This is a genomic window from Paenibacillus sp. EKM301P, from assembly GCF_011800295.1.
Classification (GTDB): domain Bacteria; phylum Bacillota; class Bacilli; order Paenibacillales; family Paenibacillaceae; genus Paenibacillus; species Paenibacillus polymyxa.
The window spans coordinates 403,701-461,371 of record NZ_JAALFM010000003.1 but is presented as its reverse complement, the minus strand read 5'-3'; the positions used below and the strand labels follow the sequence as shown (position 1 = coordinate 461,371).

Here is a 57,671-nt window from a genome sequence, read left to right as displayed (position 1 = left end):
CGTTTACACACGATCCGCCAAGAACAGAACAAGCTGCTCAAGGAGTATCAAACATTAATCGCAGATTACGAAGCTTCAGATATCATTTTGGAAAACGAGGTTCTGCGAAAAAAGTTCGAGGATTATCAGGCTCGCTGCATTCACTTGGAAGAGCGGGTACGACATATTGAGCAGGAAAATGGAAAGCTGCGTACTGCGCTGACGGAGCAGATGTTGAGTGAAAAGGCGAATATGATTCGCATTTCGCGGGAAAAGCTGGAGACCTATTTTTCTTCCAGAACCGCAGAAGGGGAAAACCGGCTGACATCCATTGAATATGGGGCTAAAAACCGGGTGGACCAGCTTATTCAGCAAACCACTCATGAGCTTAAAGAGGATCAGGATGAGATCGTCGCTAGACTGAGACTGTTCTCGGAGGAGATTCGTGACCGGATCATGGAGCAACGCAGGCGGTTTCAGGAAGCAGAGCGCAAATTGCTTCATCAGACGGAAAACGAGCTTCATCAGCTCGAAGAAGAAGAGATCAGTGAAGAAACGATGCAGAAGCGCATGAAGCAGAATCAGTTTGAAATGATGCTGGGATTGAACTGGATTAACAAGCTGGGGATTTTGCTCATTATCTTGGGTGTGGGAGCCGCTTTTAAATACTCATACTCAAACTGGTTTACAGGGAATATGAAGGGCGTTGCGTTCTTTTTGCTAGGAGCGCTGATGCTGGGCGGCGGCGAGTGGTTGTATCGCAAGCAGAAGCAGACCTTTGCGCTCGGTATCTTGGGCGGCGGTATTTCTGTACTGTACGGGTCCATTTTTTATAGCTACTTTTTGCTAGAAATCATAGGAATGTATACAGGTATAGGCTTGTCCGTTCTAGTTACGGTGACCGCTGTGCTGTTGTCCTTAAGATATGAATCTCGAACGATATGTTCCTTCGGTTTAGTAGGGGGATATCTTCCGTTGTTCTCCTATATGGCAGCAAACGGGCTGGAAGGAAACGCCGTGTATATCGCGATGGGCTATCTATTCTTGCTGAACCTGCTGATCCTGCTTGTATCCTTCCGCAAACGGTGGGTCATCGTGCAATATATCAGCTTTCTGCTCAATACCCCATTAATGGTTGTACTCGCGTGGTTATCAGAAAGCAATATAGCCAGCATGCTATATGCAATCATTACATTTGCGATGTATCTCGGGATGACACTGTGGGTGCCGTTCCGACTCAAAACAAAACTATCATGGCTGGATTTCTCCTTGTTGGCTCTGAATACAGTTGTGAGCTGTTCCGTTCTGTATTCTCTGTTCGGCGATGCAGGTCTGGATGATTACAAAGGATTACTGGCACTCGTCTTTTGCTTGGTGTATGGGGGCTTGGGCCAATGGGTACGGCGATATATTCCAGAGGAGAAACAAACCAAAATACTGTTTTATGCGACATCATTGACCTTTGCCATTCTCATGATTCCGTTCCAGTTTGGAGTCAGATGGTTGTCCATGGGCTGGTTAATCGAGGCTGTGCTTCTTACATTGTATGGACATCGCTACCGCTTGAAAGAATTGGAGCGTGCAGGATGGGGCATTCTAGGATTGTGTCTGGGCGCATTCTTTTTCATTGATTTCCCTATATATCTGTTGTCAGGCTTTGAGACAGATTATTTTGGGCTTAAATATACGCTCATTACACTGGGAATGTTGATCGTTACTGTCTTCTATGCGATTGAATATAGTCGTCCGAATGCTTTCAAAAACAATCGTTTGTACGAAATGCATATCATGCAAGGATTTAAGTATGTAGCTTTGGTGAACGTGTACCTCTATCTTTTGTACGAAGCTGGGCATTGGTATAACATCGTCGTATCCGATGAGTTTGCACATTACACCTTGTACAAGGTATTGTTGTTCACCTGCGTATCCCTGGTGTTAGCTTATTTCCTGCCTAAAGTGAAGCTGTTGTACGATCGGGTGATTAAATATTATAGCTTGGCATTGTACGTCATAGGCTACGCGCTGGCATTGGTGGTAACCGTAGCGATTCCAACCTTGCATGAGGATTATGCGCAGAATACGGCTGCTGATTATGTGGCGTTAATTGTACTGGCAGCCTTTAATGTACTGGTATTCTTCAGCAGCAAGGACTTCCTAAACGCACTGATGACGCGACATTATAGAAGTAATGAGCTATATCCGGTCATTATGGGTGTATATTTGTTGGGCATCATTACTGCCTTTCTCGGAGTTCAGTTCCACCTGGGAGACGCAGGTCTTGTGTTCAGTCTGGTGTATCTCCTGTTGGCCATTTTGTATATTGTATACGGCTTCCTCAAGCGAGTGGTCTACATCCGCCGATTTGGGTTGGGCTTGACTCTGCTAGCTACAGGTAAGCTGCTATTGTACGATCTACACCTATTAACGTCGGGAAGCACAATTGTAGCCTATTTCTCCTTTGGGGTTGTATTGCTGGCCATTTCGTATATTTACCAAAAAGTATCCAATCGTATGGGAGAGACCATTATAAAGAAGGATACTGAAGAAAAAATGTAGTTTTTTGTTGTATTGTGTAGATCCCGAACATTATGAAAATAAATCCGGAAATAGTGAAAAATTATGCATGACCTCGCATCCTACTTACGCTATAATGAGAAAAAATTATTTATGTACGCATGCTCAAGTTTATGCGTAAGTAGAGAGAATGAGGGGGATACCATGAATTTGGGCAAGGGGCAGAATAACCTGTCTGATAAGAATGAACGCTTCTCGTCGGCTGGATTCATTTTGGCAGCGATCGGGAGTGCGGCAGGACTAGGTAACATCTGGAAATTTCCGTATATTACCGGACAATATGGCGGAGCTGCATTTTTCTTGTTGTTTATTGTCTGCTTGTTGCTTGTTGGTTTGCCTGTACTTTTAGCAGAGCTTGCGCTTGGTCGTGCAGGTCGAGGAAGTGCTGCCTCTGCAATGGTGAAAGTAGGCGGACATCCAATTTGGGGCAAGATGAGCATTATGTTTGTTATCGTGCCGTTTGTTATTTTGTCGTTCTATGCCATTGTAGGAGGATGGACACTGCATTATGCCGTAGAGGCATTTAGCGGAAGTCTGTTTTCGAATAATGATTTTGCTGGTCAGTTTGCTTCATTTTCCTCTGGCTATGCACCGTTGGTATGGTTGTTAATTGTTTTTGCATTTACAGCAGTCGTGGTTACCCTTGGGGTATCGAACGGAATTGAAAAGTTCAATAAAATTTTGATTCCTGCTAAGGTCATCCTGTTGCTCGTGCTGATGATTAACGCTCTCATGCTGCCAGGTTCTGGTGCGGGTGTATCCTTCTTTTTGAATCCTGACTTTTCTAAGTTAAGTATAGAATCTGCATTGGTTGCTTTGGGACATGCCTTCTTCTCCCTCTCACTGGGGATGGGGATCATGGTCACATATGGTGCTTATGTAGATCGTCGACAATCGCTGGGGGGAGCTATGCTGGCAGTGGGTGGCGGGGATTTAATCTATGCGTTTATCGCAGGTATGATCATTTTCCCTACAACCTTCTCCTTTGGTATTAACCCTGCCCAAGGACCGTCTTTGGTCTTTATTGCTTTACCGGCTGCATTCTCTGCCATGCCTTTCGGAGCTTTCTTCGGCGGTTTGTTCTTCGTATTGCTGGCGGTTGCAGCATTAGGCTCTATGGTATCCCTGCTGGAGGTACCCGTAGCTTATGTTATGGAGCGGTTCCGTTGGGGCCGGGTACGCTCGGTTGTCATCGTATCGATCCTGTGTCTGTTGCTGGGTGTCCCTTCTGCATTGTCGATGGGGTTGGTTCCAGAGTTAAAGGTGGGCGACAAATCTTTCTTTGACTTTGTTGACTTCACAGCGTCCAACATCTTCTTGCCATTGGGCGGCTTACTGATAGTTATATTCACAGGGTACTACTGGAAAACTGCTGGCGAGCATGCCAATCTCAAGCCTTTCTGGTTCCGTGTATGGTTGTTCGGCCTTCGGTATGTTGCACCGATCCTGATGTTGTTGGTCTTCCTTCATACTTCAGGGATCATCAAATTTTAATAGACACGAATTAAGAAAAAGGTATTTTCTTCCTAAGGGAAGAGATACCTTTTTTTGTATATCTATCAGTGGTTACCTAACTGTGGAAAGGAATGATATAATAAAAACATTGTCATTAATTTTAACTTCAATGAAATCATTACGATTATGAAGTTTTATATAATGAATGAAAAGGCTACAGGGCATCGCACAGACGATGTGCAGGAGAGGGAAAGGGCAGAAGAGCATTGAAACAGACAGAGAGTTCGAATTTGCAAGAAGGACAGCGGCTGAAATGAAGTCTAATCGGTTGTCGTCACAACGTCGTTATATGCCAGGTTTGGATGGATTAAGAGCACTGGCGGTCATCGCAGTCATTGTGTATCATTTGAATCCGGATTGGTTACCGGGTGGTTTGTTGGGTGTAGGCGTGTTTTTTACGTTGTCGGGGTATCTGATTACAGATATTCTAGTCAGTCAGTGGGATACATATCATAGTTTTAAAATGAAAGATTTCTGGGTGCGTCGTGCCAGAAGGTTGCTGCCTGCCATGCTGACGGTTGTGACTGTCATTGTCCTGTGCTCGTTGCTCTTCGATCCGTCACGGCTTACGGCCTTGCGCGGAGATGTACCTGCCGCATTGGTGTATATGAGCAATTGGTGGTTTATTTTCCATCAGGTTTCGTATTTTGAAAGTTTCGGTCCTCCTTCTCCGCTTGGGCATCTGTGGTCGCTGGCGGTGGAGGAACAGTTTTATATCCTGTGGCCTTTACTGCTGGCGCTTGGGCTGAAGTACATGCCCAAGCGTATTGTACTGGCCGGATGGGTGATTTGTCTGGCGTTAATATCCGCGCTCCTGATGGCCGTGATTTACGTACCGGGGAGCGATCCGAGCCGGGTATATTATGGCACGGACACACGCGGCTTCGCTCTACTGATTGGTGCGGCGCTGGCCTTGGTATGGCCAAGCGGCAAGCTGAAAGGGCATGCTTCGGCGAAGGCGCGCTTGCTTCTCGATGGCGTCGGTGCAATCAGCTTGCTGCTGCTATGCCACTGGGCGTGGGCCTCGAATGAATATGACCCAGCTCTGTACCGCGGCGGCTTGCTGGGGATTGCGGTGGTCACTGCTATTGTGGTTGCAGCATTGGCACACCCGGTGAGCCATCTCGGTCGCCTGCTTGGACGCAAGCCGCTGCGCTGGATCGGCGCCCGTTCCTACGGACTGTATCTATGGCATTTTCCAGTTATCACGCTAACGACACCTCAGGTGGATACCGATGGTGTGCATGTGATGCGTATCGTTATACAATTGCTGGCTACCATACTGCTGGCGTCTCTCTCGTTTAAATATATCGAGGAACCGATTCGGCATGATGGATTCCGGCACTGGATTGCAGGAATTCGTTCAGCGGTTCGTCGGCAGATGCGGTGGAGATGGATCTCTACAACCGCAACAGCAATGCTTTGTATAGGTATTGGTGTGGGTACCGTTCACCTGTACGTGGTATCTCCTGACGCAACGTTGCAGGCAGCATCTAGTGATGAGCAGCCAATTGCCAAGGCAAAGGCGATGCCGCCGCTTCATGGAACGGTGTCCGTAGCTTCCAAGGAGCCTACAGCCACCAAGCCGCAAGGAGTCAAGGACAGCAAGGCTTCGTCCCAAGCCCAGGCGCCTAAAAATACGGCAGTCAAGGCTGGTACTACGGATGGCGTTACGACGCAGACGGAACCTTCGACCACATCCCAAGAAGCTAAGCCTATGACAGGCGATGGCTCTAGTGTGACTGCCATTGGAGACTCTGTCATGCTCGATGTACAGTCGTACATTCAGGAATCCTTCCCAGGGGCTGTTGTGGATGGACGGATTGGCCGCCAAATGGCGGAAGCGCCTGCCGTACTGGAGCAACTGAGACAGAACGGACAGCTGGGCAAGACGGTTATTATTGAGCTGGGTACGAACGGCGCTTTCACCAAGGACCAGCTATCCAATCTGCTCGCCAGTCTGAAGGATACAAAGCATATTATACTTGTGAATACCCGTGTACCTCGGCCTTGGGAGAGCATTGTGAACAAGCATCTTGCTGAGGCTGCATCCCAAGACCCACGAATTACAATGATTGACTGGTATGCAGCAAGCTCCGGTAAAAACTCATATTTTGAGCATGATGGAGTACATTTAAAACCTAAAGGCGCTAAAGCCTATGCGTCTTTACTGGCTCAGGCCCTAACGAAGCAATCTTAATGAACAGAACCGCAATGATATTCATAAATTATGCAAATGCAAGATAAGAAACCACCGGGAGTAGGTTGTCCGTCCCCTGGTTGAAGTGCAACCTTAAACTTTCATCGGTCAAACCTCCCGGTTTTCCAATGTTCGTTGTAAGGTGCGCTTTCACCCTGCTCCGGTGGTTTTTCTTATTTTAGGGTGGAGGTACATAATCTAATGGAAAAGGGTTATTCACATAGTAGAACAAGAGAGCACCGCTTGAAGAGGAACAAAAGAAGGCTGATGCTGATTGCTATTGTATTATTTGTGGCAGGCTGCATTACTTTTATTGCGATAAAGGTCTCAGATAGCAAACCACATGCGCCGACTCAGGAGCTTGCTAAAAAAACAGATTCTGTATCCAAGGACTCATCCAAAGTTAAAGCCAGCGCAGGGGCAAACAATAAAGCAGCCTCTCCAAAAAATGATCCCGGTGTAGAAGACGGTGCCTTTGTTGAAAAATATTTAAATCAGCAAATGCTAGGAAAGATGCCTGATGGAGCCGATGGTAAAAAGGTGGCCTACTTATCCTTTGATGACGGTCCATCTGTGACGGTCACCCCCCAAATATTAGACATTCTGAAAAAGCAAAAGGTCAAGGCAACCTTTTTTATTGTAGGAAAAGAAGCCAATGAGAATGAGCATACCCGGAACCTTATCAAAAGAATTGTCAAAGAGGGTCACGCGATAGGAAACCATACGTACTCACATAACTATAAGTATTTATATCCGAACAGACGAGTAAATACGGATCATGTTATGCAGGAGATCGAGAAGAACAATCAGGTTCTAAAAAGCATTCTGGGACCAGAATTCTCCACCAGAATGATCCGATTCCCCGGGGGGCACATGACATGGAACAGAAGAGATCCACAAGGAATGGCCGCTCTGGATAAGGTTTTACTTCAAAAGGATTACCATCAGGTGGACTGGAATGTATTAACGAAGGATGCAGAGGGAAGATCCAAGAAAGCACCCGCACTAATTAATCAGTTTATGAGGTCAGTCAAAGGCCGAGAAAAAGCGATCATACTCATGCATGACACTTATGGTAAAGAAGAAACAGCCAAAGCATTGCCGCAAATTATAGAATATCTGAAGAAACAGGGATATGAATTTAAGGTTATGAAGTAAGATATATATGAGAAAAGGACGGGGCTCATCGCCACCGTCCTTTGTGCTATTTAAAAGTACATAGTCCGCATCATTTAGATGCGCTCTGCTTCACCCATCGCCTGAATGAAAGCTCCGATACCTTTGGGATCGTTAGTTATAATCGGCTCGCTGATATAGTAAGCGAAGGTACCATCCCGGCGATCTTTACCACCTAGACCGCTTACTTGTACTGTTTTGTTCAGATTCACAAGTCCTTCTTCAGTAATCGTAATAAATTCATCAATAATACCTTTACGGGTGATTTCTGCTTCTTGGCGATAATGCTCTGGCAGATAACCTTTGCGAACACCTTTGGCCATAGCGTATAGAATCATGCAGGAAGCAGATGCTTCCAGATAGTTGCCTTTCACATGGCCCAGGTTGAGCACCTGATAAAAGACGCCGCTTTCTTTATCACGCACTTTCAGCAAGGCTTCCAGTGTTTCTCTCAGCATATCAATCAAGACGGGACGATCTGCATGATCTTCTGGAATGTAGTCCAGCACGTCGACGAGTGCCATGACAAACCAGCCCATTGAGCGGCCCCAGAAATTTTTGGAACAGCCGGTTTCCGGGTTGCACCAATGCTGTTCCCGCTTCTCATCCCAAGCGTGATAGAGCAGACCCGTTTCAGGATCACGCGTATGCTTGTAGCATAGCTTGAATTGCAGGGTCACATCGTCAAACTCTGACGGATCTCCGAATTCGCGAATAAACTCAGCATAGAATGGGGCACCCATGTACAAGCCGTCAAGCCAAATTTGATACGGATAAATTTGCTTATGCCAGAATGCGCCCTCGCTTGTGCGTGGATGTTTTTCCAGCTGACTGCGTAATTGGAAGGCTGCCTTTTTATAGCGTTCATCGCCTGTGGCACGATACAGAGTGAAGAGCAGCTTGCCGTTATTCACATGGTCAATATTATACTCATCTACTTTATAGCGCTGAATCACACCATTTTCATCAACAAAGTGATCCATATGTTTTTTTATATATTCCATATACTTGGGATCGCCTGTCAGTTCGCCAACCCATTCCAAACCTCTGTAAATCACGCCATGGTCATATTCCCATTTTTCATAAAATTCCGGACTCCGTTTAATCACGGAATCGCTCATACGTACAGCCCAGGAATCTGTTTTTGTAGGATTTGTTGTTGGTTGCGATGTTGAATTTGCCATGATACAGTCACCTCTTCAGTAAAGTTTAATCTGTATGTTATTGTTGTTACATAGACGGAGTGTGTGTCTTAGGATCAACGGGTTTGTTCTTAAAGCCCACATTATTGTTGCCCCAGCACCGATCGTAGCTGAAGCCTGTTAGTTGTTCGAACACTTTTCGAGCTTCTGGCTTGGCTGATTTCATGGAGCCACCGTTTTTGAGGCGGTCAATCTCGGCGATTAGCTTCTTGTGGCTGTCAATATCCAGCTTCATTACGACAGAAGCAATCATCCCGATGATCGCGAGAACAATAGTACCCACCACGAGTACATAGAAGATAGCGTGCTGAGCAGAGACTGGCTGACTTTCAGCTCCGGATAGAAAGCCAAAGTGCTGTAACACCCAGCCGAGAATGAAAACGACAACAGCCCGCACCATTTTTCCGGCAAAAGTCATCATACCCGCATAAATACCTTCCCGGCGGCGACCAGTCAGCGCTTCATCCACATCGGCAAGGAATGTGTATTGATTCCAAGGGATGTAGTAGACGCCACCTGTACCAAGCCCCATGAGCAGTGTGATGACATATAGCCACATCATCGTATTAGAGGCTCCTGTGAGATAGAGCAGACCATAACCTGCTACGCTAAAGCAAACGACGACGAGTGCGGCGATGAAAGGCATACGAAACCCTTTACGCACACAGAATTGGATGAAGAAATAGGTAGAAATCAATTGAATGACAGAGTTAAAGCTGTTCAGATTGGATACCATCTCCGAGCTTTGGAACAAGGAGAAAACAATGAAGTACGTAAAAGCTGAAGTAAACAGCCACTCAGCTGAAAATCCGCCCAGGTACATCCCGAGATGATGACGGAACGTCTTTACTCGGAAGGTAGAGGAAATGTCGATAAACAACTTTTTCATGGAATCTATAAAGGAAAGTGGAGCTTCACCTTCCAGTTCCTTTTGCAGTTCTTCACTTGGACGTTCCCAGGAGTTTTTGTACAAGAATGCCATGGCAATCAGCAAGATTGCTGCAAAAACGAGACCGGTATACAAGAAAGGCAATGGAGAGTCTTTGCCATAAGCAGCAATAAAGCGACCAGGGATAAAAGCGGCGGCAAAATTGGCAATTTTACCAAACATGGCCTTCCATCCGGTCAGTCTGGAGCGTGCACCGAAATCCCGGGTCATCTCGGATGCTAGTGCTTCATATGGCACCATGACAGAGGTGTACACCAGTTCAAACAGCACGTACGTACTCAGGTAATACCAGAAGCCCAACCCATCTATCCAAAGCATCGGATACACGAGCATCAGCGGAATACCCATCATGATGAAAAAACGGCGTCTGCCGAATTTACGACCTAAGCGGGTTCGGTGAAAGTTGTCGCTGATAAAGCCCATGATCGGATTGCTGACCGCATCTATGATGCTGGCAACAGAGAAAATGGCTGCGGCCTGAACAGGAGACAGTCCGCAAAAGGTTGTATAAAAGTACATTAACCATGCACCGCTAATAGCAAGTGCACCACTTCCCAGCATGTTACCGCTTCCATAGGCAAGTGTATGTTTCAGTGTGATTTTTCGTTCCATGATCTGTTCACCTCATATTTTGTCTGGTTATGAGGACAATCACCGGTCGCTATATTATGCAGAATGGTCTAGGTTGGTAGATGGGCCAGGCGTCCTGATTAGGTGGGGCTTTTACCGTGCCCCTATATTTCCGCTCGGAGTACCCGAGCCAATCAGATCGCTTCCTTTGGCCAGCTTAAGGAAATCACCCAGCTGGATGGAACCGTCTGTACTTCGAGTGATGGAAGGCACGAGACTAACAAAGTCGTCTGCACTGGCTGTGAGACCTTTGGCATTCGTCGTTTTTTTGTTTTTCCACCAGACGTTAGAGTTATCTTGATCCGTACCACTTGTTTTATCACTTGCTGTTCCCTCGAAAGAAAGATTGTTAATGAACACGTGTTCACCCTTATCAAAGGCGAAATTGCTTTGTCCATTGTCCCATGAGGTATTGTTGGTCAAAGTAATGGAGCCAGGGTTGCTATTGTAGGTGAAACCGTGTTTTTTGTTTTGGAAAGCGATACTGTTTTTTACAATATGGTTGACCTTGATTTTGTCTCCACCCAGCTTAAAGCCGTTGCCGTCACTGTTCGCAGTAGACGTTCCATCAGAGGTTTGCCCGTTGTGATGGGCCACACTGTTCAAAATGGTTACGGCACCGATAGGGCCTGTTTCCGTTTTACTGTACAGATCCCAGCCATCGTCTACGTTGTACGCTGCCAAGCAGTTATCGAACACATTGCCTGATCCTACAGTCAGTTTAGCCGCGAAGCCATCGGCATCCTCGCCATTATCGGGATCGGCGTTATCGTGAGAGTAGGAATTCAAAATCAAATTGTTCGCAGGCCACTCACTGGTGGAAGCGTTAGGGGAGTAGCGTCCGAGTTGGAGCCCGGTATCCCGATTGTGGTGGGTCTCGACGTTTTCAATTCGGTTATTGCTGCCGCCAATATAGATACCGTTATCTCCGGCACCTTTGACTTCAAGACCTTTCACCAGCCAGAAGTCCCCGTTAAGCTGAAGTCCCCGATTAGCTGAACCAAAGGCCTGAGCAGAGAAATCAAGTACAGGTTTTTCACTACCGTAAGCGACTAATCCTTTGAGTGAGCCGTTATTGCCGTTATTTCCACGCTGAATTGTAATCGTTGAGGAGTAGGCGTATTTACCACCGCGCAGGTAGATGGTTTTGCCAGGAGCAATTTGTGTCAGTGCTGCTTCGAGGGTGGTAGGACTAGATATGGTACCCGGATTGGACACGTTACCATTTGGAGCCACATACAAATCGCCTGCCGCTAACGTGGTGGAAACAGTTGTTGAATCGGTTGCACTAACTGCCTCCTCTGTGAGTGTGGTAGAGGGGAGGTTGTTGGATGGAATATCCGCGTAAGCGGTTCCAATAAGACAAGAAGAAGCAAAAACAAAAGAAACACCGAGTCTTAGAGCGTTAAAGCCATTTTTTGAACGATCATTCCGTTTAAACATGTAAATTCCTCCTTATCTGAGCTCATATTTTAAAAGAAGATAGCACATATAAAAGTCGCTCATGCTGTCTTTCCATTAAAAAAACAGGACACCTCCTGGGGGGACAGATTGATCTATCATAAGTCCAAAACGCTCTAAGAAGTATATGCACAGTGTAATATATGTTAACGTTTGCATCAACAGTTTTTTATTGTTTTTTTAATATTGTGAAAAAAAGTTCACACTTTTGTTTCAACTAAAAATACAGTTTTGCTAGACTGGGAAAATTTGATTATACTTAAACATTATACATATAATAGGAATAAAACTGTGAGAAAAGGTGGGTTTAGCGCATGGAGAGCGGGAAGCATTTGACAAGTTCAACTTCCGAACCATTGCAGGAAAAGCGACCGCGAATGAACAAGGAGATGATCGATTGGCTTAAGGCAATTATTGTTGCCATTGTGCTCGTGTTCATTATACGTTGGCTGTTATTTGCGCCATTTATTGTTGAGGGAGCATCCATGGAACCGAATTTCAAAACAGATGAACGAGTGGTCGTGAATAAGGTGATTTACGATTTTCGTGACCCCAAGGCAAGTGAGGTTGTTGTATTTCATGTAAAAAAGGAACAAAAGGACTTTATTAAGCGTGTGATTGGAGTGGCTGGAGATACGATTCAGTATCAAGGTGATCATCTTTATGTGAATGGTAAGAAAGTAGAGGAGCCATACATTCAAGAGGCTATCCAAGATGCTCACGCCAAGGGAGAATTATATAACAATGTGGACTTTCCAAACGGAACCATAACCGATTCCAAGGTTCCTGATGGGTATATTTTTGTAATGGGTGACCACCGCAATAATAGTAGGGATAGTCGTGCAATTGGTTTTGTTGCCATCAAGGATATTGTCGGACGTGCGGATGTGATCTTTTGGCCGATCGATAACGCGCAATGGGTTAAGCATAAATAAGGCCAGAGCGCCTAAGATGGGAGGTAGTTGCTCACTTTAGGCGCTTTTTCAAACTCATTATATGTTTTTCGTAAACGGGTCAGGTAACTTGCGCCAGTCCTGTTCCATTTCTTCAGGGGTTAGCAGTGTCTTATCCAAGCTACGCTCGATTTCTTCCCGGTTCATATCGATACCAATAAATACGAGTTTGGTAACCCGGTCGCCATATTTCTCATCCCAATCGGGTGTTTTTTCAAAATTTTCACCGAGATAGTATTGTCGTTCTTCTTCAGTCAAAGCAGACACCCATAGTCCTGCGCGTGCGAATTGTTTGGAGCTACCCGCCTGACTGAATGTAAAGGCAGTACGGTTTTGCGTGGCGAGCCACACTAATCCCTTGGAACGTACAACCTCAGTAGGCCATTGAGCCAGCCATTTCAATAAACGTTCGGGATGAAATGGGATTTTGCGCTTGTACACAAACGAAGCAATGCCATATTTCTCTGTCTCCGGTACATGTTCATCCTTGTTCATTTCCTGTATCCAACCCGCCGCCTGACTAGCAGTTTCAAAATCAAAGCGATGCGTGTTTAAAATCTCCTTTGGGTCCACTCTGCCGTATTCGGAACGGATGATTTTGGCGTTCGGTTGAATGCCGCGTAGTGCCTTTTCCAGTCGTTCGAGTTCCTCTGGCGATACCAGATCGCACTTATTAATGATTAGCACGTCACAAAATTCCACCTGCTCTATGAGCAGATCAACGATGCCGCGTACATCCTCTGCCGCCATTTCCTGTCCACGATCCTTAAGAGAGTCCCTAGAATAGAAGTCTTCCCAAAACTCTGGTGCGTTCACGACGGTGACCATCGTGTCCAATCGGGTCAGTTTGGTCAAATCAATTCCATTTTGCTCATCTACATAACTAAAGGTTTGGGCCACTGGAATGGGCTCACCTATACCTGTGGATTCAATAAGAATATAGTCAAACTTTTTTTCGAGCGCCAGTCGCTCTACCTCTTTTAATAAATCTTCACGCAAGGTACAACAGATGCAACCGTTGGACATTTCCACTAGCTTCTCATCCACACGGGATAATCCTCCACCGTCGCGAACGAGATCAGCATCCACATTAACCTCACTCATATCATTGACGATGACAGCTACCCGTAAGCCTTCCCGGTTGTTCAGTACATGGTTCAGCAGTGTGGTTTTGCCGGAACCGAGGTACCCACTTAGAACCGTGACCGGTATTTTCTCATCTCTTTCCATAGCGTTTGCCAACGTAATCACTCATCCCTTCGAAAGTTTCATAAAATGTTGACTGTGCAGTAGTAACTGTAATGCGAGATAGGAAAGCAGCAGCACTTTCTGTTTGATAATTTAATCGTAATAATTACGAATAATGAAATTAGTAAATCATTTATGTGGAAAAATGTCAAGAAAGGTGGAGCCAATCAGTCAAAAGGACTTGCGTAAACTTTACGCAAGTCCTCTGGGGGTCATCTGTCATGATGTAATTGCCTCAGCCTTTGACGGCCCCGGCCACTACACCTTTAACAATGTATTTTTGCAGAAAGATAAATACGATAATGGAGGGCAGTACAGCCATTACCATTGCGGTCATAGCATATTGCCAGTCTGATGTATATTGCCCAACGAAGGTATAGGCAGCCAGCGTAAGCGTTTTGGTGCTGGGTGAGCCGTTAACCATGAGCAGCGGAAGCAGAAAATCGTTCCATATCCACATCACGTCGATAATAACAATAGTAGCGGTGACCGATTTCAGCAAGGGAAAGATGACGGAAAAGAAAAGCCGAAAGCCTGAGGCTCCGTCGATCTTGGCGCTTTCGTCAATCTCGACCGGAATGCCTTTCACAAAGCCGTGATAGATAAACACTGCCAATGGGGCTCCAAAACCCCAGTACAGCAGGCCAAGTCCCCAAGTGCTATCTGCCAAATTCAAGTCTTTCGCCAGGCGCAAGACGGTCAGCATAATAGACTGAAATGGAATCAGCATCGGCATAATGCACAGCATGTAAATGGCGGAGCTCCACTTGCTTTTCGTCCGTGCCAGCTTATAGGCAGCGATGGAGGATATTAGCACAATGCCTGCCAGCCCGAGCACAGTAATAATCGTGTTATTCAGAAATAAGCGTGGATAGTCAATGAACTTCCATACGTATACGTAGTTATCCAGCGAAAGCTGCTTGGGCAGCGCAATGACGTCGGTCATGACCTCAGCGAAGCTTTTGAACGAATTGTTAATGGCGAGAAACAGCGGATACAAAAATAACAGCGACAATACAATCATGCCCGCTTCCAGCAAAATACGTCCCGTACGGCTGCGTTGCATCAGGCTTCAACCTCCCTGCGTTTGAAAATAGACAATTGAATAATCGTAATGACCAGCACTGCAACGAATAAAATCAAGGCTTTGGCTGTTCCGTAGCCATACAGATTGTTTTGGAACGTATCTCGGTAAATATCATACGCAATGCTGTATGTCGTACCTCCTGGCCCACCGCCAGTCAGCGATAAAATGACGTCGAACACCTTGATCGAGTTGGTCAGTGCCATGAAGACCGAGATCGTAATCGAGGGTGCGAGCATCGGTAAAATAATACTGAAAAATCTCCGAATCGGTCCTGCCCCATCCACGATGGCAGCCTCTTTTAGATCCTCAGGTACAGATTGCAGGCCTGCGATATAAATGACCATGTAAAAGCCAATGGATTGCCAGATGGATACTGCCAGAATGGAAATAAACGCGAGCCCTTCCTCGCCTAGCCAACTGAGCTGGAAGATGCCCCAGCCTGTACTGTGTCCCAGTGACTCAAAGCCTTGCATAAAGATGAATTTCCATATAAAGCCGACAATGACGAGGCTGAGGATATAAGGAATAAAGAAAGCCGCGCGCAGCCAGGCTGAGCTTTTGAGCTTCATGTCGAGGACGAGCGCCAGCAAAATGGCCAGCACGTTTACCAGTACAATGTACAGAATGGCATATTTGATCGTAAACCAGGCTGCATGTGCAAAGTTAGCGTCTCCGAGCAGGATTTGCTTGAAGTTATCTAGACCTACGAATTTCGGATGTTTGGATATGCCGTTCCACTTGGTCAGGGAATAGCGTATCGTCATCAAAAACGGAATATAAAATGCAATTGTAATGCACAAAATTACGGGCAGTGTGAATAAACCAAATTCCAGCTTACTGCCCTTGTCGCCCCATGTTCCCCTTTTTTTCAGCATAACGCACCTCTTTTTCTCAGCATTTTCCGGTCTTTCGCTCCAAGCTGTTTAAGATATAATGAAAGTATAGGATAGCCCCTAGGGCCGGACCAATGGATTTAAGAAAACAGTTGAGGGTAAAAATGTGTACGCTTTCAAAAGGGGCGGTAATCATGATGTCAGGGCATGTAGGAACAATTTTTCGATCCATGTGGAAGCGGATTACACAAAAATTAGTGAACAAGCTCATTCTGCTTTTTACCTCGGTGATTATTCTGGTGGTGGGCTCACTCACGATTATTTCCTATCAGATGATTGAAAAGGAGTCGGTCAATCATAGCATCGCCAGCACGACGAATAATCTGCTGCTGGTCAATCAGAATTTGGAGGATTACTTGGAGGGAATGCAGCAGTTGGCCCTTCCACAGCTTCGCTATAACGATATCATGAACGCGATTGCCAATGAGAACCGGGACTACGCTGCACGAATGGTCATTGAAAATTACTTGCGCAACATGTTCTATTCCCGCAATGATCTGGAAGCGATTTATCTGTATGTGGCGGATCGGCATCAATACTACGTGGTGACTAGGGAAACGTACAATATTACAGTACGCAAAGGAATAAACACGGATATTCCCAAGCTTCCCTGGTATAAAGAGGCGATGGCTAGCACTGCTAACGAATCTTTTCAATCCTTTGTGGAGTCCCGCTCTGATATGGGCTATGTGGCGCCACAAGCCAGCTTTATGGCTTACCATCGAGTGCTGAGATCGATTGCATCCCGTCACCCGCAGGCAGTGTTGTCCTTTTATTACAACACGAGTGCCGTAGATGAAATCATGCGAAATATTCCACTGGGTAAAGGGGATCAACTGATGCTAATCAGCCCCAAGCGGGTTCCCTTTTATGTGAACAGCCTTCCGCTGTATGAACGAATGCGTGATTCTGGCGTATTGGCCCAGATCGGAGAGGGAGGAAGCGGGCGAGTAACGTGGTCAGACAGCAACCAGGAGTATTTGGTCGTGTATGATGCAGGTGAAAAGGACGGGTGGCAGCTCATCAAACCGATTCCATATCGCCAAATTTATGAGGCAGCTACGACCACACGGAATTGGAGTTATGTCATCGGGGCTTTATTTTTAGGTGTGTCTATTATTTTGGTGACCTTGACCTCGAACGCCATTACTCGACCTTTACATAAGCTATCTACCCAGATGAAACGGTTCAGCACCGGAGATTTTGAGGCAAGGGCTCTTGTGAAGGGGCATGACGAGATTGCATATTTGTCGCTGCACTTTAACGAAATGGTCCAAAGAACCGAAGAACTTATTAATGAGCGCTATCGCATGAAGCTGGTCGAAAAGAATGCCATACTCAAGGCGCTGGAGGCTGAGATTAATCCCCATTTTCTGTACAATGCCTTACAAGCCATATCTACACAGGCATTAAAGCGGAAGATGTTCGATATGGCGGATATGGTGGATGCATTGGCCCAAACTTTGCGGTATTCCATCAACGGCAAGGATATCGTAGCTGCCCGCGAGGAGCTCAAGCATATTGAACGATATATAGGTCTGCAAAAGGCAAGATTCGGGGCGAGACTTCAGGTCGAAGTGATATGGGAGGACACGCTGATGGAGCTGCCAATTCCGAGATTATCCGTGCAAACGTTGGTAGAAAACTCTATCAAGCATGCACTAGAAAAAGTATCAAGTGACATTCTGATCGTCATTTCAGCCGAATCGGGTGCTACAGACGCTACAATTTCAGTCAGGGACAACGGACCTGGAATTTCAGAGGACAAGCTGAAAATAGTGTTGGATTCGTTCCACGAAAAATGGGAAGAGCGGGAGAGCGAGCATATTGGCTTGAAGAATTTGAACACACGGTTGAAGCTTTTGTATGGAGATCAGGCAGGATTATTCATACTTACGGATGAAACGGGCACGGAAATGAGAATGCAAATTCCCCGGGGAGGAGTCGACCATGTATAACGTATTGATTATTGACGATGAAGAACCGTTACGAGAAGCCATTCGTATTGTTGGAGACTGGGATCGTCTGGGCATCGAACATATTTATGAGGCGACAAATGGAAGGTCGGGGATGGAACTGCTCGGTCAGCACCCTATCGATGTGGTGATGGTGGATATGAAAATGCCGGAGATGAACGGCATTGAATTTCTTCGTGTGATCGAAAAGGCATATCCCCATCTGCTGACCATTGTCATTAGTGGCTACAACGACTTTAAATTTACGCGACAAGCGATTCAATCACGGGTAGTAGATTATCTGCTCAAGCCTATCAACCGCCAGGATCTGAATCAGGCCCTGCGCAAGGCGGTGGACACTCTGGAAAGCCGCAAGCAAAGCCAAGACGAATTCATTAACCAAAACATTACGCTGAATATGTCACTACCGAAGCTGAAAGAGAAGCTGTATGTATCCATTTTGGATGGCAGCTTTAAAAGGCAGGCCAATACGTCGTTGCTCCCACTAATTGGAGCCGATCGGGCGGAGAACCGCTTTGGGGTGATCGTGCTACGGTTACTGAACAGGGATGAGATTCGCAGGACTCGTTTTCATGGCGATGTCGACCTGATGGATTTTGCCGTAACTAATGTATTAGCGCAGACATCAGATGAACGGTTGCGTTGTTTTAGCTTCCCCCACCCGCGAAGAGAGCGTGAGGTCGTTTCGATCTGTACTCTGGCCCCAGGACAAGAAGAACATATGTCCCTCCTACTGGCACAAGTGGCACAGAAGGCGGTTGCGAACCTGCATGGGCTGTTCAGTATGGTGGTAGCAGCCGGAGTGGGCAAGCTCTGTTCAGACGTAGTGGAGCTGGCTTCTGCGTATAGGGATGCCAAGAGGTTCATTCACAATACAGATGTGTTGAAGCTGGAAGGGGAATCTATTCTCCACACGGTACCGCGGCAAATGGGGACGTCAGAGGAAATGCCATGGACGGATCGGTTGTTGTCGATCCAAAAGGATGCTCAGACCGGTCAGGCCAACCGAGCAAAGGTACTTCTGGGCGATCTACTGAAACAATTGGCAGCTGGTCCTGTTTTCCGTTTACAGGATGCGGATCGATTGCTGCGGGAGTTTCATTTTTTACTGAGAGAAGCAGCGATTGAGCTGGGTACGCCTATGTCCGCGTCTAATCAGGAGGGGACTTTGGGGGAATTGGGTCGTGTGATTGAAGGCGAGCTGTCTGCTGATTTTGTGAGCTTTGCCGACTACAGCCAGAGACTATACCAGATACTGGAGCTCTACATTGCCGGGGTCCAACATGCACAGGCGGGTAACCAACCCTTTGATATTACAGAGATCAAAAGGTACATCGAGCGATACTATTTTGAAGATATCAAAATCTCGTTTTTTGCCGAAACCTATTTTTTGAGCCGGGAATATCTGATGAAGTTGTTCAAGCAGCAATTTGGTTACGGCATTCACGAATATGTACAGAAGGTCAGAATGGACAAGGCGAAGGAGCTCCTGGGTGATTCCAGCCTGAAAATTCAGGAAATTTCCGATATGCTCGGTTACAAGGATAAAAACTATTTCAGTAAGGCTTTTCGCAATTATTATCAGGTGTCACCTTCAGAGTATCGCGTGAGCCTGCAATAAACCACTTTTTTACCCTTAACGCTTCACTAATCTGCCTTTTTAAATGAGGCAATATTTTTTAGAATGAGCGCATGAACGTTGATCACAAACAGATGGGGGAGTATCCATGTTAAAGAAGATGATGGCGTTATCCGGCAGTTTGCTTTTGACGGTCGGTTTGTTGAGCGGATGTGGAAGTAGTGGTGGCACAGATGCGGCTAAAGAAAGCGCTGGCGGCAAAGATGATTTGAAAACGGTTACAATTAACATGTTTACAGCCTCACCTGAGTATACCGATGCTTTTAACGCGTACATCGAGGAGTATAAAAAGGTCAAGCCTAATGTAAAGATCAATCTGGAGATCATGCAGGCAGACTACAACACCATTCTCAAGTCAAAAATAGCTTCAGGCAGTACACCGGATGTGTTCCAGACCACGGCCGGAGGTGACATCGACACCTATGCTGATTATAGCGCTGATCTGACCAATGAACCGCTGGCAGCAGCCATGACAGATGCCGTCCGGGCCAATATGAGTTCCAGTGACGGCAAAGTGCTGGGATTACCAGTCAAGGGGAACCTGTTTGCTTTGATTTACAACAAAGATTTGCTTACCAAGGCTGGAATAACCTCTCCGCCGAAGACGATTGCCGAGATGCAGGATGCTGTTACCAAGCTAGAGGCGAAGGGCATTACTCCATTTGCTAATGCATATAAAGAGTGGTGGGTATGGAAGCATATCTTCCAACACTATGTAGATGCTGCTGCGCAGGATGCCGGGGTAGAGCCAAAGCAGCTCGTTGATGATTTTATTGCAGGTAAAGCAAAAATCAAGGACTATCCAGTGCTGTACAACAACTTCTTTAGCTTCATTGATCTGACGGTGAAACATGGTACAGATAAGCCGCTAGAACGGGACAGCAATGCGGGAGTAAGTGATTTTGCATCTGGAAAAGCTGCATTTATGACGGGTAAAGGTGCGTGGGATGAGGAAGCGATCAAGAAAATTAACCCTGATCTCAAGATTGGCATCATGGGATATCCGGTGAGTGACAAAGCGGACCAATCGGTCATCATTACCGGTGCGGATCAGGCGCTACGTATCAACAAGGACTCCGAAGTATCCAAAGAAACGATTGAATTCTTCAACTGGCTGTACACTTCGGAATACGGTAAGAACTGGTTCTCCCAGGTAGCGAAGGTGATTCCTCCAATTAAGGATGCACCGCTTCCTGATCTGGAAATGCCTAAGGAAATGGATAGCATTTTGAAAACATCCAAGTCCGGTGATCTGTCTGTCAACTACTCGCTGGATACATTCCACCAAAAATTTGGTGAGCTGATGCAGGCTTATATCAGTGGTAACATGAACAAGGATCAGGCGGTTGCAGAGATTGAGAAGGCATGGGTCCAATTAGGCTCAGCGCAATAAAATTGGTTTCGCAGAGGCGCCCGTAAGGGCGTCTTTTTGTGTTATGGCTAAGAGCCGGGAAAAGTGTAGACAAAAAAATATTTAATAATATTTAAATATTTACTTGCAAAAAGTTATTAAGTTGTGGATAATAGATTGTGTGCAATATATCTACAATCTTACGATATACATAATGACTGCAAGGTGCAAATACGAAGGGATACCCCGGTTGGGGGAATCTCTTTGTTTCGTTTGGACTGTGCCGATTATGCTTATAATAGACCGTGTAATTTGGAACGCATTTTTAGTTATGTGGTAGAGATAAAAAGGAGATGAGCGTTTTGAAGACTTCGTTGTTTACACCGTACACACTCAAAGATTTGGAGTTAAAAAATCGTGTGGTCATGGCCCCAATGTGCCAATACTCGGTGACAGCCAAGGACGGAATTCCGAATGATTGGCATCATGTCCACTACCTAAGCCGGGCAATTGGAGGCACGGGTCTGATTATTATAGAAATGACGGACGTGGAAGCGGATGGGCGGATTACGGATTACGATCTGGGGCTTTGGTCAGATGAACATATTCCGGCGTATAAAAAGCTGGTTGACGGTATTCATGCGCACGGGGCCAAGGTTGGCATTCAGATTGCTCATGCAGGCCGTAAAGCTGAGGATGCAGCAGAGCCGGTGGCTCCTTCGGCCATTGCATACCCGGATGCAAATTATAAACAGCCACGCGCACTGACCACAGAGGAAGTCCGTGGTATGGTACAAAAATTCGGAGACGCTGCCCGCCGGGCGGTTCAAGCAGGCGTGGATACAATCGAGCTTCACGGTGCACACGGGTACCTGATTCACCAATTCCACTCGCCAGTTACGAACAAACGGGATGACGAGTATGGTAAGGATTTATCCCGTTTCGGCGTAGAAGTCGTTCAGGCTGTGCGTAAGCAAATGCCTGCGGGTATGCCGTTAATCTTCCGCATCAGCGCGGTGGAATACGTAGATGGTGGATACGATGTGGATCATGCTATTGAGCTGAGCCGCGCATATCAGGCTGCAGGCGTAGATATGATCCATGTCAGCTCGGGCGGAGAAGGCCCGGCTGGAGCCAGAAAACCAGGCAACTACCCGGGCTATCAAGTGCCGTTTGCTCGCCAAATCCGCGAGGCGCTGAACATCCCAGTAATCGCCGTCGGCATACTGGATGACCCAGCCTTAGCGCAGTCTGTAATCGGCAATAAGGATGCCGATCTGGTCGCTGTAGGACGCGGATTGCTGCGCGATCCTTATTGGGCGATTCATGCAGCGGTGGCGCTGCGCGGCGAAAAGCCCTCCGTACCTGAACAATATCAACGTGGCTACTGAGGCCTAAGTATTCCCACGTTGTTTATATATAAACAGGCACCTGGAACGAAGTGTACGCTTCGTCGGGTGCCTGTTTTGTTTTTATGGGGATAATGATCGTAAATGAATAATAGTGATTACTTTTACATTTTGTGGATAGATAAATCTGTATAATAGTTGTATTTAGTGTGTATAGGAGGATGAAAGAAATGCAGTATGTTATTGAAACGAAGGAACTCCGCAAACAGTTTGGGATGTCGATAGCTGTAGACGATATTTCCTTACATGTAGAACGGGGCAGCATCTACGGTTTTCTAGGTGAAAATGGAGCTGGCAAAACAACGACCATCCGCATGCTGATGAGGCTGATTGAGCCTACAAATGGGGAGGTTTTTTTATTTGGCGAGCGGCTAGAGAAAAGCTATCCTTCTATCTTCTCAAAAATAGGTACGATTATCGAAACGCCTGGTTTATACGAAAATCTGAGTGCACGAGATAATCTGAGAATCTGCTGTACGTACATGGGGGTACAGGATGATGGGAGAATTGAACGAACCCTAACTACGGTGGGGTTAGAGCATACTGGAAAAAAGAAGTTCAAAGATTTTTCCCTGGGAATGAAACAGCGATTAGGGATTGCCAGGGCCCTTGTTCATGATCCTGAGTTGCTTATATTAGATGAGCCAACGAACGGGTTAGACCCGTCAGGAATTAAGGAAATTCGTCAGCTATTAAAGAAGTTGTGCGAGGAACAAGGGAAAACAATTCTTATTTCTAGCCATATTCTAAGCGAAATTCAACAATTAGCTACACACATCGGGATTATACATAATGGAAAACTGTTAGCGGAGGATCGTTTGAGTCGGTTAGAGGAAGGTTTTGAGCAATATACAGATGTAAAGGTAGACGATGCAAAAGCAGTACAAGCGTTTCTGTATGAGAACATGAAGCAACTTAAATCTGATTTGATATCCCCACAACAACTAAGAATTTTTAGTCCAATTGAAAATACAGCTATGTTAAATAGACAGTTAATAGATCGTCAGTTTTCAGTTTATGAGATACACACCACAAAGCAGACGCTAGAGGAGTACTTTTTGACTCTCATTTCAGGAGAGGGTGGGCGGCATGATTAGAGCAGAACTCATTAAGCTTAAAGGCTCTAAAGCCTTCTTGTTGAGCTATATTATATTGCTGGCTATTGTGCTGTTGGAATTCGCTCTAAGCGCTATTTTTTATAGATATTCAATTGATAGGCTCGGTTGGGTCTACTATTTTACAAATATTGATTTCTTAGTTAATATTGCAGCTGGATTTATTAGCTATTACATATTAACCGGTCATATTTTTGCGAGAGAGTACCAGGAAAATACGCATCTGTTTATGTTTACTACGCCTGTCACCAGGGTTAAATTTTATTTTAGTAAATTGATCATTATTTATGGGTTTATTATTGTGTCGCTATTTATCGTTCTGTTTCTGTCTGCAGTATTAGGCATGTTCATTACAAATCGGCCTTTAACGATGGCTATCTGGGTATATCAAATCCAGGTATTTGCCAAAATGTGCGTGATGCATGCGATGCTCATCCCGGTCGCCTCTTTTTTTGCTATACGCTGGAAAAGCATTATGGTGGTTGTACTCGTAGTTTGTACTGTTATATTTTTGAATTTTATGTACAAAAGTGAATGGTATCCGTGGATTGTACCCTATCTTTTGTCTCCCAATGAAGGAAGTGCGATCATATACGTCAATACTCTCATAGCGTGGTTGAGTTTATCCATAACTTTTCTTCTTGGATTGTTTTTATCCTTATGGGCATATCAAAGAAGAGACTAAATGGAGAGTTTTTGAGAGGAGGGTTACTATGCTTGACCTGTTTAAAGCAGAGTGCTTGAAGATGAAAGGAACTAAAATTCTTTGGTTAAGCATTATTATTTTAGCATTAACCATTGCTTTGGAATTCTATAGTTATACGGGAAGTACCAAATATTCCATTGACCGTGATGGTTGGAATGACTACTTTATGAGTGTTGTTATTCTTATTAACTTTTTGACTGGGTATATGAGCTACTATATTTTGACTTGCTATATCTATGCGAGGGAGTATCAAGAGAGGACCCATATGGCCTTGTTCACAAGCCCGGTTCGTCGGAGTCGTCTTTACTTCAGCAAGCTGCTTGTTATTTATATGTACATCGCTGTCAGTCTTCTGTTGGCATTTGGGCTATCTGCGCTGTTGGGTATGTTAATTACGACCAGACCGCTAACCTTTGAAATCGTTATATATCAGCTGGGGATCTTCGCCAAAAATGATTCTTATGCACGCTATGCTCATCCCGATCATCACGTTCTTCGCCATTCGCTGGAGAAAATTTGTGCCCGCCATTATGGGGATGTGTACGGTTATGTGTTTAAATTTTGTTTTGGTTAATACACCTGGAAATACCTTTTATCCATGGACCGTGCCGCTATTGTTTTCTCCGCACGGCACACTGGGCAGAACATTTACGAATGTCCCTGGAGGAGTCATCAGTATTTGTTTCATTTTTGTGTTGGGGCTCTTATTGGCGTTAAGAAGCTATATCCGTATAGAGACAAAGTAGAATGTGTAAGCAACAAAGGACGATGAGTGTTCACATGAGATTAGTTTGATAAAGCTGTAAAACGTTGTCGCAAAAGGATGGATTTACGTGCTATAATTCCAGTAACAACAGAATGGCTTAGGTGGGCGGTCGGCTAAGTCTCCCGGAAGGGAGGTGATGCCTGTGGAGGTTAAGGATGCTCTGACATTAATGATGATGTTCGGCACGCTATTAATAGCGTTGATTGGATTAATCGTTACGATTGTTATTGCAATGAACCAAAACAAAAAGAAATAGACCGCCCTGGAGAGGGAAACACGGTCTATTTCTAATAGCTAGCCCTTTTCAGCCGACCGCTCTTCAAAGCGGCTGTTGCCAAGAGTAGGGATGTTACCAGCATCCTTGCTCTTTTTTAGTATATCCTTCTATAACTTATTTTAGCACATCTGAATAATCAATGTAACTGAATGTGACTGTTACTTGGTGAAAACTTTAACTTCCTTTGGAGCGAGAGTTACGGTGATCGAGCCGTTGTTAATCTGAACGGAGTCGTTGCTCAGCTGGTTAGTCAGGCGGGTTCCGTTGGACAGATTATCGAAGTTGCCAATTGTGCGGGTTTGGCTATTCCAGGAGTTGTTGATAAATACAATGGCCTCGTCGCCATTTTTAGAGCGCTGGAAACTGTAAAAGGAGTCGTCCACCCATTTTTCCCTTTGGCTACCGTTTTGCAGAGCAGGGTGGTTGTTGCGCACATAGTTCAGCTTAGCGATGTACTGATACAGGTCATGGTTGGCGTTGAAATTCATATTCTCCCGATTGGCGGGATCATCTCCGCCACTATAGCCTTGCTCTGTGCCTTGGTAGATAATTGGAATCCCGCGAGATGTCAGAGTAAAGCCCAAAGCGGCCTTGAGCTGTGGCCATTTGTCATAGTTAGCACCCGGCTTGCCAGATGCGTCATTCAGGAAACGTTTTACATCATGGTTGTCGATAAATACACCGTTGGTCTGAGCATCGCGATAGTAACGATCATCGGAGTAGCGATCCTTGATTTTTCTCATGGATTGATCGTGTCCGAACACGTCCTTGATTGTATAATACATCGGAAAATCTAATGCAGCATCAAGATACCGGGTGTAATCGCCCACATAAGCAGGGTCGCCATGGAAAATTTCACCCATGGTGAAGGTATTGGCAGCTTGGTCAAAATCCTTTAGAAAACCCTTCGGTACATGCTTGGCGGTATCCACCCGCAGCCCGTCGATGCCTGTCTCATTAAGCAGCCATTTGATCCAGTTTTTAAGCTCGTTTGCGGTAGCAGGGTTTTCATGATTTAGGTCATCCAGTCCAGCTACATCACCATTTTCGATTTTCCATTGATTGTTGGAGTTATAGTCCCCGCCTGTAATGTCACCATTGTGATGATACCAGTCTGCTTTGTCAAAAGGAGCCTTGGCGAACCCGTTCCCCGGTTGGAAATCACCTGTGTGATTCACAACTACGTCCAGCATCACAGCAATATTTTTGTCATGTGCCTTGCGAACCAGCTCTTGGAGCTTGTCCATTGTTCCGAGATGCCCATCTACTGCATAAAAATCATACGTATGATAGCCGTGGTAAGCGTATTCACTCTTTTGCATCGTTACTGGGGTAATCCAGATCGCGGTAAACCCCATATTTTTAATGTAGTCGAGTTTGTTAATAATACCTTGAAAATCGCCACCATGCCACTTGCGCTGATCACTGTTGTTGGAATTGAAGCCACCGTAGTTATCATTGGATGGATCACCGTTGCTGAAACGATCTGTCATGATAAAATAAATGCTCTGTTTGCTCCAGTCTGTGCTGAGGGAGGTGGGCTTGGAGAGGGTACCCAGATCCATAGGGGTGAAGACGCCCGAAGGCGCCTCCGTTTGAGCTGTTACTTCAACTCCGTTAGAGTTGGGTGCGTAGGTAGAAGTGCTTACGTTTAAGGATACACCTGAAAGTTTTTCTGTTTGGATAGGTCCTGTAACTTCGTTGAGGTCGGTTGCGTAGGTAGAAGTCACTACGCTGAGGACACTCCCTGAAGGTGCCCCTGTTCGGATAGTTCCTGCGGCTCCGTTAGAGCCGGGTGTGTAGGTAGAAGTGCCAGTGCTGAAAAGGTAGTTTTTAGTGTTGTTGCTGTCCCAGTTGTTATTGCCGTCATTAAAAGCAGCTTCCAATTGGGAGGCAGAACCGATATCGACGGTAATTTTAGCATAGCCGCTAATCTCGGCGTCCTGCATTTTCACGCCAGGCACAGCAGTCCAGTTACCGCCAGCCGGACGGTAGTGAATGTAAGGTGAGTTGAAGCCTTTTTTGTAGTATACCGTTACTTTGTTAGCTGTACCGCCGCCATCCCCGGGATTTGTGCCCGCTGGAGCGCCTGATGTAATCGTTCCTGCATTGCCGCTGTTACCAGGCGTGTAGGTAGAAGTGCCTGTACTGAACGAGTAGTTTTTGGTGTTGTTGCTGTCCCAGTTGTTATTGCCGTCGTTAAAGGCGGCTTCCAATTGCGAGGCAGAACCGATATCGACGGTAATTTTAGCATAGCCGCTAATTTCGGCAGCCTGCATTTTCACACCAGGAGCAGCAGTCCAGCTTCCGCCAGCCGGGCGGTAGTGAATGTAAGGCGAGTTGAAGCCTTTTTTGTAGTATATCGTTACTTTGTTGCCTGTACCGCCATTATTGTCAGGCTTGGCTTTGCTGATGATATATTGTTTGAATCCACTCAACTCACCGGTTGGTGAGCCGTCATTGTTGACGAGATTGCTGATGCGCAATAACGTAAACCCATGATAACCGAACTTCGTGATTTTCTCCTCGATTTTTTGGAAGCCGCTGCCGCCTGTCGGCAGTGCATTTTCACCATTCAGGCGAACACCCTTGGCATTCGCGATGGAGGAGACGGTATCAACCAAGGTGGACGGCAACGAATAATTCGGTGCTGTGCCACTGTCACTCATCTCCAGGCAAGTAAATGTCAAGTCTAGATCGGCATCCTTGAATTTCTGAATGAGACGGTTGTAATCATAATATCCACCTGCTTGTTCTGTGCTGTGCGGCATAGCAGGATTGTTCATCTGCCAGTGCAGACCGGAAATTTTGGCCCCAATCCGGACACCAAACACAGAATCGAAGTTCTTGTGGGCAGCTGCTCCGATGACACCTAGATGCTTCTCAAGCACACTTTGGTACCACGACAGAAAATCCTTTCCATACGCGGAATTATACCCGCCGTTCGTGTAAAATCCGTCCCCGTCGGTCGGTGGATTGATTTGGCTAAGGCTGGTAAGCTTGGTGCCCCAAGCAGCATTAATCTTGTCCAATGATCCGTACTTGTCATTCATAGCTGTGCGGAATGCATTTTTGGCTGTTTCAGTATAGGCTTGGAACTTGCCTCGTCCCGGGTAACTCCAGCCCGCTGCCGGGTAGTAGGACGGATAGCGCAATTCCCCGGAAGGACCGCCGCTTAAATAAATTTTGGGAATGATACTTTTATACCCGGCAAAGTTTTGAGCGAATGAGGCATACAACTCGTCATATTGTTTGCCAGTCCCGCTCCACAATGGGGAAAGGGCTTCGTTATTGGCATAGCCGCTTTCGTCCTTGAACTGCATTTCATCTGCACTACCCTTGCTTGACAGCCAGCTTGGTAGTGGGATGTTGCAATCATCTCCCACATTTCCTCCACACTTATGCGTAGAGATAATAGGAACCCACTTCAGTCCCGCTTCTTTCACGGCATCTGCATAGGTTTTGTAGTAGCTCCAATCGAACTGGTTATCTCCTGCGCTCTCCACATAGCCCCACCAGACGTCGGTAGTGATGGCATACACGCCATTGTTTTTCAACGTTTGCAGTTGCTTTTTGAAGGAACCCCAGTCGTTGATTTTCGCCAGTGGTCCCATAACGGAAGCCTGAAAATCATCTGCAACCGCGGCGCTCGCCGTATTAGAGGGTGAGCCAATGAAGGCGGTCAGAGACAGCGCAAGGCTTAGTAGAAGCATACACCCTTTTTTCCATAGACTTCGATACAAGGTCAAACCGATCATCCTCCCCAAAGCATAGTCTAATTCGACAACATTTTGTAAACGTCTACAAAAATAGTATAGAGCAAGCGGTTGCATAAAAAGAAGAATTTATTGCACACTCAAGGTGGACAAATATGACATTTTGCGTTAGCAACCGTATGCTTAAATTAGACCAGGAAAAAAAGACACAGGTCTGAATAAGACGCGTGTCTTTTATAGATAGTAAATTCCCGCAATAAAATAAGGGAAAGAAAACCCCAGTGTGTATGCAAGTATTGCATGAGACAACCTTCTTAATAGATAGGGCGATTTTTTTCGTCGGGAATACCACTTTTACGATAAAAATACGTATTGATTCGATCCCGCCATTCCTTGGCGTGCTCAGCCTGATGCTCTAGCCGCTTCAGCACCTGTTCATATATCTTTTCATTTATTTGCTCACGCAGACTAACCCATGTATCTCGGAGATGGGCTGCACGTTCTGCACCTTCAAAATGAGTATCATAAATATGCTGTATGACCGTTTGGCCGGAGTGGAGCGTGTGCGTATAAGGGACATGGTGAAAGAATAAGAGCAGTTCATCCGGACAGGTGTCTGTAGACTCGTAGATCCCGGCAACAGGAGGAAAATATTGTCCTGCATAGCCCGTTCCAGTTGCAGTCGTCCGATCTACTCCGATCCCCTGGCAATCGGCAAAATGGTAGGTGCCCCACATCGAATATTCGTACCCGTCTACATCCGGCCCATAGTGGTGATTGGGACTGACCATCCAACCGACCCCAAGGGGGGCGGTGTAGGACTCGTAGATATTCCATGAATCGAGCAGCATCTGCTTAATGGTAGGAATCAACTCTGTATCATCGTCATCCTTACCTTTATTGTTAAATGTCAGCCGAACCCATTCATCTGCGATTTCATCTGCGGATAGATCCGGGTTCCATGCCAACCGGCCGTAGCCGTAAAGATTGGACTGGGCGAGCAAATGTCCGGTCCAATTGGTGTCTGCACCAATATTGGAAACAGCGGCTATTCCAAAGTTGTTGTGCTTGGGAACATGATGTGTTGGCTCCTCCTGGAAACTACCGCTGTTTGCATGGACCATAGTCTCCCTGCGAGGAGAATCAGAACCGCTGTTGCTATGCAAAACGCCACTCACGATACGCTTGATGGTGGAGCCTTTTCCCTGTGAGTAGGTATCAAAATCGAGCACTTCCTTCCATTGCGGAACCAGATAACATAGATGTTTTTGTTGTCCGGTATACTCCTGCGCAATTTGAAATTCCAGCAGTACCTGAGTGGCTTTCAGCGCGCCGAATAGGGGGGATACAGGCTCCCGCACTTGAAAATCCATCGGGCCATTTTTGATCTGTAAAATGACATTTTCCCGGAACAGCCCATCCAGTGGTTTAAAATGGTCAAAGGCCGCGCGAGCCCGATCCGTCTTGCGGTCACGCCAGTCCTGTTTGCAGTCGTAGACAAAGCAGCGCCAAATCACACGCCCGCCATAGGGCCGTAGCGCATCCGCCAGCATGTTGGCTCCATCGGCGTGATGGCGCCCATAGCTGAAGGGACCGGGCCGATTTTCAGAATCGGCCTTGACCACAAAACCACCCAGATCGGGAACGGCTGCGTAAACCTCCTGTGCTTTGGTCTGCCACCATTCAGCTACACCGGGATCCAGAGGATCGGCTGTGGTTAATCCACCGAGCTGAATCGGGCTGGCATAGTTAATGCTCAAGTAGATTTGGATACCATAGGCGCGAAATACGGCTGCTACTTTGGCTACATCAGGTAAAAACCGCTCTGTGATCAGCTCAGTTTCTACCTGATGGACATTCACATTGTTAATGGATAACGCCTGAATGCCTACAGAAGCGAGTAGACGGGCATAGTCTCGAAGGCGCTCCATATTTGTAGTAAAGGTATTATGGTTGTAGAAAATAGATGCCCCGGCATATCCACGTTCAACACTACCATCCATGTTATCCCAGTGGTTGATCATGCGAATGGAGTTAGCCGGATTAGACAGCAGGTCTAGAGTGGGAGCGTGCAATGATTCCCCGGCAGTGGGCTTCAGATTGCCGTCTAGTCCTCCTTGCAGGTAGCGCAGCAAGTGAAAGACTCCATACAATACTCCTTTTGACGTCTGCCCCGCAACTATAAGGCACTGTCCTTTGATATCATCGTGATCTTGCCCAGTTAAACCTGCAAGCTCCGGCACCTCTACTCCGCGAATTCGGTAGCCTTCTGCGCTCACTTCTGCCTGTTCTTCTGCACTAAACCGTTCTGCGATACATGGATGGTCTTGGAGCGTACCCAGCGCAACGAATGGTACATGGACAGGAACGGTACTTATCTTCGGCTGCTGTCCGAACATGGAAGCCAATCCTTGCAGAAGCTCACTCGCAGCCGTTTGAAGCACTTCATCATCTGTTTCATGAACCACGATGACTCTGCACCAAGCAGGCATTTTTTCTACAAATTGGTCGCGGTGATAGTGCAGCCAAGCGCCATAGCCGCTCCCTTTGGGCATATCCATACGCTTGCTCATATTATTGGAGCCTCCTTTGGACGAGTGAGGGTTCGTTCGTCTCAGGCATGCTGCTTCTCATCTTGACTCATATGCTGAGGGAGGGCCAGCCGATTCCCTTTGCCTTCATACAGCCACAAAATAGCGGTAACCCCGCGTGGGTAATATTTGCTGCCGTGGGCAATACCAGAGAGCATTTGGTCGCTCCAGCACCAATAGGATTCTTCAGGATGGAGGAGCCATGAGACATGGGCTGCGTCAGCCGCCTGCCCCGTTTCCTGCCAAGGCAGCTCCAGTAGCTCACGAGCAATAAACTGTGACAGATAGATTTTGCTCAACCAGGAGTTGTTACTGGTCGAGGATAGCTTCCAGCCTCCGTCTTCAAATAGACAAACTCCTGGTACCAGTACGGTTTGCAAATGGCGTCGAAGTGCCTGGATATATCCACCGAACCGCCCATCACTCTTAAGCGCATCTTCACATCCTGTAAAATAGGGGAAGATCAGCCCCTCAATGGCAGGAATGATTTGCGAGTCGTTGCCTTCCTTAATGACTGCAGGAATATAGCCCTTGTCAGTCATGTGAGTGGTGATTGAAGCTGCGCATTTGTCTGCCTGTAAGCCAGCTTCCTGTGAAAGGGAGCTAAGCCCCTTTGAGGCAAATATCTTTTCCAGCGCAACATATACCGCCCAGCATTTGCTGCCTAAATAAATGTTATTGCGGGATTGACCCAGGGATACATCCAGACTATCGTAAGTCGTAATTTCTGCCCCTCCCTGGGTTCTTGAGCTGTCTAGACCCATTAAGCCGTTTCGTTGCGCCGGGTCTGGATGATCCCGCCGTAGCATGCTTTCAAAGCAGTCGCACAAGACAGGCAGCATACGTGTCGTAAATGACTGATCCTGTGTCTGCTCGATATATACCGTGGCGCAGCAAAGCCAGTTCACCAGTTCCTCGTGGCTCATGTAAGAGAAGCAGTCGTCAATCCCTGCCAGCTCATAACAGGAATACCCTTGCCGGGAGAACACATTGGCCACGCCCATATCATGTGTAAACGTGATCCCACCGGGATAGGCCTGTTCCTCCCCCGGGAAGCGTACTTCATCCCGATAGCTGTACCGTTGGACAAACCACTCCAGCTCGTTGCGCACCGTCCATGGATTCAAAATCAATTCATAATAAAGCTGATCTGCCGTCAGATCGAGTGTATTCATCATTCGGTACTCGCCTTCGTTCACAATCCAGATCGGTTCGCCATCCTCTTGCTGACTGAGCAATTGAGTGCTGCCGTAATAGCTGTGAATGGCCTGAGCGAGCATAAATTTCTGATCCAGACTCAAGCTCGCCGATTCGATCCAGTCGTTCGCCTGAACACAGGCTGCGGTTAGGTCGGTAAAATGCTTCAACGCATAGCTTCCCACGTCTTCAATATCCTTGAACAGCCGGGTATAGTAATATGATGCTTCAATGCCTGTTGTCACAATGCCGCCGCGATAAAAGCATATAGCGAAGGCGTACGTGCGCTTCTCCCCTGCGGGAACGTCCATCAGGAGCGCACCCGTTGCACCTAAGCCAAAGGATAAGTTATCAGCCATGGTCTCCCCAAGTAGCTTCTCCATCGCAAATCCGCTGGCAGGTACCGCTTCGCTGCTGTTGGTCACAATAGCAGTGCTTCGTCCTTGACCGATGCCTGTGAGTCTTTCCCCCAATTGAGGAGAATCCATAACGTCCCTGCGTGGATCTTCTCCTATAATGCGTATGCCGCTATACGGGTCACTGCCCTGGTAGCCGAAAAAGGCTCTCCGTGCAGCAGCACCCTGTGTATTATCGATCGTCAGCTCGGCAAATACAGCCGGAACCAACGCTGCCCGCAGCTCATCTATGCCCGCAATTCCCGGCTCGGGCACCGGGCGAACGGGGGAGTACAGCCGGAATGTCAAATCGCCTGCCTGCCATGTATCGGTTCCTGCTTTTAGCTCACGGGTGATGTCCTGATCGGCAAAGGCAACGAGCAGAGACTCTGTTTTTTTATCCTTTTTCTCCACATCATAGCGGGTACTTTCATCCTGTATGGATGCAAAAAAGGGAAGCGCCTCATATGATCCGCCATCCCTGGATTGCAGCCCGATGTATACATTTTCATCGGCAGGCTTGCCCAGCTCCAGGCCGAGTCCGCCGCGATTACCCTTAAACCCGAGTGTAAAGCTGGAGAATGAACCGATAGGTGCATGCTGCGTGTTATAAAATATATTTTTCGACATATATTGAAACCCCTTTCATGATAAAATGTGGCTTTGGCTAACTTTAATTAGAGCCTAGCATGACATGTGCCGAGGAACCATTGTCAAATCGCTCAACTATTTATCCAAATCGCGCTGGAAACGATATACTGAAGTATATCGATGTAAGTAAGCTAGGAGGGAAAACATGTCGTCACCACGTTTACCAAAGCATCCCCATGATCCAAACCTTACGGTCGCCGGAGAGGAATTCTTTTTTCCCGATGTGCGGACTACGGTCAATCTGTTTGCCATTCATACACGAAGTGTCGGAAGAGAGTGGAGCTATCCGCCACATGGACATCCGCAATATGAAATTAACATCGTGCTTGCGGGAGAGCAGATCATGGTTGTGGATGGTCGCAGCTATATTCAGCGACAGGGGGATCTGATGCTCTTGCGCCCGGGAGTTATCCACTCCAGCCGTAGCAACGGAGAGGGATTTACGTATTTTTGCATGCATTTCGACATTGATGATAAATTGTTTCTTTCGCTCCTGAGCCGTCTGGAGCAAGTACTTTTTCCAGCGGATGGCACAGTAGCGAAGCAGATGGGACCAGCGCTAGGCAAGCTGCTCGGTCTTTCTGCGCTTGAAGACAAAGGTATAGATGGTGATTCAGTGGCAAAGCGTATGCGGATTCAATCTGCTGTGTTCGAACTGTTCGCAACGTTGTGGGAGGCTGTATCCAGTGAAGCCGCTCATCTGCCAGGGCGTGGATATGTGCAGGCAGAGCTTGCCCATCAGATTGCAAGTCGTCTTCAGGGCAGGGTCAATCAGCCTTATAGACAGGCCGGCTCGTTGGAAAAACAGGATGGGATCGAGGGTATTTCATCCGAACTGGGTATTAGCGTATCTCATTGTAATCGTGTATTCCGTAGCGTTTTTGGCGTATCTCCGCGGGTGTATCTATCCGAGCTTGTCTTGCATGAGGCCAAGCTGCTGCTGGCTGATCCGCAATGGTCAGTGCAGCAAATTGCTGATTTGCTCGGCTATGGGGATATTGCACATTTTAGCAGGCAATTCAAACGCTGGTCCGGTCAGTCGCCGACATCCTATCGCAAGAATATAGCCCTTGAAAGTTCACCCGAATAAAAATATATATGCTTATAAAATAGTTATGATACAATCCTTATAAAGGAGATGATAATAGTATGAATTTACATAATCAACGTGTTGTCGTGATTGGCGGCAGTGCAGGGATAGGGCTGGCAACAGCCATAGAAGCAGCAAAGCAAGGAGCGAGTATCGTAATCGCTGGCCGTTCTGCAGAAAAGCTGGAGCAGGCGAAGAAGGTCATTCCTACAGAAGCGGTGGAGACCTTTCAATTGAACAATCAAAAGGAAGAGGAAGTACAGGCGTTTTTTGAAAAGGTCGGCGCATTCGATCATTTGTTTACTCCGGGTGCGAGCTATACACGTGGTCCGATCACCATAGATACGGAAAAGGCGAAGACTCCATTCGAGGGAAAATTCTGGCCGCAGTATTTTGCTGCCAAGCATGCGGTACCGCATATCTCCAAGGATGGCTCAATCGTTCTCATGTCTGGAGCCTTCAGTCAACGGCCGATGGGATTTGGTGCTACATATGGAGCGGCTAACGGCGCGATTGAAAGTTTAGGCAAGGCGTTGGCGGTGGAGTTGGCTCCAGTACGGGTCAATGTGGTGTCTCCCGGCACGATCTGGCGGGACGGCCCCGAGGGGGAGCATCGGGCGCAGGCTTTTGAAGAATACAAGGAAGTAACCTTGCTACGGCGAGTGGGGTATAATGAGGAAATCGCACATACGGTGTTGTACCTGATGACTAACAAGTTCACCACCGGAAGCGTGCTATTCCCGGATGGCGGTTATACGCTGATCTAATTTGTCTGGAAGCCAACGTGTACACGTCCACCAGCCCAATACACGCTTACAATGTGTTGGACTGGTTTTCTTTTTACTCTATAAATCAATTAAGATCTTGTGTTTAAGGAGATGTAGTGAATGGATCAAGTGGATTATAAAATTCTACAGATACTGCAAAATCAGGCCCGCATGCCCACAACTAATATTCGGGGAAATTGGGTAATGTGGTATGCTTTTAGTTGAGGTATACATTCTTGTGATATGCAAGCTATTTGCATAGTCATATTCCGTAGAATTTCAAGTTTCAATGAGTTTCATAAATTCGTTTCTACCTGAAAAAGGAGATATCACATGTTGAAAAGAGCAGTTAATACTATACTATTTGCGCTGATTTGCTTTGTAACCGTAGATCAAGCAAATGCTGCACTTCCTAAATATCTGTACAATCTTGTCCTTACAGTAAACAATGTTGAAGTCACATCTGATGCAAATCCTTATATCGAACGAGCAACCAATACAACGTATGTCCCTATTCGATTTGTATCCGAGAGTTTGGGCGAAAGTGTAAGCTGGAATAGAGAGAAGCAGGAGGTTACAATCTTTTCTGAGCATGGCGAAATCGTACGTCTGACTATTGGCAGTAAAGTAGCTTATGTAAATGATAAAGAAACAATAATGCCTAGTGCGCCTGTTATGCCAGTCTCACCTAATCGTGTGATGGTGCCTCTCAGATGGGTTTCAGAGGCTATGGGCGCGACCGTAGATAGTACTTTAAAAAACGAAACTATACATATAAACATTACCAACACACATCTAAGCAAAAATTGACTTAATCTGAAAAATAGCATCTCTGTATAGGACTGAAAATGAAGGGTGAAATTTACAATGAGGGAGGTTTTATCAATTGAAAATTGCATTACATAAGAAGTTGGCTTGTTTGGTTGTCCTTGGGGGAACTTTGATCGTAATGGCTACTGGTTTTGGAGGGGATAAGGAACCTTATAAACTTCCCGATAAGCCCAAAGAGGCTGCTGTCTCTACATTTTCAGAATATATGAACGCTTCTATGAGTCGTGACTACGATAAGATGCTTTCACTGTCTGATGATTATCGTTTTAAAACAGAGCGGGCACGACTTAATTTTCTAAAAGCCCAAGGGACACCGATAGATTATCGTATCATGTCTGTGGATGATTCTGACCCTTCCAAGATTGTTGTTTCTTCGATAACGAAGTATAAGGATATGGAGTTACCTCCTATCAAGCATATTCTTGCTTTTGAAGAAGGAAAGTACAAGCTACAAATGAGGAATGTTGTGGTCAATATGATTCCTTCTTCACCTGACTATAAAACAGTCGAGTACGAGCCTGAGAAGGTAGATGATGATTTAGAAAATAATTTCAATTGATTTTAATTTTTTGATTTTCTAATCAAACGATCGACAACGTATCCAATGAGATACCAGAAACCTATCGTAGTAAAGTATACAACGGCTATAGGGATATGTGCTTTTCGCACAAATTGAAAAGATTCATACATCCAAACCAACGGGCTAATCATAGCCAATAGTATATTATAGTCGTCGTACCCTGTAAGATTTACAGCAATAACTATACAAGAGACTAGGACCAGCCAAAAGCGAAAGGATTTCATAGCCTATACCTCCATTCCTTTTAAAAGAGAAGCCGCGAGACGATTACCCGCATCCTGAGATCGTGGCGGCTTCTGGTGATTTTTTACTACACTTCTTTTACAGGACGTAACACTGCGTAGCCGTATCCCTCAGGGAAATGCCGTTGATAATCCTGCTTCGTTTCCTCATCCCATGTATATCCCATACTGCGTGGGTCAAAGCTCCAAGCTTTTTCCTCCACCACTCTCATAACATCTCCATTGTTTTTCAAATAATGGAAGGGCGGGTGGAAAAACACCAGGTAATCTGATTCGGGGATGTTTCGGCACTCCATACCTGCTGGGATCTCTCCATTGTAGTCAGCAGCAACCGGTATTCCATACAGATAGCCCTTCTGACCATTCTGATAGAACCAGCCTGCAGTTTGACCCAATTGTCCGGGAAGCTTGAGGTGAGACATACTTTCCAGGGTTCCGCAAATTTCATCACAGTTATGACCGTTTCTCCAGAAATCGCCGTAGTTTCGAGAAGAGATATCCCAGATTCCAATAAATTTGTGTGCCGGTATATGCTCAATTTTGACTTCGGCTTCTTGTAAATGCTCCTTAACCATCTTATCCCGCTCCTTCAAATGGTAATGATAAGGAGAGAACACCTCGGCGCGAATGGCTAAAGGAATAGGACGGGGCTCCTTCCGGTATACAGCCGGAGTTACCTCGAACGCTTTTACAAATGCTCGTGTAAAAGCTTCCTGTGAAGAAAACCCGTACTTTACGGCAACATCGAGGATGCGGACATTGCTGTCCCGGAGTTCAAGGGCTGCACGACTAATCCTGCGCATCCATACATAATCCCTTAACGTCATTCCTGTTAGAGAATGAAACTGTTTTGTACAGTAGTAAGGGGAATAGCCTAACTGGTCGGACATTCTCAACAACGATGGTGCTGAAGTAAGATTATTATCAATCCAATCAATCATAAGCTGGACCATTTCGTTCCATTCGTACACGGGGGTTCCCTCCTTTCGACTCCATCTTAACAGCCGGAATGCAGGAGTATTTGACTTGAGTTGCATGCACACTTTTATAACAATAAGTAAGACGACAAGAGAAAAGAATCTGACTATTCCATTCTTTCATTTGTAATAATATATGTAGGATGGTTATTTAACCTGAATATGTATATTGTATGACGTATGATCGGATGTTGAAAGTGGCCTTTTGATGAAAGTAACTATTTTCACAAAAAGCCTACCTACCGGAACACCGGCAGGTAGGCTTTTATAACATAAACATTCACTTACTTCGCATTCTATGCAGTCTGTGCCTTTGCGTTGCAACTGCACCGACAACGTATCCTAATCAATCTTAGTTATTTTTGCGTTGACGGGCGCGAGCTTCGCCGCCTTTGCGGCCTGCTTCTTCCCTGCTCATTTTCCCATCGCTATCACTTTGGTCTGAATTGCCACGGGCTTCACCGCCCTTGCGGCCGATTTCCTGATAGAACTCCTTGCCATGGTTTTTGGAAGTGGCTTCGCCGCCTTTTTCACCAATCTCCTGATAGAAGTCTTTGCCATGACTTTTGGATGTGGCCTCGCCACCCTTTTCGCCGATCTCTTGGTAAAATTCTTTGTCGTGATTTTTAGCAGTAGCTTCTCCACCTAAACGTCCTGCCTCTTCGCGACTCATTTTGCCATTTTGGTTGTTGTTAGCCATGTTCAATCACTCCTCATCGAATTTTAGTAAAGCGTCTACGTGTATCTATTAACCTTCGTGTCAGGAATTAAACATGTCTATTTTATTTTGATATATGGAAAATGGTTGGTAAATAACTAGGTGTATCCGTCTCTATCAGACCTCCCAAGACTCTGTGCGCAGTTGTTGCTGGCGGGTAAATAATGTCGGATAAATGAATAGGCTGAGCAGCACGCTGGTCAAAATGGCAGAGGTCATGGTAGTGAATACGATGAGCAATTGCAAACGCACGGCGACAATCGGATTGGCACCTGCAATGATTTGTCCGGTCATCATACCGGGAAGCTGAACAAGCCCGAGTGTTTTCTGCCCCTCAATGGTTGGAATCATACTGGAACGTATGCAATTCTTCAGTATAGGGAAGATGGCTTGTCTCGGGGTTCCCCCCAGTGCGAGAATGAGCATGATTTCAGGCTTGCGCAGCAGGACTTCCGACTTGAGCCGTGATACCAGCAGGCTGGACAAAATCATGGAGCTGCCAATGATCATGCCGCTAATCGGAATCATGTACCGGGCTGTCGCCGGAATGATATGCAAGCCAATCAGGAATGCCTGTGTAACGATTTCCACACACAGCAACGTCAGGAATGACTTCCACATGAGACGAGGGATAAACCGTCCTTTGCGTGCAACATTTTGAGAAGCTACAGTGATCATGAGCAGAATGAATAACACGATAAATCCGTAGCTTTGCATCCCAAAAATCATATGCAATACATATCCAATCGCCAGTAGCTGAACGGATGCTCTGATCGTGGCAATAATAATGTCTCGGTCCAAACCGAGTTTGAAGGACTTGGACATGACGATGGCGATAAATACAAAACCAAGAGAGAGAATCAAGGCAACAATCGTCATACCCATTCTCCTGCTACAAATTTGCGGGTTTCACTATGCTGTGGAGCATTAAAAAATGTCTCCGTATCCGCTTGCTCTACCAGTCTTCCGTTGATCATCAGCCATGTTTCGTGGCCTACCCTGCGGGCTTGTTCCATATGATGTGTAATCCAGATCATTGTTGTTCCCTCTTCTTTGTTCATTTGAAGCAGCAGTTCCTCAACCTCTTTGACTGAGGCGGGGTCCAGTGCAGAAGTAATCTCATCCAGTAGTAAAATATCCGGGCGGTTCGCGAGCGTCCGTGCCAAGGCCAAGCGCTGTCTTTGTCCACCGGACAACTCCTGCGCCTTCTGTTCCAGCAGGTCACGGGTAAGCCCTACGCGCTCTAACAGGCCAACCGGATCTTCCAGTACCGTACCATGCAGCCGCTCTACAGTCTGGAGATTGTAGAGGACCGTCCCCTGAAGCATGGGAGCATCTTGAAAAACCAATGCTACCTTTCGTCTCAGTTCAGGGATCTCCCACTCGGTTATAGGCTTGCCGAGGACGCTGATTTCTCCTTCATCCGATGTTAGCAAGAGATTGCACAATGAAAGCAGTGTGCTTTTACCAGAGCCTGACGGACCGACCAGTGTCGTGATTTTTCCGCGAGGGACCTTTGCTGTAATCCCGTTCAGGACAGCACGTTGCTGCCCCGATCCGGTGAAATATTTGGTGATATGATTAAATTCAATAGCTGGAAGTGGCTGGGGTTTCATAGATATAGTTAGCTCCTTTGCAGGGAATCGGAAAAGATATCAGATCCGCTCTATAATCTCTTTGTATTATATCAGTAATATCCTACTGGCTCTTCTTCTAAAAAAGATCCGGGGGATGGAACTGTTGCAAACGGGACCCTCTTTGTATAAACTAACAGGATTAGTTAAGACAAAATAAGAACTTAGTCTGTATATCCATATGAAAATCACCTTACATAGGAATTCAACGAAAGGGGACAGGATGATGTCACCTAGAAATGGAGTAAAGCTACAAGATATCCTGAAGGCTGCTGAGGATATTGCCAATGAACGTGGGATGGGAGATGTCACGCTCACTACGCTGGCGCAAAAGCTGCATATTCGTCCTCCATCTTTGTACAACCATGTGGACGGGTTGAACGGATTGCGTCATGTGCTAGCATTACATAGCCTCGAAAAGTTAGAGGAGGCATTGGTGAGCGCAGCCGTAGGCAGAGCAGGCGAAGATGCGCTGACTGCTATGGGGAGAGCGTATATGCAGTATGCGCGCGAGCGACCTGGTTTGTATGAAGCGATGCTGTATGCAACCGACCGAAATGATACCGAGCTAAGACATGCAGCGGATCGCGTAGCGGAACTTGTCATTACCGTGCTATCCAGTGGCTACGGTTTCAACGAAGCAGATTGCATTCATGCAGCGAGGGGATTCCGTAGTCTTCTGCATGGTTTTGCCTCGCTTGAACAAAAGGGTGGTTTTGGTTTACCTGTGGATGTGGATCGGAGTATCGAAGTGATGATGGACACCTTTTGGGCAGGTCTTCGCGTGTTACAGCATAAGCGAGATGTGGAGCATTCAGAAAAAAACTGAGTTCAATCTGATATAGCCCATATGATTGCGTCCTGGACTCAAAGGGTAAAATATATCAGTATAAAGTAGATGAGAGACCGTGAATACAGGAGGGATAAGAGTGAACGTATTGGTGATTGGTGCCAATGGAAAAGTAGGCAGACATCTCGTTCGCCTACTGGGGCAACATGAATTGCATCGCGTAAAGGCGTTGATTCGCAAACCGGATCAGGCCGAAGCGCTTGAACGTTTGGGAGCAGAAACGGTAGTAGCTGACCTTGAAGGGACAGTTGATGAAATTGCTGCAGCTATAAAAGGCAGCGATGCTGTCGTGTTCACGGCAGGCTCCGGCGGCAAAACAGGAGCGGATAAAACACTGCTCATCGACCTTGATGGAGCAGTCAAGGCGATGGAGGCCGCTGAGCAAGCGGGTATCCGGCGCTTTATTATGGTCAGCGCTCTACATGCGGAGAACCGGGAGCAGTGGCCCGAATCGATTAAGCCGTATTATGTGGCAAAGCATTATGCAGATCGCTTGCTGGAAGCGAGCAATCTGGATTACACGATTCTTCGTCCCGGCGGGCTAACAGATGATGAGGGTACTGGCAAGGTTGCTACGGGTGAAGATCTTACCAGCCATACCATCTCACGTGAAGATGTAGCGGCAACGGTGGTAGCAGCACTGGAGGAAAAACAGACGTATCATCGTGCGATTGATTTGGTGTCCGGCAGTACGCCTATTGCTGAGGCCATCCGGTAGAGCTAATGAATTGAAAGACATGTGCATAATATGGATAAAGGCAGACCCAGAGGTAGGATTCCGGGTCTGCTTTTTGCTTTGTATAATCCTTTCCTTTAACGCTACGTATGACCAAAAAACCAACGTTCCGATGGGCATATTACTAAAAAATTTGCCTAAAACTAATTATATTAATTATAATACTAATATAATTAGTTTCGATCAAGAAAAGGAGATGAGATAAAATGCGTATCGTTCAGGTGCAGCATGTGTATCAATTGACGTTTATGCCCCGGCTGTTCCCGGTGAACTGTTATTTGGTGGAGGAGAAAGAGGGGCTTACCCTGATCGATGCCGGATTGCCATATAGTGCTCAGGGTATTGAACAAGCTGCGGCGCGCATTGGGCAGACGATTGTACGAATTGTACTTACCCATGCGCATGGGGATCATGTAGGTGCGTTGGATAAGCTGAAGGCAAAGTATCCTGAGGCACAAGTATTCATTTCAAGACGGGATGCTCGGCTGCTGAAGGGTGATGTATCGTTGGAGGCAGGCGAACCGGATACTCCTATTCGGGGCAGCGTGCCAAAGAATATCCTTACCCAGCCTGACGTTTTACTGGAGGATGGGGATCATGTGGGCTCGCTGCTGGCGATCAGCGCACCGGGACATACGCCGGGCTCAATGGGATTTTTGGATACCCGTACATGTGCGTTGATTGCAGGTGATGCCTTCCAGACTCGGGGCGGTGTTGCGGTGGCGGGAAGGCTCAAGCCGCTGTTTCCTTTTCCGGCACTGGCTACCTGGGATAAGGAAGTTTCGCTGGCAAGTGCCAAAAAGCTGGCGTCTTGCAATCCGTCTCTACTAGCAGCCGGTCATGGCAATATGCTGAAGCATCCACAATCTCAGCTGGAAAAAGCGATTATGGAGTTGGAGCAGCAATGTTCAGTGTGATGATTACGTATTCAGCCAACATTCAGCCAGAACTCACAAAGTCCTAAGCTAAGGCAGATACAATATGAGGAAAATAGAAACAGAGAGAGGTGCATCGGATTTGAACGTTTGGAAAGCGAACGGTCTGAAATATATACTTCTATTTAGTCTCATATTGTGTGCTGCCGTTAGTATCGTGTCGTTATGGAGTTACTCAGGTAGTTCCGCGTCTCAGTCTGCGACAGTGAGGCAAGGTCCATCCGGCGGGTTTGGAGGAGGACCAGGCGGAGGTATGGGAGGGCCGGGGCAACGTTCCTCTGACGGTCAGACTGCGGGGAACCGTGGAACAGGAAATGTAGGACAGGACCAGCAGAATTCGTCCTCAGCATCTACGGATGCGACGAACAGCTCTGACGGCAAGAATCAGGGGACGACAGGTCAGACGACCAACTCCACTACTGAGAATCCACCGATATCAGGTGACAAAGGCACAACGGCCGGGAATGATACGTCTGCATCGGGCGGCAGTGGTATTGCTAGAGACGGACAGCACAACAGAGGTCCGGGTGGCATGTCTGGTAACGGATCTGGAATGGGCATGGGCGGTCCAGGCGGTGGTATGGGTGGTGGGAGGAATGGAAATTCTTCATCTGCTTATGCTACTCCGATGGCGATTTTCGCCGCTTTGTTCTTCGGTGCGTTCGTATTTATTGCGTACCGTTTTCCGGCTCAAGAATGGAAGCTCGGGGAACGTAACCGGGGACTGATGCTATGGACTGTGCTGGGTGTGGGGTTCTTTTTAAGAATGGCGATCGCCCCATGGATCTCGGGTCACATGGACTTAATGCTATTCCGAAACTGGGCTACGACAGCAGCGAATAGCTTGTCAGGCTTTTACACGAATGGTTCCAGTGACTATCCACCGTTCTATATTTATATTTTATATGTAATCGGTAAAATCGGCTCTACGGATGCTTTTAGTCCTTATATGTCTGTATTGCTGCGGCTTCCGAATATATTAGCCGATATCGTGACAGCGTACATGCTGTACCGGTTGGCAAGCAAACGGGTCGGCTATGGAGTGAGCCTCGGATTGGCCATATTCTACGTGTTTAACCCGGCTGTATTTATCAATTCGACCTTCTGGGGGCAGGTAGATTCATTCTTTACCATGCTGATTGTAGGCATGATTGTGCTGCTGGTAGAAAACCGGATCGGCTGGTCCGCTGTATTGTTTACGATAGCGGTATTGATGAAGCCACAGGGGATTATTTATGGGCCGGTTCTGTTCTTCGAGCTGCTGAGACAGCGCAAAATACAGCCTTGGCTGTTGTCCATTGGCGGCGCCGTTGTGACAACTATTCTGGTTATATTGCCATTTTCATGGGGGCAGGAGCCATTATGGCTGCTTGATTTATACAAGGGGACAGTTGGCGAATATCCATATGCTTCGGTGAACGCGTATAACTTCTTCGCACTCATTGGTGGCAATTATACGCAGGACACTACAACGCTGTTCCTGTTCAGTTACCATACATGGGGTATGATCTGCATTGTGCTGGTGACTTTGTTTACATGGTGGATGTATATCCGCAGTCGGAAACCACAGTTCGCAGCAGCAGCTGCACTGGTACTCATTGCAGGTGTATTTACCTTCGCTTCCAGCATGCATGAACGGTACCTGTTCCCTGCGGCCGCGTTAGCTGTACTGGCGTACCTGTATTTGCGAGATCGCAGATTTTTGTGGCTTGCGGGTGGATTCAGTCTTACGATTTTCCTGAACACCTTTGATATTTTCTATAGCTCCAATTCTCAGGATCATTACGGTATTATTTTGTGTGTGACATCATTGCTAAACGTGCTGTTGTTTGTATATTTGGTCAAGGTAGTGTGGGATTGCTCCAGGCCGGCTACAATTCAGGCTGCGCTTCCCAAGGCCACCAATATAGCTTCTTTATCCGCAGAATGAGAGATGGGCGGTCACCACACAGGTGATCGCCCATCTTCAGCAATGAAGGCACAGTCTCAATACGGCGCGCCAATATCCTTTCATTTCACTGCGGGTAAGGAAATGTTTCTCTCCACCATAAGAGGGATCAATTTGCGGAATGCTATCGTGCTTGCAGCCTGTCCATCCCTGTGGTAGGCTTCATATTCTTTCCTGAATGTGTCCTGCATTTCCTCCGGTAAATGGCGGATGTATCGGTGCGCACATGCGGTTACCTGTTCCGGCGATCCGAAATCAACCACCAGATTCAGAACATCCAGCACATAAAACTCCATGGGATTCGACTGTGGCAAAAACCATCCGGTCAAGATGGCTTGTTCAAGCACCTCGTCGAGATTAGCACCATGCTTCTCCTGGATTTATAGTATTTGAATCCGCAAGGCTCACAGGCCGCAGCAATCCTAGAGCAACATTCTCGAAAAATATCTTTGCCGGTTTGGTGATCCGCCATATCTATTCCTCTCCATTTTGCTTATTTTATAAAGAGCGTGAAGAACAGAAATCTTGGCTTGATTTCAGGCTCATAAACTTTGTATTACTACGCAAAAACAGGCCTACGGTTTCTAGTGTTGTTTTGCAGGGGCGGTTTTTTTGTCCTCATGCCAGAGTAACCTGATATCTAGTGTCTCAATCCATATATTCGTTCAGTTTCTGTACATCGCAGATGGTAATCTCTCGTGTACCTTTGATATGAATAATCCCCAGTTGTTCAAATTTTCCGAACTTGCGGCTGATGGTTTCACGTGTCACACCCACATAATTAGCCATCTCTTCGCGTGAAAGGGGGAGATTTATTTTAATATTGGAGCCGTCTGGCTTGCCGTATTTATGTCCGAGTTCGAGAATCATGTAGGCAATACGGATTTCCGGGTCTTTGGTAGCCAGACTTTGAGCCAGGTTTTCAGTATGTGCCAAGCGTTTGGTAATCGTTTTAAGCAGCCTCAAAGAGATATCGGGATTGTTGCGGATCAACTCCTCCATATCATCCTTGGTTAGCATACAAATATCAGTATCCTTTAAGGCGTACGCACTAAAATTACTCAGCTCGTCGTTATTAAATATGTTCAACTCACCAAAAAAATCGCCAGTAGTCAGAATGTGTAGAATTTGCTCTTTCCCCTGAGGTGTCATCTTCAGCAGCTTGACATGCCCGCTTTTAATAATGTATAGCGTATCCGATGCCTGTTCCTCGACAATCAAGGCCTCGCCTTTCTGATATTTTCGATGCCGGATCATGGAGCTAACCTTGCACAAATCTTCGCAGGACAAAGAGGAAAAGATAGGCACTTTGCGGGCACAGGGCTCCTGTTCGCACTGGCAGGGGCAGGACATTTCATTCACATTCATTCACTCCATTCATCAACCGGAAACTAAAAAGTATAGTGTGTTCTTGTTATTTTGTATCATCTATAGGGGCAAAATGGCTTTGATCCTCACCGCAGACTGGACAAACCCAGTCCTCTGGAAGGTCTTCGAACGCTGTACCTGGCATCACGTCTTCATCAGGGTCACCTATAGCAGGATCATAAACGTATCCACAGGGCTGACATACATATTTTTTCATTGTTAATTCTCCTTGTCATCTAAAATTTTTGTAAGCTCTGGTGCGTCCGGACTGAGTCCTTGGGTAATGGCTGCTTTATATGGAAGTGAAGCAAGAGCATCTCCGAAGCCAATCGCGCCACAGATAGAGCCGTTTTGTATGAACATACGTGTATAAGAAACTTGATTTTCACGGGTCAGGCTGTTGTCGCAGGCCTGTTCATCTACCAGACCGATGGAAAACAAGGGGCATTCATAGCTGTTGGACAGGGTGGCAGGAATGGGACGCTGGTAAGCTGCGGAGGCGCCCGCCATATTAGTGCCTGCTATTTTCCCTTGTTCCATAGCACTTTCCCATAATCCATCTACTCTATTGTGGAACTCGGCTACATCACCTGCTGCGTATATATTGGGGAAGCTGGTCTCCATCTGCGCATTCACCTGAATGCCTTGTCTGATATCAAGACCGATTTGGCGAGCAAGCTCCGTATTAGGTACAATGCCGATAGAATACACGACATGTTCACAGGGAATAACAGTGCCGTCCTGCAGTTCTACACCCTCTACATGCTCCGTGCCTGTAATACGCTTTACGCCTTGTCCAAGGCATACCTGGGTACCTTGTTCGATAACTCGGCGGGTCAGAATAGCGGATGCCTTTTCATCTAGCTGACGGGGCATCAGCCGTTGCGAAGCTTCCAGAATGGTGACGGCATATCCGGCTTGCTGGAAGGACCAGGCGGTTTCTACACCCTGAATACCGCCCCCGACGATACATATCCGGTCTCCCTCTCGCAATTCCGCTTTAAGTCTGTCTGCATCTTGTCGAAACCGAATGTTGTGAACGTTCCTTAGTGAAGCCCCGTCCAGCACCAGCTTACGGTTATGGGCTCCTGTACACAGCACCAGCTTGTCATAAGCAACGGTTTGTCCATTTATTGTTTCGATGGTGCAGTCCTCTGCGTGTATCGCGGTGATCTTTATGCCGGAATAAACGTTAATCCGCTGATTGGCAAACCATTTTTCCTTTTTGATCAGGATTTTGTCGCTATGCAAGTCAGTAAATAGCGCCTTGGAAAGCTTGACTCTGTTATACGGAAGGGAGGATTCTTCCCCGTAAATCGAAATTTCGGCTAACTCATCATGATCTCTAATTGCTTTTGCCGCGTTGATAGCGGCCACGCCGCCTCCGATTATAACGTAATGTTGGTTACCCATTCGGCATCTCTCCTATTCCTCTAGCTTTCTGCGCTAAATAACACTAAGCAGCAGATCTGAGACAAATTCAGCAGCATTTTTTATTTTTTTCACTTTTTCATCTTCTGTAGGAGAGAAGCGAACACGTACCGGAAATTCCACATGCGTCATACCCGTTGACTTGATTACATCTGAAGTACTTTGGACTTTCATATTAGTACCGTTCAAGTAATCCTGTACGACCTCAATGGCTTCACCGCTCCAGCCATAGGAGCCAAAGGCGGCAGCAAGCTTGCCTTCCAAATTCATCTTTTGCATTTGTTGCAGCAGGTCTTCCAATTTGCCTGTCATGTCGGCATATTTGGTAGAGCTACCGACGAAAACAGAATCCGCTGAGGCAATACTATTTAATATCTCGGTTTCATCCGCCTTATCTACATCCCATAGCTCCACCTTGATTTGGTTCTCCAAAAAGCAATCTCTCAGGATGTTTGCCATTTTTTTAGTATTATTTTTTAAGGTGGCATAAACAATCGCTACTTTTTTATCATCCTTGGTTTCGGTGCTCATCGATGCGTACAAATCAATAAATTTGGCAATATCATGTCGGATCGCGAAGCCGTGGGAAGGAGCAATCATCTCAATATCCAAGTCAGATACAGCTTCGATTAATGTACGCACATATCTGCGATGTGGATGAATAATAGCCTGGTAGTATCCGATAAAATCCTCGGTAATATCAAAACCGGCCTCATCGGCAAATAGATGCTCTACAGCTACGTGTGTGCTGAAAATATCGCAAGGGAACAAGATTTTATCTTCCACGCAATACGTAATCATGGTTTCCTCCGTATGGAGGTAAGGTGTTTCCTTAAATAGCAGTGTCTTGCCTCCAATATCGAGTTGATCCCCATCCTTGATTACGAGGAAGTTCCGATGCTGGAGCTTGTACATCTGCTGAATTTCCGGAACGGCAATCTCAGTGCAGACAATGGTGGCGTTTGCTGCCTTGGAAGCAAGGGCCGCCAACCCGCCGGAGTGGTCCGGTTCCGTGTGATTGACGATTATATATTGAATATCCAACGGGTCGATCAATTCCGCTACAGCTTCGGCAAATTCTCTACCGAACGCCATATCTACGGTATCTATAATGGTTGGTTTTCCGGTTTTTAGTAAGTATGCATTATAGGTTGTACCCTTAGATAGGGTAAGCCGATGAAAGGGTACCTCACGATTATCGATTTTTCCTACCCAATATATATTCTTTGCCAGCTTGAATCCTGGTTTCATAGGAATAACCTCCTGTTGTTTTGGTTTGTCTAACACAATTTGATTCTAGCTAGATGTGATGATGAAAAAGATGATTGAAATCAAATTTTTGAATATTTCAAAGTATTTATGACTTAAATTTATGTTTGTGATCGCAATCACAAGACGAGCGTAATAATCAAATACAATAAGACTATATAGGCCCAATCCAATTACAAACAGGAGAGTGAATCTACATGAAAAAATCAAACCTCATTCAATTTCAGGAATATAAAGAAGCTGCATTTACAAAACGAATTGTGCATAAGGAAGCTGACAATGTTATTTTTATTCTCAACTTCACCCCTAATGCTGAGTTGCCAACACATAACCATCCAGGAGCGAATGTATATTTGCTCGTTCTTGAAGGAAGCGGTACTGTAACTGTAAATGGTGAACAAACGGAAGTTGTCCAAGGGGATATGATCCATATTACTGGAGATGAGCACTTTTCCTATCGTGGTGGTGCGGGAGCGAACTCCAGCCTGCATGTGGTGTTGACCAAAACGCCAAGTGAAAGCTACGCACAAAATGTATAAAGTATAGAAATAACAAGAAGAGAAAACGCAATCCAAATATAAGAAAGCCGCTTGGTTTAAATGACCAAGCGGCTTTCTTATTGGAGAGCCACACCCCGAAATAGACTATACATTCCCCTCTGAGCTGGATGACTGTATCTGTGACAACGCTGGATGTCTGTTCATCAACAAGCCACTATAGGTCACGGTTGTGTTCGGCGAGGAAGCAGCTGGGGGCAATAGTTTTCACGCTTTGGAGCGACCTTATGATGAAATCCCGTCTGTACAAACTGCTCTCGAAGTGCCACAATACGTTGCAAAGGCCATATTTCTCCAGCTGGGATATCGTGCAAGGCCCGCGAAGTAGTCAACCCCAATAAAATAACGTTTCATTGAAAGGAGGAGGCAGGTTATGAAGCTGCATCGAGCCATTGTGGTGGATGATGAAATATTCACCCGCAAAGGGCTAATTCAACTTGTGGATTGGGAAACCTGTGGCTTTGAAATCGTGGGAGAAGCTGATAATGGTGAGGATGCGCTGGAGCTAATCAGTCGTCTTCACCCGGATCTGATCATTACCGATATTCGTATGCCTGTGCTGGATGGATTAGAGCTGATTCGATCCGTACTCGAACGGGGTACCCAACATCCTGCTTTTATTATCATGAGTGGTTACAGTGATTTTACTTATGCACAGCAGGCACTCCGCTATGGAGTGCATGATTTTATACTCAAGCCGGTTGATGATGAGGACTTTTCGGCTACACTGCGCAAGCTGAGTGAAAGATTGCACCGTGAGCAACAGAACGCGCAGCGATATCAACACCACCTTACAGGCGGGCTGTTAGAGACGATGATGATGAACCCAGTGGATGATGCAGTGGTGACACATTGGGAGCAACAGTTGCGGCTTGGAGAAGCCACGTGTATGTACTATGTACTTGTTGAGCTGAATGATCAGCATCCTTGGCGCTCCGGTGACGATGGTGTCATGCTATCGCTTTTCCAGTTCAGGGAGCTTATAGAGCAAGCGCTTCATCGTTTAATGGACGGCAAGTACCCCCTCTATGTCCATGAGCATCGTAACCGGGTTGGTCTTATCGTACCGGACTTCTTTTTAGAGGGTTTTGGAGCCAAAGTAGAATTGTTTATGAAAGCGCTACAACAGGAGATAGAGGGGATGGAGTCAGTAAAAAACCAGTTGGGAATTCGGGTATTCGTTTATGCGGGAAGTCCTGTAAATCGGTTGCGGGATATCCAGCAGTCTTATGCCAGTGCAAAGGAAGCAGTGCTTCATAAATACATTCATGACCCTAGTGGTATTGTTATCTTTTTACAGGATGAAATGCCATCCCTCCACTATAGGACCATTCGTCAGGACGTACTGGATAGCTTGACAGAGCAGGTGGAGGAGCTCCAATTGGAAGAGCTACGTGCGACCGTAGGTTATTTATTTAGCAGCTTTCGGGAAGAGTATTATGCTCCTGAGGCTATGAAAATGAGTCTGCATCAATGCGTTCTTAGTATCGTGCGGGTCATTCAAAACATGCAGGGAAATGAGCGCTCACTCCAGTCACTGGAACCGATGATAAACTGGCAGGATATGAATCTGTCGTTGGGTGAACTCCAACGATTGTTTACAGCCTTTGCCGAAGAAAGTGGAAAATATATTGGGACGTTGCGCAAGGAATGTCAGCAGGGAGGAATCCAGCACATCCGTGCTTATATTGAGCAGCATGCTGCCGAGAATATAAGCCTGAAAAGCATAGCGGCTCACTTTTACATGAATCCGGTATACCTCGGTCAATTGTTCAGAAAAACATACGGGGTGTACTTTAACGAATTTCTGCTGAAATTGCGCATTCAGGAGGCGAAACGCCTGCTGCGGCAGACGGACCTGCGTATTTATGAAATTGCGGAGCGAGTGGGCTTCGGCAGTTCAGACTATTTTGTGACTCAGTTTGAAAAGCTGGCGCACGTCACGCCAAGTGAATACCGCAATAGCCTAAGTGCTGGGTACGAGCCAGAGAGGTCCGGCGAATGAAGAGGCTGAGAACTATCCTGGATCATATACGGCTGCGAGATAAAATGCTGCTGCTTTATTTCCTCTGTGTTTTTACACCTATCGTGCTGACCAATCTGATCTTTTACCATGTTACCTCGCAAAATGTGAAAGAACAGCGTATTCAGGATATTACGCGCGCACTGGAACAAATTAAAATTGAATTTTACCGGGAATTTGAAGATGCGATGGAAATCTCGTCTATCTTTTATACCGATTATCGACTCAATGAGGTGTTGGAAGAAACATATCCCCACCCTGCTGACTATATTGCTGTTTATGACTCTTATTTACGTCGTATCTTAAACAATACTTACAGTCCTGTGTACCAATCCGTGGGTGGAATTACGATCTATACAGATAATCCAACGCTAATGGATTCCGGGGGAATCAGCTTTATAGATGAGAGGGTCAAAAGCTTCCCCTGGTATACCCAAATCCCGCCTGGACGCCAGTCCAAGCCTATATTTGTCCGTACTGACGACAGTACCGCTGAGCAGCTACACCCCTTCAGCCTGATTCGACGGATGAACTATTTTTATTCCCAAAATGGTCGTGAAAAAATACTGAAAATAGAGCTGCGAATGTCATCCATTCGGGAGATTTTCAATAACTTGAACTTGCAGGGGAGTCTCTTTCTGCTTAACGAACGGGGAGAAGTCGAATATACAAATGACCCCAAGGTTGATATAAATCATAAGAGCGTGGCCTATAGCACCCTCAAGCTACCCAATGACACCATGGAATTCAAGACTCATTATGTGCTTACGAATAATCTGAACGGCTGGAGCATTGTGGCTGCGGTATCCAGAGATGAAGTGTTGTATGAAATGCAGGAACCTCGCAATTTTGCGCTCTTGTTAACCTGTGTAAATATGCTGCTGCCCACCTTGATCATTATCTGGATTACACGTTCGCTGAACGTGCGGCTTCATCGCATTCTGAAACATGTGAAGAAGGTGAAAAATCAGCATTTTGAACTCATTCCGGGTATGGAGTCGAGTGATGAAATCGGACAGCTCACAGGTGAATTTAACCGGATGACGCTGAGAATAAAACGCCTGATTAACGATGTCTATATGGCCGATATTCAGCGGAAAAATCTGGAGATTCAGCGTAGGCACGCCCAGCTGAATGCACTTCACAGCCAGATCAACCCCCATTTTCTGTTCAATGCGCTGGAGACGATTCGTATGCGAAGCCTGATGAAGCATGAGGATGAGACAGCCCGCATTATTCATAATATGGCACGGATTTTCCGCAATTCGCTGGTGTGGAACAAGGATCGGGTTACTTTGCGGGACGAGCTGGAGTTGATCCGTTGTTTTCTGGAAATCCAACAATATCGCTTTGGTGAGCGAATACAGTACGATGTACAGGCACGCTCCGAAGACCTGGACAATTTGATTCCCAAAATGGTCGTACTGACGCTGGTTGAAAATGCAAGTATCCACGGCATTGAGCCGCTAAAGCATGGGGGACGCATTGAGATTCTTTTTGAGCATGAGGAAGAACGACTGCTGCTAACGGTTCGGGATGATGGGGTGGGCATGTCTTCGGAACAGGTGCAGCGCTTATATGGCTACATGCAAAGGCAGGAAGAAATGGGTGAGCGTATAGGTCTGCAAAATGTCATCTATCGTCTAAAACTTTACTATGGCAACCGCTTTAAGCTGGTCATTCGCAGCGCACCCGGCGAGGGTACAGAAATTCGTATAATGATTCCTGCGGATCGGGACCTATAGTTTCCTAAGTAACACCTATAGATTGACAGGTGAACAAAATGAACGGCATTTTATAAAATGAAAGTGCTTACAATTTGGTATTCACACACAATCGACAAAAGAGGCCGAAAGGGGAAGGTCTGGCATGACAAGCAAAAGGTTCGGAATCATCAGTCTGGTAATGGTTATGATGGCATCTATGATCGCTGCTTGCTCAGGGAGCTCGGGTAAGGAGCCTGCGTCGGGAGATAGCAAGGAGAAGGTCACATTCACGTATTTTAATGCCACGGCGGGAAGAGACATTAATACCAATGAAACGCGGATCGGAAAAATACTGGAAGATCAGACCGGCGTGAACTGGAAGCTGGAGCATTTGGTAGGGGATTCGAATACGAAAATCGGCACGTTTATTGCCAGTAATGACTATCCAGACGTGATTGTACCTGATGGCACGATTGATAAACTGCTGGATGCCGGGGCTTTTATTCCCCTGAATGATTTGATCGATAAATATGGGCCAAATATCAAGCGTGTATATGGACCGTACTACAATCTGATGAAAGCGGAGGATGGGAATATCTATTTCCTGCCGTTCAGTGCAGTGGTCGGTGATTATTTGTCTGCTCCTAATATAGAGCAGGGAGCTTTTTGGATACAGCGTAGAGTGTTGAAGGAGGCGGGATACCCAAAAATAAAAACTTTAGATGAGTACTTGGCTCTGATTCGGAACTATGCGAAAAAGCATGCAGACGAGGGATTAACCGGGTACTTGGCGTTAACCACGCAGGATAGGTTTTATGCGCTTACGAATGCGCCGATGCATCTGGCAGGCTATCCCAATGATGGCGGCACGATTATTGATATGAAAACACACCAGGCGACGGATTATGGAGATGAGGAAATCACAAAGCGGTATCTCCAGGAACTGAATCAGCTTAACGCAGAGGGCCTATTCGATAAATCCTCCTTTGTAGACAATTACGATCAATATTTGGCGAAGCTAACCTCGGGTAAGGTGCTGGGCTTTTTCGATTATCGCTGGCAGGCAGGGCAGTCTCTAAATAACCTGCAGGAGGCTTCCAAGCGTTCGGGTAATGATGATCTGGAATATGTAGGGCTGCCTGTTGTATACGACCGGAATATAAAGGATCAGTATCTTGATCCGTCGTCATTTGTTAATAACCGAGGCATCGGAATTACAGTCAGTGCCAAGGACCCGGTACGTATCATCAAATTTTTCAACAATCTGCTGACCGACGAAAACCAGGTATTATCCAACTGGGGGATCAAAGGTGAAACCTATGATGTAGATAAAAATGGGCGCTTTTATCGGACCAAGGAGCAAATTAAGAAGACGGGTGAGGATGCGTTCCGTGACTCATTTGGGTTCAAATATTTTGAATACAGCTGGCCGCGGTACGGTAACGGTTCTTCCTTGCCCGACGGCAACTCGGCTAGCCCCGGACGGCAGCCTGAGGTTGCGCGGATGTCGTATACCGAAGGTGATAAAAAGCTGCTTAAAGCGAACGGTGTAGAGTCCTTCTCGCAGATGTTTTCCGCACCTGACGAGCGTCCATGGTTCCCAGCCTGGAGCATTCAGGTTGATCAAGGCTCGCCTGCGCAGATTTTTCAGCAAAAGAAAGGAGACCTGCAGCGCAAATATTTCCCGCGCTTGGTACTGTCTGCACCGGAACAATTTGATGCCATTTGGAACGAATACACCACCGAGTTTAACAAGCTGGATGTGAAGGCCTTTGAGGAGCTGATCACGCAGGAGGTTGCCAAAAAAATCAAGACGGTCGGGAAAAAATAAAGGAGGAAGCAGCTATGAGCTACACGTCACCGCCACCTGTTACGACCTCCTCGGGCCATTTGCCGCTCTCACGGCGAACCGGCTTTAGGGGATTTATACACAAGCTGAATCAGCAGCGTGCACTCGTATGGATGTCCGTCCCCTTTTTAATCTGGCTGCTTATTTTTAAATATTTGCCTCTTTGGGGCTGGACGATTGCCTTCCAGGATTTTAAGCCTGCCCGCAAGCTGCTTGATCAGCAATGGGTTGGATTGAAGCATTTCCGTTTTCTATTTCAGGATGAACACTTTCTGCGGGTGATGCGCAATACGCTGGCGATGAGCTTTATTAATCTGGTGCTGGGATTTGTTACCGCTATAACACTAGCAATTTTGCTGAATGAGCTTCGTCAGATTGTATTTAAGCGAGTGGTGCAGACGATCAGCTACTTGCCACATTTTATTTCGTGGGTAGTTGCGGCCAGCATTATTAGTACGGCGCTATCAGCAGACGGCGGCATTGTCAATGAGGTGCTGATGTGGCTTGGACTCATTAAGGAACCTATTCTGTGGTTGGGTGAGGGAAGCTACTTTTGGGGGATTCTCGGAGCGTCGGAGGTATGGAAAAATGTCGGCTGGAATACCATCATTTATTTGGCCGCGATGACCACGATTGACCCCTCGCAGTATGAAGCGGCCGAAATGGACGGAGCAGGGCGGTTTCAGCGGATTTGGCATGTGACCTTGCCGGGATTAAAGCCTGTATTTATCATCCTGCTCATTATGAACATTGGCAACCTGCTGGAATCAGGCTTTGAACCGCAATATTTACTGGGCAACGGCATGAACGTGGATTACTCGGAAAACTTAGATATTTTCGTCTTGAAATATGGTATCCAGATGGGGAACTTTTCGCTTTCCATTGCTGCTGGAATGTTCAAAACGGTGGTTAGCTTCATTCTGTTGTTTAGCGCCAATCATATTGCGAAGCGGTTAGGGGAGGAGCGGTTGTTCTAAAAAAGAGTGAGTTACGGGGGAGAAGGTCGCTGCGCGTGCGGATTGTTCTTCCGATCACTGTTATCCCCGGATTTTCTTATTGGAATAAAAATCATAGGTTAAAATCCGGGAATAAAGGTGAACGCTCCGCTTCTTTAGAACAATTCCGCCCGCTCCGCTGCTATCCTCCGTAAAGTCATTTTTTAAGAACTGAGGGTTGTAGCAGGGGAACTTGCTCATCCATTCTACAGGGAAGGTCAGTGGATTTTTAACAGGCCGCTTCGCGGACCTCATCAAGACCTTACCAACGAACTACAACACGACTTCTTATAGTCCCAAAAATAATCCACATAATTCACTCCAATTGCCACTAGATATAACCACTCAAAATGATAGTTCCAAGTAACAGTACCAACAAACTCTAAGAATAATCAATCGGATTTAAGTGCAGGACTAGGCTGTTTTTTAGAAAGGAGAGGAAGTCATGGGCAAAGGGAAGGCCATACACGGGCGATTTCGGGCGCCCTCGGATCGGATTTTTGATGCGTGCAATGTTGTGTTTATGCTGTGCCTAATGGTGTTCACGCTGTATCCATTTTTAAATACGTTGGCGGTTTCATTAAATGAAGCGAATGACTCGATTCGGGGTGGGATTTATTTGTGGCCGCGTGAATTCACGTGGAGTAATTATGAATTTGTATTCAAGGAAGCGACGATTTTTCATGCTACGTTAATTTCTGTATTACGTACGGTCGCAGGTACAGTGACCTCGGTGTTTTGCTGCGCGATGGTGGCGTATACGATCAGCCGACCGGAATATGTGCTGCGCAAATTTGTTTCGATTGCTTTTATTTTGACGATGTATTTTAGCGGTGGATTGATCCCCAATTTTCTCTTGATTCGTGAGCTTGGGATGCTGGGAACCTTTTGGGTGTACATCGTGCCGGGCTTGATCGGGGTGTTTAATGTCATAGTCATTCGCTCCTTTATTGAGGGATTGCCAGAGGGGATTTTGGAGTCGGCGCGTATTGATGGGGCTGGCGAGTTTGCTACTTTTATGCGCATTGTTTTGCCGCTGTGTGTGCCAGTGCTGGCAACAGTATCCCTGTTCACGGCGGTCTCGCAATGGAATTCCTGGTTCGATGTATTTTTGTACAATTCGTCGTATGAGCAATGGAGCACTCTCCAATATGAGCTGATGAAAATTCTGCAAAATTCCAATACGTCCGTTAACGCTCAGGACTATGCCAGCCAATTTGCAGGGTCGGAAAATTTGGCAAAGGCGGTTACGCCTACCTCTATTCGTGCCACGATGACGATTGTTGCTTCAGTGCCTATTATTTTAGTCTATCCGTTTTTACAAAAATATTTTGTGAAGGGTATGACCTTGGGAGGCGTCAAAGGATAGTGAATATTTTACATTCATTCTAAGAGCCGTTTCCAATCCGCAGATAACTATAATCCAAGAGTGCCAAATATGAATTCAAAAATTTGAGTGCAGGAGGGATTGCTGTGCGGTCATGTTGGTATACGCCTTTTTGTCTAGTG

General features: G+C 46.4%; 47 protein-coding genes (2 of these 47 cut by a window edge). 29 read left to right on the top strand and 18 right to left on the bottom strand.

Annotated features, from left to right (window positions below; all coding sequences use genetic code 11):
* From HFD99_RS10270 to HFD99_RS10255, 4 genes are all read left to right on the top strand, one after another.
* Positions 1-2,535: the 3' portion of a DUF2339 domain-containing protein gene (locus HFD99_RS10270; RefSeq protein WP_123797799.1), read on the top strand. It extends 18 nt beyond the left edge of the window; only the last 2,535 of its 2,553 coding nucleotides appear in the window; its start codon lies off the left edge, out of view; its stop codon occupies positions 2,533-2,535.
* A gap of 162 nt (positions 2,536-2,697) precedes the next feature.
* On the top strand, positions 2,698-4,047 hold the full coding sequence (locus HFD99_RS10265; protein WP_016822637.1) for a sodium-dependent transporter: 1,350 nt from the start codon (positions 2,698-2,700) through the stop codon (positions 4,045-4,047).
* A gap of 166 nt (positions 4,048-4,213) precedes the next feature.
* Complete coding sequence (locus HFD99_RS10260) at positions 4,214-6,268, top strand: acyltransferase family protein (protein WP_123797798.1); 2,055 nt, start codon at positions 4,214-4,216, stop codon at positions 6,266-6,268.
* A gap of 201 nt (positions 6,269-6,469) precedes the next feature.
* Complete coding sequence (locus tag HFD99_RS10255; RefSeq protein ID WP_016822639.1) at positions 6,470-7,426, top strand: polysaccharide deacetylase family protein; 957 nt, start codon at positions 6,470-6,472, stop codon at positions 7,424-7,426.
* Positions 7,427-7,500: 74 nt separating this feature from the next.
* Here HFD99_RS10255 and HFD99_RS10250 read toward each other — a convergent pair whose 3' ends face one another.
* The 3 genes from HFD99_RS10250 to HFD99_RS10240 all read right to left on the bottom strand — a co-directional run bounded on the left by HFD99_RS10250 (position 7,501) and on the right by HFD99_RS10240 (position 11,668).
* A complete protein-coding gene (locus HFD99_RS10250; protein WP_107733716.1) occupies positions 7,501-8,628 on the bottom strand; it encodes a glycoside hydrolase family 88/105 protein in 1,128 nt (375 codons plus the stop codon).
* Positions 8,629-8,674: 46 nt separating this feature from the next.
* Complete coding sequence (locus HFD99_RS10245) at positions 8,675-10,207, bottom strand: MFS transporter (protein WP_123797797.1); 1,533 nt, start codon at positions 10,205-10,207, stop codon at positions 8,675-8,677.
* 111 nt (positions 10,208-10,318) lie between these two features.
* Positions 10,319-11,668: a right-handed parallel beta-helix repeat-containing protein gene (locus HFD99_RS10240; RefSeq protein ID WP_123797796.1), complete on the bottom strand. Its 1,350-nt coding sequence runs from the start codon at positions 11,666-11,668 to the stop codon at positions 10,319-10,321.
* A 332-nt stretch (positions 11,669-12,000) separates the two neighbouring features.
* Between HFD99_RS10240 and lepB the strand changes: the two genes are divergently transcribed.
* Positions 12,001-12,621 carry a signal peptidase I gene (gene lepB / locus HFD99_RS10235; protein WP_016822643.1) on the top strand — a complete coding sequence of 207 codons (621 nt, stop codon included), beginning with the start codon at positions 12,001-12,003 and terminating at the stop codon, positions 12,619-12,621.
* A gap of 57 nt (positions 12,622-12,678) precedes the next feature.
* Here lepB and HFD99_RS10230 read toward each other — a convergent pair whose 3' ends face one another.
* From HFD99_RS10230 to HFD99_RS10220, 3 genes are all read right to left on the bottom strand, one after another.
* The gene (locus HFD99_RS10230; RefSeq protein ID WP_167440905.1) at positions 12,679-13,869 is read right to left on the bottom strand and encodes a GTP-binding protein; all 1,191 of its coding nucleotides are present in this window, start codon (positions 13,867-13,869) and stop codon (positions 12,679-12,681) included.
* A gap of 253 nt (positions 13,870-14,122) precedes the next feature.
* The gene (locus HFD99_RS10225) at positions 14,123-14,953 is read right to left on the bottom strand and encodes a carbohydrate ABC transporter permease (RefSeq protein ID WP_013373701.1); all 831 of its coding nucleotides are present in this window, start codon (positions 14,951-14,953) and stop codon (positions 14,123-14,125) included.
* Entirely contained in the window at positions 14,953-15,849 is an 897-nt protein-coding gene (locus HFD99_RS10220; RefSeq protein ID WP_016822645.1) for a carbohydrate ABC transporter permease, read from the bottom strand. Before HFD99_RS10220 ends, HFD99_RS10225 begins: the two co-directional genes overlap by 1 nt.
* Positions 15,850-15,971: 122 nt before the next feature.
* Between HFD99_RS10220 and HFD99_RS10215 the strand changes: the two genes are divergently transcribed.
* From HFD99_RS10215 to HFD99_RS25660, 8 genes are all read left to right on the top strand, one after another.
* A complete protein-coding gene (locus HFD99_RS10215) occupies positions 15,972-17,825 on the top strand; it encodes a cache domain-containing sensor histidine kinase (protein WP_123797869.1) in 1,854 nt (617 codons plus the stop codon).
* A complete protein-coding gene (locus tag HFD99_RS10210) occupies positions 17,818-19,464 on the top strand; it encodes a response regulator transcription factor (RefSeq protein WP_167440889.1) in 1,647 nt (548 codons plus the stop codon). The genes HFD99_RS10215 and HFD99_RS10210 overlap by 8 nt, the downstream gene beginning before the upstream one ends.
* A 106-nt stretch (positions 19,465-19,570) precedes the next feature.
* Positions 19,571-20,875: an ABC transporter substrate-binding protein gene (locus HFD99_RS10205; RefSeq protein WP_019688965.1), complete on the top strand. Its 1,305-nt coding sequence runs from the start codon at positions 19,571-19,573 to the stop codon at positions 20,873-20,875.
* Positions 20,876-21,195: 320 nt separating this feature from the next.
* The gene (locus tag HFD99_RS10200) at positions 21,196-22,224 is read left to right on the top strand and encodes an NADH:flavin oxidoreductase/NADH oxidase (RefSeq protein ID WP_016822649.1); all 1,029 of its coding nucleotides are present in this window, start codon (positions 21,196-21,198) and stop codon (positions 22,222-22,224) included.
* A 188-nt stretch (positions 22,225-22,412) separates the two neighbouring features.
* Entirely contained in the window at positions 22,413-23,339 is a 927-nt protein-coding gene (locus HFD99_RS10195; RefSeq protein WP_123797792.1) for an ABC transporter ATP-binding protein, read from the top strand.
* Positions 23,332-24,042: an ABC transporter permease gene (locus HFD99_RS10190; protein WP_123797791.1), complete on the top strand. Its 711-nt coding sequence runs from the start codon at positions 23,332-23,334 to the stop codon at positions 24,040-24,042. Before HFD99_RS10195 ends, HFD99_RS10190 begins: the two co-directional genes overlap by 8 nt.
* 28 nt (positions 24,043-24,070) lie before the next feature.
* The gene (locus HFD99_RS10185) at positions 24,071-24,637 is read left to right on the top strand and encodes an ABC transporter permease (RefSeq protein WP_225164822.1); all 567 of its coding nucleotides are present in this window, start codon (positions 24,071-24,073) and stop codon (positions 24,635-24,637) included.
* 334 nt (positions 24,638-24,971) lie between these two features.
* The gene (locus HFD99_RS25660) at positions 24,972-25,085 is read left to right on the top strand and encodes a putative holin-like toxin (RefSeq protein ID WP_221191701.1); all 114 of its coding nucleotides are present in this window, start codon (positions 24,972-24,974) and stop codon (positions 25,083-25,085) included.
* Between the two features lie 179 nt (positions 25,086-25,264).
* On the opposite strand, the gene HFD99_RS10180 is transcribed toward HFD99_RS25660, so the two are convergent.
* The 3 genes from HFD99_RS10180 to HFD99_RS10170 all read right to left on the bottom strand — a co-directional run bounded on the left by HFD99_RS10180 (position 25,265) and on the right by HFD99_RS10170 (position 33,635).
* The gene (locus tag HFD99_RS10180; RefSeq protein ID WP_123797790.1) at positions 25,265-28,855 is read right to left on the bottom strand and encodes a family 14 glycosylhydrolase; all 3,591 of its coding nucleotides are present in this window, start codon (positions 28,853-28,855) and stop codon (positions 25,265-25,267) included.
* A gap of 281 nt (positions 28,856-29,136) precedes the next feature.
* Positions 29,137-31,395 carry an alpha-glucuronidase family glycosyl hydrolase gene (locus HFD99_RS10175; RefSeq protein ID WP_039276456.1) on the bottom strand — a complete coding sequence of 753 codons (2,259 nt, stop codon included), beginning with the start codon at positions 31,393-31,395 and terminating at the stop codon, positions 29,137-29,139.
* A gap of 41 nt (positions 31,396-31,436) precedes the next feature.
* Positions 31,437-33,635, bottom strand: a complete 2,199-nt coding sequence (locus HFD99_RS10170) for a glycoside hydrolase family 52 protein (RefSeq protein WP_123797789.1) — start codon at positions 33,633-33,635, stop codon at positions 31,437-31,439.
* Positions 33,636-33,801: 166 nt separating this feature from the next.
* Here HFD99_RS10170 and HFD99_RS10165 point away from each other — a divergent pair, with 166 nt between their 5' ends.
* The 5 genes from HFD99_RS10165 to HFD99_RS10150 all read left to right on the top strand — a co-directional run bounded on the left by HFD99_RS10165 (position 33,802) and on the right by HFD99_RS10150 (position 36,903).
* Positions 33,802-34,746, top strand: a complete 945-nt coding sequence (locus HFD99_RS10165; RefSeq protein ID WP_123797788.1) for an AraC family transcriptional regulator — start codon at positions 33,802-33,804, stop codon at positions 34,744-34,746.
* A gap of 59 nt (positions 34,747-34,805) precedes the next feature.
* Complete coding sequence (locus HFD99_RS10160; RefSeq protein WP_090889010.1) at positions 34,806-35,513, top strand: SDR family oxidoreductase; 708 nt, start codon at positions 34,806-34,808, stop codon at positions 35,511-35,513.
* A 120-nt stretch (positions 35,514-35,633) separates the two neighbouring features.
* Positions 35,634-35,738 (top strand): AsnC family protein, encoded by a 105-nt coding sequence (locus HFD99_RS26070; RefSeq protein ID WP_371317256.1) that lies wholly within the window; start codon positions 35,634-35,636, stop codon positions 35,736-35,738.
* A 108-nt stretch (positions 35,739-35,846) separates the two neighbouring features.
* Positions 35,847-36,323: a copper amine oxidase N-terminal domain-containing protein gene (locus tag HFD99_RS10155; protein ID WP_123797787.1), complete on the top strand. Its 477-nt coding sequence runs from the start codon at positions 35,847-35,849 to the stop codon at positions 36,321-36,323.
* Positions 36,324-36,399: 76 nt separating this feature from the next.
* Entirely contained in the window at positions 36,400-36,903 is a 504-nt protein-coding gene (locus HFD99_RS10150) for a hypothetical protein (protein WP_016822659.1), read from the top strand.
* Between the two features lie 331 nt (positions 36,904-37,234).
* Here HFD99_RS10150 and HFD99_RS10140 read toward each other — a convergent pair whose 3' ends face one another.
* The 4 genes from HFD99_RS10140 to HFD99_RS10125 form a co-directional block, all read right to left on the bottom strand.
* On the bottom strand, positions 37,235-38,137 hold the full coding sequence (locus HFD99_RS10140) for an AraC family transcriptional regulator (RefSeq protein WP_123797786.1): 903 nt from the start codon (positions 38,135-38,137) through the stop codon (positions 37,235-37,237).
* 358 nt (positions 38,138-38,495) lie between these two features.
* A complete protein-coding gene (locus tag HFD99_RS10135; protein ID WP_013373683.1) occupies positions 38,496-38,843 on the bottom strand; it encodes a KGG domain-containing protein in 348 nt (115 codons plus the stop codon).
* Positions 38,844-38,978: 135 nt separating this feature from the next.
* A complete protein-coding gene (locus HFD99_RS10130) occupies positions 38,979-39,740 on the bottom strand; it encodes an ABC transporter permease (RefSeq protein WP_123797785.1) in 762 nt (253 codons plus the stop codon).
* Positions 39,737-40,477: an ABC transporter ATP-binding protein gene (locus HFD99_RS10125; RefSeq protein WP_031462459.1), complete on the bottom strand. Its 741-nt coding sequence runs from the start codon at positions 40,475-40,477 to the stop codon at positions 39,737-39,739. Before HFD99_RS10125 ends, HFD99_RS10130 begins: the two co-directional genes overlap by 4 nt.
* Positions 40,478-40,721: 244 nt before the next feature.
* Here HFD99_RS10125 and HFD99_RS10120 point away from each other — a divergent pair, with 244 nt between their 5' ends.
* The 4 genes from HFD99_RS10120 to HFD99_RS10105 all read left to right on the top strand — a co-directional run bounded on the left by HFD99_RS10120 (position 40,722) and on the right by HFD99_RS10105 (position 44,946).
* Positions 40,722-41,324 (top strand): TetR/AcrR family transcriptional regulator, encoded by a 603-nt coding sequence (locus HFD99_RS10120; RefSeq protein WP_031462458.1) that lies wholly within the window; start codon positions 40,722-40,724, stop codon positions 41,322-41,324.
* A 100-nt stretch (positions 41,325-41,424) separates the two neighbouring features.
* Positions 41,425-42,063 carry an SDR family oxidoreductase gene (locus HFD99_RS10115; RefSeq protein ID WP_016822668.1) on the top strand — a complete coding sequence of 213 codons (639 nt, stop codon included), beginning with the start codon at positions 41,425-41,427 and terminating at the stop codon, positions 42,061-42,063.
* A gap of 224 nt (positions 42,064-42,287) precedes the next feature.
* Positions 42,288-42,998: an MBL fold metallo-hydrolase gene (locus tag HFD99_RS10110; protein ID WP_123797784.1), complete on the top strand. Its 711-nt coding sequence runs from the start codon at positions 42,288-42,290 to the stop codon at positions 42,996-42,998.
* 271 nt (positions 42,999-43,269) lie between these two features.
* Positions 43,270-44,946: a glycosyltransferase 87 family protein gene (locus HFD99_RS10105; protein WP_123797868.1), complete on the top strand. Its 1,677-nt coding sequence runs from the start codon at positions 43,270-43,272 to the stop codon at positions 44,944-44,946.
* Positions 44,947-45,026: 80 nt separating this feature from the next.
* Here the strand turns inward: HFD99_RS10105 and HFD99_RS10100 are convergent, their stop codons facing one another.
* From HFD99_RS10100 to HFD99_RS10080, 5 genes are all read right to left on the bottom strand, one after another.
* The gene (locus HFD99_RS10100) at positions 45,027-45,293 is read right to left on the bottom strand and encodes a ChaB family protein (protein WP_225164821.1); all 267 of its coding nucleotides are present in this window, start codon (positions 45,291-45,293) and stop codon (positions 45,027-45,029) included.
* A gap of 319 nt (positions 45,294-45,612) precedes the next feature.
* Positions 45,613-46,317, bottom strand: coding sequence for a Crp/Fnr family transcriptional regulator (locus tag HFD99_RS10095; protein ID WP_044786998.1), 705 nt, complete (start codon positions 46,315-46,317; stop codon positions 45,613-45,615).
* A gap of 61 nt (positions 46,318-46,378) precedes the next feature.
* A complete protein-coding gene (gene rd / locus HFD99_RS10090) occupies positions 46,379-46,549 on the bottom strand; it encodes a rubredoxin (RefSeq protein ID WP_016822672.1) in 171 nt (56 codons plus the stop codon).
* A 2-nt stretch (positions 46,550-46,551) separates the two neighbouring features.
* Complete coding sequence (locus tag HFD99_RS10085; RefSeq protein WP_123797783.1) at positions 46,552-47,745, bottom strand: NAD(P)/FAD-dependent oxidoreductase; 1,194 nt, start codon at positions 47,743-47,745, stop codon at positions 46,552-46,554.
* Between the two features lie 33 nt (positions 47,746-47,778).
* Positions 47,779-49,014 carry an FprA family A-type flavoprotein gene (locus HFD99_RS10080; RefSeq protein WP_167440888.1) on the bottom strand — a complete coding sequence of 412 codons (1,236 nt, stop codon included), beginning with the start codon at positions 49,012-49,014 and terminating at the stop codon, positions 47,779-47,781.
* Positions 49,015-49,229: 215 nt separating this feature from the next.
* Between HFD99_RS10080 and HFD99_RS10075 the strand changes: the two genes are divergently transcribed.
* From HFD99_RS10075 to HFD99_RS10045, 7 genes are all read left to right on the top strand, one after another.
* Positions 49,230-49,571, top strand: a complete 342-nt coding sequence (locus HFD99_RS10075) for a cupin domain-containing protein (RefSeq protein WP_016822675.1) — start codon at positions 49,230-49,232, stop codon at positions 49,569-49,571.
* A gap of 391 nt (positions 49,572-49,962) precedes the next feature.
* Positions 49,963-51,594, top strand: a complete 1,632-nt coding sequence (locus HFD99_RS10070; RefSeq protein WP_016822676.1) for a response regulator transcription factor — start codon at positions 49,963-49,965, stop codon at positions 51,592-51,594.
* Positions 51,591-53,357: a sensor histidine kinase gene (locus tag HFD99_RS10065; protein WP_019688943.1), complete on the top strand. Its 1,767-nt coding sequence runs from the start codon at positions 51,591-51,593 to the stop codon at positions 53,355-53,357. Before HFD99_RS10070 ends, HFD99_RS10065 begins: the two co-directional genes overlap by 4 nt.
* 124 nt (positions 53,358-53,481) lie before the next feature.
* Positions 53,482-55,149: an ABC transporter substrate-binding protein gene (locus tag HFD99_RS10060; RefSeq protein WP_090888981.1), complete on the top strand. Its 1,668-nt coding sequence runs from the start codon at positions 53,482-53,484 to the stop codon at positions 55,147-55,149.
* A 14-nt stretch (positions 55,150-55,163) separates the two neighbouring features.
* A complete protein-coding gene (locus HFD99_RS10055; RefSeq protein WP_016822679.1) occupies positions 55,164-56,144 on the top strand; it encodes an ABC transporter permease in 981 nt (326 codons plus the stop codon).
* 463 nt (positions 56,145-56,607) lie between these two features.
* Positions 56,608-57,531: a carbohydrate ABC transporter permease gene (locus HFD99_RS10050; RefSeq protein WP_016822680.1), complete on the top strand. Its 924-nt coding sequence runs from the start codon at positions 56,608-56,610 to the stop codon at positions 57,529-57,531.
* A 104-nt stretch (positions 57,532-57,635) separates the two neighbouring features.
* Positions 57,636-57,671 carry the start of an endo-1,4-beta-xylanase gene (locus tag HFD99_RS10045; protein ID WP_090888975.1) on the top strand. The gene runs 2,091 nt beyond the window's last position, so 36 of the gene's 2,127 nt are visible here — the first part of the coding sequence; its start codon is at positions 57,636-57,638; the stop codon falls past the right edge of the window.

Bases quoted from the DNA above. Each gene is read 5' to 3' on its own strand.
- HFD99_RS10075 (WP_016822675.1), top strand. From the start codon at position 49,230: ATGAAAAAATCAAACCTCATTCAATTTCAGGAATATAAAGAAGCTGCA.
- HFD99_RS10110 (WP_123797784.1), top strand. From the start codon at position 42,288: ATGCGTATCGTTCAGGTGCAGCATGTGTATCAATTGACGTTTATGCCC.
- HFD99_RS10250 (WP_107733716.1), bottom strand. From the start codon at position 8,628: ATGGCAAATTCAACATCGCAACCAACAACAAATCCTACAAAAACAGAT.
- HFD99_RS10070 (WP_016822676.1), top strand. From the start codon at position 49,963: ATGAAGCTGCATCGAGCCATTGTGGTGGATGATGAAATATTCACCCGC.
- HFD99_RS10125 (WP_031462459.1), bottom strand. From the start codon at position 40,477: ATGAAACCCCAGCCACTTCCAGCTATTGAATTTAATCATATCACCAAA.
- HFD99_RS10245 (WP_123797797.1), bottom strand. From the start codon at position 10,207: ATGGAACGAAAAATCACACTGAAACATACACTTGCCTATGGAAGCGGT.
- HFD99_RS10105 (WP_123797868.1), top strand. From the start codon at position 43,270: ATGGGAGGGCCGGGGCAACGTTCCTCTGACGGTCAGACTGCGGGGAAC.
- rd (WP_016822672.1), bottom strand. From the start codon at position 46,549: ATGAAAAAATATGTATGTCAGCCCTGTGGATACGTTTATGATCCTGCT.
- HFD99_RS10080 (WP_167440888.1), bottom strand. From the start codon at position 49,014: ATGAAACCAGGATTCAAGCTGGCAAAGAATATATATTGGGTAGGAAAA.
- HFD99_RS26070 (WP_371317256.1), top strand. From the start codon at position 35,634: ATGGATCAAGTGGATTATAAAATTCTACAGATACTGCAAAATCAGGCC.
- HFD99_RS10195 (WP_123797792.1), top strand. From the start codon at position 22,413: ATGCAGTATGTTATTGAAACGAAGGAACTCCGCAAACAGTTTGGGATG.
- HFD99_RS10220 (WP_016822645.1), bottom strand. From the start codon at position 15,849: ATGCTGAAAAAAAGGGGAACATGGGGCGACAAGGGCAGTAAGCTGGAA.
- HFD99_RS10120 (WP_031462458.1), top strand. From the start codon at position 40,722: ATGTCACCTAGAAATGGAGTAAAGCTACAAGATATCCTGAAGGCTGCT.
- HFD99_RS10240 (WP_123797796.1), bottom strand. From the start codon at position 11,668: ATGTTTAAACGGAATGATCGTTCAAAAAATGGCTTTAACGCTCTAAGA.
- HFD99_RS10050 (WP_016822680.1), top strand. From the start codon at position 56,608: ATGGGCAAAGGGAAGGCCATACACGGGCGATTTCGGGCGCCCTCGGAT.
- HFD99_RS10060 (WP_090888981.1), top strand. From the start codon at position 53,482: ATGACAAGCAAAAGGTTCGGAATCATCAGTCTGGTAATGGTTATGATG.
- lepB (WP_016822643.1), top strand. From the start codon at position 12,001: ATGGAGAGCGGGAAGCATTTGACAAGTTCAACTTCCGAACCATTGCAG.
- HFD99_RS10255 (WP_016822639.1), top strand. From the start codon at position 6,470: ATGGAAAAGGGTTATTCACATAGTAGAACAAGAGAGCACCGCTTGAAG.
- HFD99_RS10130 (WP_123797785.1), bottom strand. From the start codon at position 39,740: ATGACGATTGTTGCCTTGATTCTCTCTCTTGGTTTTGTATTTATCGCC.
- HFD99_RS10215 (WP_123797869.1), top strand. From the start codon at position 15,972: ATGTGTACGCTTTCAAAAGGGGCGGTAATCATGATGTCAGGGCATGTA.
- HFD99_RS10085 (WP_123797783.1), bottom strand. From the start codon at position 47,745: ATGGGTAACCAACATTACGTTATAATCGGAGGCGGCGTGGCCGCTATC.
- HFD99_RS10160 (WP_090889010.1), top strand. From the start codon at position 34,806: ATGAATTTACATAATCAACGTGTTGTCGTGATTGGCGGCAGTGCAGGG.
- HFD99_RS10135 (WP_013373683.1), bottom strand. From the start codon at position 38,843: ATGGCTAACAACAACCAAAATGGCAAAATGAGTCGCGAAGAGGCAGGA.
- HFD99_RS10260 (WP_123797798.1), top strand. From the start codon at position 4,214: ATGAAAAGGCTACAGGGCATCGCACAGACGATGTGCAGGAGAGGGAAA.
- HFD99_RS10170 (WP_123797789.1), bottom strand. From the start codon at position 33,635: ATGTCGAAAAATATATTTTATAACACGCAGCATGCACCTATCGGTTCA.
- HFD99_RS10265 (WP_016822637.1), top strand. From the start codon at position 2,698: ATGAATTTGGGCAAGGGGCAGAATAACCTGTCTGATAAGAATGAACGC.
- HFD99_RS10190 (WP_123797791.1), top strand. From the start codon at position 23,332: ATGATTAGAGCAGAACTCATTAAGCTTAAAGGCTCTAAAGCCTTCTTG.
- HFD99_RS10165 (WP_123797788.1), top strand. From the start codon at position 33,802: ATGTCGTCACCACGTTTACCAAAGCATCCCCATGATCCAAACCTTACG.
- HFD99_RS10210 (WP_167440889.1), top strand. From the start codon at position 17,818: ATGTATAACGTATTGATTATTGACGATGAAGAACCGTTACGAGAAGCC.
- HFD99_RS10095 (WP_044786998.1), bottom strand. From the start codon at position 46,317: ATGTCCTGCCCCTGCCAGTGCGAACAGGAGCCCTGTGCCCGCAAAGTG.
- HFD99_RS10225 (WP_013373701.1), bottom strand. From the start codon at position 14,953: ATGCAACGCAGCCGTACGGGACGTATTTTGCTGGAAGCGGGCATGATT.
- HFD99_RS10205 (WP_019688965.1), top strand. From the start codon at position 19,571: ATGTTAAAGAAGATGATGGCGTTATCCGGCAGTTTGCTTTTGACGGTC.
- HFD99_RS10175 (WP_039276456.1), bottom strand. From the start codon at position 31,395: ATGAGCAAGCGTATGGATATGCCCAAAGGGAGCGGCTATGGCGCTTGG.
- HFD99_RS10065 (WP_019688943.1), top strand. From the start codon at position 51,591: ATGAAGAGGCTGAGAACTATCCTGGATCATATACGGCTGCGAGATAAA.
- HFD99_RS10055 (WP_016822679.1), top strand. From the start codon at position 55,164: ATGAGCTACACGTCACCGCCACCTGTTACGACCTCCTCGGGCCATTTG.
- HFD99_RS10230 (WP_167440905.1), bottom strand. From the start codon at position 13,869: ATGGAAAGAGATGAGAAAATACCGGTCACGGTTCTAAGTGGGTACCTC.
- HFD99_RS10185 (WP_225164822.1), top strand. From the start codon at position 24,071: ATGCTTGACCTGTTTAAAGCAGAGTGCTTGAAGATGAAAGGAACTAAA.
- HFD99_RS10155 (WP_123797787.1), top strand. From the start codon at position 35,847: ATGTTGAAAAGAGCAGTTAATACTATACTATTTGCGCTGATTTGCTTT.